Annotated in this window: 43 protein-coding genes and 2 riboswitches (1 of these 45 running past the window's edge); of the genes, 30 read left to right on the top strand and 13 right to left on the bottom strand. The window is 63.7% G+C overall.

The genetic code is table 11. From position 1 onward, the window contains the following. Positions 1 to 139: 139 nt before the first annotated feature. Positions 140 to 1,243 carry an IS4 family transposase gene (locus tag UP09_RS17505; protein WP_044535962.1) on the bottom strand — a complete coding sequence of 368 codons (1,104 nt, stop codon included), beginning with the start codon at positions 1,241 to 1,243 and terminating at the stop codon, positions 140 to 142. A 413-nt stretch (positions 1,244 to 1,656) separates the two neighbouring features. Between UP09_RS17505 and tolQ the strand changes: the two genes are divergently transcribed. The 12 genes from tolQ (at position 1,657) to UP09_RS17445 (ending at position 15,759) form a co-directional block, all read left to right on the top strand. After that, positions 1,657 to 2,370 carry a protein TolQ gene (gene tolQ / locus UP09_RS17500; RefSeq protein ID WP_044539484.1) on the top strand — a complete coding sequence of 238 codons (714 nt, stop codon included), beginning with the start codon at positions 1,657 to 1,659 and terminating at the stop codon, positions 2,368 to 2,370. Between the two features lie 34 nt (positions 2,371 to 2,404). Further along, on the top strand, positions 2,405 to 2,872 hold the full coding sequence (locus UP09_RS17495; RefSeq protein WP_044539483.1) for a biopolymer transporter ExbD: 468 nt from the start codon (positions 2,405 to 2,407) through the stop codon (positions 2,870 to 2,872). A 35-nt stretch (positions 2,873 to 2,907) separates the two neighbouring features. Further along, positions 2,908 to 3,843 carry a cell envelope integrity protein TolA gene (tolA, locus tag UP09_RS17490; protein WP_044539482.1) on the top strand — a complete coding sequence of 312 codons (936 nt, stop codon included), beginning with the start codon at positions 2,908 to 2,910 and terminating at the stop codon, positions 3,841 to 3,843. 72 nt (positions 3,844 to 3,915) lie between these two features. Further along, positions 3,916 to 5,247, top strand: a complete 1,332-nt coding sequence (gene tolB, locus UP09_RS17485) for a Tol-Pal system beta propeller repeat protein TolB (RefSeq protein WP_044539503.1) — start codon at positions 3,916 to 3,918, stop codon at positions 5,245 to 5,247. 184 nt (positions 5,248 to 5,431) lie between these two features. Beyond that, complete coding sequence (locus tag UP09_RS17480; protein ID WP_044539481.1) at positions 5,432 to 7,756, top strand: putative bifunctional diguanylate cyclase/phosphodiesterase; 2,325 nt, start codon at positions 5,432 to 5,434, stop codon at positions 7,754 to 7,756. 170 nt (positions 7,757 to 7,926) lie between these two features. Next, complete coding sequence (locus UP09_RS17475) at positions 7,927 to 8,664, top strand: N-acyl amino acid synthase FeeM domain-containing protein (protein WP_044539480.1); 738 nt, start codon at positions 7,927 to 7,929, stop codon at positions 8,662 to 8,664. 310 nt (positions 8,665 to 8,974) lie between these two features. Then, a complete protein-coding gene (gene pal / locus UP09_RS17470; protein WP_044539479.1) occupies positions 8,975 to 9,469 on the top strand; it encodes a peptidoglycan-associated lipoprotein Pal in 495 nt (164 codons plus the stop codon). A gap of 254 nt (positions 9,470 to 9,723) precedes the next feature. Beyond that, complete coding sequence (gene ybgF / locus UP09_RS17465; protein WP_044539478.1) at positions 9,724 to 10,737, top strand: tol-pal system protein YbgF; 1,014 nt, start codon at positions 9,724 to 9,726, stop codon at positions 10,735 to 10,737. Positions 10,738 to 10,788: 51 nt separating this feature from the next. Continuing rightward, positions 10,789 to 11,811 (top strand): tRNA lysidine(34) synthetase TilS, encoded by a 1,023-nt coding sequence (gene tilS / locus UP09_RS17460; RefSeq protein ID WP_044539477.1) that lies wholly within the window; start codon positions 10,789 to 10,791, stop codon positions 11,809 to 11,811. A 256-nt stretch (positions 11,812 to 12,067) separates the two neighbouring features. Then, positions 12,068 to 13,990 (top strand): ATP-dependent zinc metalloprotease FtsH, encoded by a 1,923-nt coding sequence (gene ftsH / locus UP09_RS17455; protein ID WP_044539476.1) that lies wholly within the window; start codon positions 12,068 to 12,070, stop codon positions 13,988 to 13,990. Between the two features lie 12 nt (positions 13,991 to 14,002). Next, positions 14,003 to 14,422, top strand: a complete 420-nt coding sequence (locus UP09_RS17450; RefSeq protein WP_044539475.1) for a DUF3052 family protein — start codon at positions 14,003 to 14,005, stop codon at positions 14,420 to 14,422. A gap of 137 nt (positions 14,423 to 14,559) precedes the next feature. After that, entirely contained in the window at positions 14,560 to 15,759 is a 1,200-nt protein-coding gene (locus tag UP09_RS17445) for an ABC transporter substrate-binding protein (protein ID WP_044539474.1), read from the top strand. 53 nt (positions 15,760 to 15,812) lie between these two features. On the opposite strand, the gene UP09_RS17440 is transcribed toward UP09_RS17445, so the two are convergent. Continuing rightward, on the bottom strand, positions 15,813 to 16,010 hold the full coding sequence (locus UP09_RS17440) for a hypothetical protein (RefSeq protein ID WP_044539473.1): 198 nt from the start codon (positions 16,008 to 16,010) through the stop codon (positions 15,813 to 15,815). A 48-nt stretch (positions 16,011 to 16,058) separates the two neighbouring features. Further along, positions 16,059 to 18,413 carry a 5-methyltetrahydropteroyltriglutamate--homocysteine S-methyltransferase gene (gene metE, locus UP09_RS17435; protein ID WP_044539472.1) on the bottom strand — a complete coding sequence of 785 codons (2,355 nt, stop codon included), beginning with the start codon at positions 18,411 to 18,413 and terminating at the stop codon, positions 16,059 to 16,061. A 111-nt stretch (positions 18,414 to 18,524) separates the two neighbouring features. After that, positions 18,525 to 18,725, bottom strand: a riboswitch (cobalamin riboswitch). A gap of 133 nt (positions 18,726 to 18,858) precedes the next feature. Further along, positions 18,859 to 19,080: riboswitch (cobalamin riboswitch) on the top strand. 116 nt (positions 19,081 to 19,196) lie between these two features. Here metE and UP09_RS17430 point away from each other — a divergent pair. Together UP09_RS17430 and UP09_RS17425 are read left to right on the top strand one after the other, a co-directional pair. After that, positions 19,197 to 22,073 (top strand): ribonucleoside-diphosphate reductase subunit alpha, encoded by a 2,877-nt coding sequence (locus UP09_RS17430; protein ID WP_044539471.1) that lies wholly within the window; start codon positions 19,197 to 19,199, stop codon positions 22,071 to 22,073. A gap of 21 nt (positions 22,074 to 22,094) precedes the next feature. After that, a complete protein-coding gene (locus tag UP09_RS17425; RefSeq protein WP_156164644.1) occupies positions 22,095 to 23,297 on the top strand; it encodes a ribonucleotide-diphosphate reductase subunit beta in 1,203 nt (400 codons plus the stop codon). A gap of 40 nt (positions 23,298 to 23,337) precedes the next feature. On the opposite strand, the gene UP09_RS17420 is transcribed toward UP09_RS17425, so the two are convergent. Next, on the bottom strand, positions 23,338 to 24,843 hold the full coding sequence (locus UP09_RS17420) for a hypothetical protein (RefSeq protein WP_044539470.1): 1,506 nt from the start codon (positions 24,841 to 24,843) through the stop codon (positions 23,338 to 23,340). Positions 24,844 to 25,408: 565 nt separating this feature from the next. On the opposite strand from UP09_RS17420, the gene UP09_RS17410 reads away from it, so the two are divergent. Both UP09_RS17410 and UP09_RS17405 read left to right on the top strand, forming a co-directional pair. Beyond that, positions 25,409 to 26,083, top strand: a complete 675-nt coding sequence (locus tag UP09_RS17410; RefSeq protein ID WP_044539501.1) for a TetR/AcrR family transcriptional regulator — start codon at positions 25,409 to 25,411, stop codon at positions 26,081 to 26,083. A 76-nt stretch (positions 26,084 to 26,159) separates the two neighbouring features. After that, complete coding sequence (locus UP09_RS17405; protein WP_044539468.1) at positions 26,160 to 26,588, top strand: OsmC family protein; 429 nt, start codon at positions 26,160 to 26,162, stop codon at positions 26,586 to 26,588. A gap of 63 nt (positions 26,589 to 26,651) precedes the next feature. Here the strand turns inward: UP09_RS17405 and pyk are convergent, their stop codons facing one another. Then, positions 26,652 to 28,088, bottom strand: a complete 1,437-nt coding sequence (pyk, locus tag UP09_RS17400; protein WP_044539467.1) for a pyruvate kinase — start codon at positions 28,086 to 28,088, stop codon at positions 26,652 to 26,654. Then, the gene (locus tag UP09_RS17395) at positions 28,085 to 28,630 is read right to left on the bottom strand and encodes a DUF1036 domain-containing protein (protein WP_245302029.1); all 546 of its coding nucleotides are present in this window, start codon (positions 28,628 to 28,630) and stop codon (positions 28,085 to 28,087) included. The genes pyk and UP09_RS17395 overlap by 4 nt, the downstream gene beginning before the upstream one ends. 259 nt (positions 28,631 to 28,889) lie before the next feature. On the opposite strand from UP09_RS17395, the gene UP09_RS17390 reads away from it, so the two are divergent. Together UP09_RS17390 and UP09_RS17385 are read left to right on the top strand one after the other, a co-directional pair. Then, positions 28,890 to 29,192, top strand: a complete 303-nt coding sequence (locus UP09_RS17390) for a DUF1244 domain-containing protein (RefSeq protein WP_044539465.1) — start codon at positions 28,890 to 28,892, stop codon at positions 29,190 to 29,192. A 273-nt stretch (positions 29,193 to 29,465) separates the two neighbouring features. Next, on the top strand, positions 29,466 to 29,735 hold the full coding sequence (locus tag UP09_RS17385) for a DUF2312 domain-containing protein (protein WP_044539464.1): 270 nt from the start codon (positions 29,466 to 29,468) through the stop codon (positions 29,733 to 29,735). A 189-nt stretch (positions 29,736 to 29,924) separates the two neighbouring features. Here the strand turns inward: UP09_RS17385 and UP09_RS17380 are convergent, their stop codons facing one another. The 3 genes from UP09_RS17380 to UP09_RS17370 form a co-directional block, all read right to left on the bottom strand. Then, the gene (locus tag UP09_RS17380; RefSeq protein ID WP_044539463.1) at positions 29,925 to 31,508 is read right to left on the bottom strand and encodes a peptidoglycan L,D-endopeptidase MepK; all 1,584 of its coding nucleotides are present in this window, start codon (positions 31,506 to 31,508) and stop codon (positions 29,925 to 29,927) included. Positions 31,509 to 31,772: 264 nt separating this feature from the next. Further along, complete coding sequence (locus UP09_RS17375; RefSeq protein ID WP_044539500.1) at positions 31,773 to 34,043, bottom strand: L,D-transpeptidase scaffold domain-containing protein; 2,271 nt, start codon at positions 34,041 to 34,043, stop codon at positions 31,773 to 31,775. A gap of 338 nt (positions 34,044 to 34,381) precedes the next feature. Next, positions 34,382 to 35,875: a sigma-54-dependent transcriptional regulator gene (locus UP09_RS17370; RefSeq protein ID WP_044539462.1), complete on the bottom strand. Its 1,494-nt coding sequence runs from the start codon at positions 35,873 to 35,875 to the stop codon at positions 34,382 to 34,384. A gap of 143 nt (positions 35,876 to 36,018) precedes the next feature. Here UP09_RS17370 and UP09_RS17365 point away from each other — a divergent pair, with 143 nt between their 5' ends. The 11 genes from UP09_RS17365 (at position 36,019) to UP09_RS17315 (ending at position 45,613) form a co-directional block, all read left to right on the top strand. Then, on the top strand, positions 36,019 to 37,905 hold the full coding sequence (locus UP09_RS17365; RefSeq protein ID WP_044539461.1) for a M3 family oligoendopeptidase: 1,887 nt from the start codon (positions 36,019 to 36,021) through the stop codon (positions 37,903 to 37,905). 104 nt (positions 37,906 to 38,009) lie between these two features. Continuing rightward, complete coding sequence (locus tag UP09_RS17360; protein ID WP_044539499.1) at positions 38,010 to 38,234, top strand: AbrB/MazE/SpoVT family DNA-binding domain-containing protein; 225 nt, start codon at positions 38,010 to 38,012, stop codon at positions 38,232 to 38,234. A gap of 12 nt (positions 38,235 to 38,246) precedes the next feature. Beyond that, on the top strand, positions 38,247 to 38,639 hold the full coding sequence (locus tag UP09_RS17355; RefSeq protein ID WP_082070175.1) for a type II toxin-antitoxin system death-on-curing family toxin: 393 nt from the start codon (positions 38,247 to 38,249) through the stop codon (positions 38,637 to 38,639). A gap of 81 nt (positions 38,640 to 38,720) precedes the next feature. Beyond that, on the top strand, positions 38,721 to 38,873 hold the full coding sequence (locus UP09_RS17350; RefSeq protein WP_044539460.1) for an aa3-type cytochrome c oxidase subunit IV: 153 nt from the start codon (positions 38,721 to 38,723) through the stop codon (positions 38,871 to 38,873). Positions 38,874 to 39,014: 141 nt separating this feature from the next. Beyond that, positions 39,015 to 40,139 (top strand): Re/Si-specific NAD(P)(+) transhydrogenase subunit alpha, encoded by a 1,125-nt coding sequence (locus tag UP09_RS17345; RefSeq protein WP_044539459.1) that lies wholly within the window; start codon positions 39,015 to 39,017, stop codon positions 40,137 to 40,139. Positions 40,140 to 40,150: 11 nt separating this feature from the next. After that, positions 40,151 to 40,468, top strand: a complete 318-nt coding sequence (locus tag UP09_RS17340) for a proton-translocating transhydrogenase family protein (protein ID WP_044539458.1) — start codon at positions 40,151 to 40,153, stop codon at positions 40,466 to 40,468. Positions 40,469 to 40,511: 43 nt separating this feature from the next. Further along, a complete protein-coding gene (locus UP09_RS17335; RefSeq protein ID WP_044539457.1) occupies positions 40,512 to 41,912 on the top strand; it encodes an NAD(P)(+) transhydrogenase (Re/Si-specific) subunit beta in 1,401 nt (466 codons plus the stop codon). 212 nt (positions 41,913 to 42,124) lie between these two features. Continuing rightward, on the top strand, positions 42,125 to 42,937 hold the full coding sequence (locus UP09_RS17330) for an alpha/beta hydrolase (protein WP_245302027.1): 813 nt from the start codon (positions 42,125 to 42,127) through the stop codon (positions 42,935 to 42,937). A 123-nt stretch (positions 42,938 to 43,060) separates the two neighbouring features. After that, positions 43,061 to 44,158, top strand: coding sequence for a calcium:cation antiporter (locus UP09_RS17325; RefSeq protein ID WP_044539456.1), 1,098 nt, complete (start codon positions 43,061 to 43,063; stop codon positions 44,156 to 44,158). Between the two features lie 12 nt (positions 44,159 to 44,170). Beyond that, positions 44,171 to 44,455 carry a cupin domain-containing protein gene (locus tag UP09_RS17320; protein ID WP_044539455.1) on the top strand — a complete coding sequence of 95 codons (285 nt, stop codon included), beginning with the start codon at positions 44,171 to 44,173 and terminating at the stop codon, positions 44,453 to 44,455. A gap of 291 nt (positions 44,456 to 44,746) precedes the next feature. Then, a complete protein-coding gene (locus tag UP09_RS17315; RefSeq protein ID WP_044539454.1) occupies positions 44,747 to 45,613 on the top strand; it encodes a hypothetical protein in 867 nt (288 codons plus the stop codon). 2 nt (positions 45,614 to 45,615) lie between these two features. Here the strand turns inward: UP09_RS17315 and UP09_RS17310 are convergent, their stop codons facing one another. Continuing rightward, positions 45,616 to 46,110 carry a tetratricopeptide repeat protein gene (locus tag UP09_RS17310; RefSeq protein WP_245302025.1) on the bottom strand — a complete coding sequence of 165 codons (495 nt, stop codon included), beginning with the start codon at positions 46,108 to 46,110 and terminating at the stop codon, positions 45,616 to 45,618. A 275-nt stretch (positions 46,111 to 46,385) separates the two neighbouring features. Next, positions 46,386 to 46,691, bottom strand: coding sequence for a 30S ribosomal protein S21 (rpsU, locus tag UP09_RS17305; RefSeq protein ID WP_044539452.1), 306 nt, complete (start codon positions 46,689 to 46,691; stop codon positions 46,386 to 46,388). 264 nt (positions 46,692 to 46,955) lie between these two features. Here rpsU and aqpZ point away from each other — a divergent pair, with 264 nt between their 5' ends. Then, the gene (gene aqpZ, locus UP09_RS17300; protein WP_044539451.1) at positions 46,956 to 47,675 is read left to right on the top strand and encodes an aquaporin Z; all 720 of its coding nucleotides are present in this window, start codon (positions 46,956 to 46,958) and stop codon (positions 47,673 to 47,675) included. A 90-nt stretch (positions 47,676 to 47,765) separates the two neighbouring features. On the opposite strand, the gene UP09_RS17295 is transcribed toward aqpZ, so the two are convergent. Beyond that, a complete protein-coding gene (locus tag UP09_RS17295; protein WP_044539450.1) occupies positions 47,766 to 48,869 on the bottom strand; it encodes a 5-(carboxyamino)imidazole ribonucleotide synthase in 1,104 nt (367 codons plus the stop codon). After that, positions 48,866 to 49,089, bottom strand: the 3' end of a protein-coding gene (gene purE / locus UP09_RS17290; RefSeq protein WP_044539449.1) for a 5-(carboxyamino)imidazole ribonucleotide mutase. The gene runs 265 nt beyond the window's last position; the window shows 224 of its 489 coding nt (coding positions 266-489); the start codon falls outside the window, past its right edge; its stop codon occupies positions 48,866 to 48,868. The genes UP09_RS17295 and purE overlap by 4 nt, the downstream gene beginning before the upstream one ends.

Genomic DNA, 49,089 nt, shown 5'->3' with positions numbered 1-49,089 from the left:
TTACGTCTGGGAGGCTCGCGCAGATGTCGTTGGAGAGCGAGGCTGGCTCTGCGCAGACGCGCGATTGTGGGCTGGGGAATGATGGCTTGGAGCAGGGAGGCGATGAGCTGACGGAGCAGGCGCCATGCTGCAGGTCTGGTTAGGCGGCTTCGGCCAAGCGGGGAGAGTCCTCGAGTTCGTCGACAAGCGGCTCGAGCAGAAGAATGATCAGCAGGTGAGCGAGGATATGGGGTCTGGCAGACCGCTCGTCAGTTCCTGGAGGTCCTTTCAAGCCAATCAGGCTCTTCAGCCGCTTGAAGCCGAGTTCGATCCGCCATCGCAGCCGGTAAAGGGCAAGCAGATCAGCGGTTGTGAAGTCCTCGGGCTTGAGCGAGGTCACCAGGATCACCCAATCCGCAGCATCAAGCGTTTGCCTGGAGAGACGATGGCCTCCCTTCTGAGCCGTCCTGCGTGCCTTGCGCCGTGCAGCCTGAGCCGCATCTGCAGGTTTCTTGACGGCAACCAAACGCACAGCAAGCGGTGCTCCACCAGACTTGCGTTTTACCCAGATCGGCCGGTCGATGATGCCGCGTGCCGCGGCCTTGCGCAGTTCGGCGACGAGATCGATCAGATTGCCTTTGCGATCCAGCCAACAAGCGCTCTTCCAGCCCGAGCGGATCACGAAGTCCGCACCGGCCTCGACCAGATACGCCATGCGCTCCGGCTGCAGATAGGCGCGGTCGGCAAGACGGATCTCGCCGGCAATCAGCGGGATCCGGTCCAGCGTCTCGCCCGCGCGTTCGTCGGTCAGCTCGAAGTGACCAAAACGTTCTTGCGGAAGATCGAACGCACTGTGGATGCGCCACACCGCATTCTTCTGCCTGCCGCCGGTTCCAGCTTTTGGGACCGTCGTGGCGTCAACGATGCGGATCAGTCGACCGCGGCTTGCCTTCGGCGCACCGCTCGCAAGTGCCCGGCCTATCAGCTGTGCAAGCCAATCCCCGGACTGACGCAGCCGGTATAACAGAGCCACGTTGGAGATATCGACAAGGCCCACCGAAGTCGCCCATGCCGCCGTCAACCGCAGACCTCTCGTGCCCAGGCAATACGCAAGGATCAGCCGCAGCAGATCGACTGCATTGCTGATCTCGCGCGGGCGAACAAACGCCTTCGTCTCCCGCGCGCCAGCCTCCAGAGCCTCAGCTCCGCCCAGCCGCGAAACAACACGCGCCCAGTCTTCGTTCACAAGCGATTCGTTTCTCATCTCTTCTTGGAATCACACGTAAATCCAACGCGCAAATCCTATTTTAGCGCCTATGGGCCTGCGCCGGGACGACGGCTGTGGGTGTGGCGTCGCTCGGTCCTCGAAAGGGACAGCATCCGCCCCCATGGAACCCCGCAACCAGCTCACCTCGCGGCGTTTCCCGCCCCGGAATCTTCCTTTGGTAACTTCACCTTAACCATGATTAGCGTTTGGTTAGGGTCGGAATGCCGCGCGAAAAGCCCTCGTTTTGACATGTTGGCAGGGGAAGCAGGGCCCGGCTTTGGACGGGCCCCCCAATGCGACAGATGTAAAAGGCTCTCGCGCAGTTTTTGCCGCGCCCGGCGCGATGCCGTGGAACCGCTACCGATTTGCGGACCGCCGATGGGGACACTTGCGTTGAGAGGAAATTGCCGATGAATCCCGCCGACGTGGCTCAATCTGCTCTGCCCCTGGCATCGAGCGATGTGTCGCTGATCGCCTTGTTTTTGCAAGCCCATTGGGTCGTGAAGGCGGTCATGCTGGGATTGTTGTCCTGCTCGGTCTGGGTCTGGGCGATCGCGATCGACAAGATCCTGCTTTATGCCCGCACCAAGCGCGCCATGGACCGCTTCGAGCAGGCGTTTTGGTCCGGCCAGTCGATCGAGGAGCTCTACCGGACGCTGTCGGCCAAGCCGACCCAGTCGATGGCGGCCTGTTTCGTGGCGGCGATGCGGGAATGGAAACGCTCCTTCGACGGCCAGTCGCGCTCCTTTGCCGGCCTTCAGGCCCGGATCGAGAAGGTCATGAACGTCTCGATCTCCCGTGAGGTGGAGCGGCTGGAGCGGCGGCTGCTGGTGCTGGCGACCGTCGGTTCGGCCGGCCCCTTTGTCGGCCTGTTCGGCACCGTCTGGGGCATCATGTCGAGCTTCCAGTCGATCGCGGCTTCGAAAAACACCTCGCTGGCGGTGGTGGCGCCCGGCATCGCGGAAGCGCTATTTGCTACCGCGATCGGCCTGATCGCCGCAATTCCGGCGACTATTTTCTACAATAAGTTCATTTCCGAGGTGAACCGGCAGGCCCAGCGCCTGGAGGGATTCGCCGATGAATTCTCCGCCATCCTGTCGCGTCAGATCGACGAACGGGGTTGAGGGACAGAATGATTAGCCTTGTGAGCGCACAATCATGGCGATGAGCGTAGCAGGTCCGTCCGGCCGTGGCGGACGCCGCGGGCGCAAGCCTGTGATGGCCGAGATCAACGTCACGCCGATGGTCGACGTGATGCTGGTGCTGCTGATCATCTTCATGGTGGCGGCGCCGCTGATGACCTCGAGCATCGACATCGACCTGCCGGTCGCCAGCGGTGGCAAGTCGATCTCGTCGAACGCGCCGCCCTTGACGCTGTCGGTCAAGCGCACCGGCGGCAGCTGCAATTCAAGCGTTGATCTTTATCTCGGCGATGCGCCGATCGCCGCAGCCGACCTGCTGCCCAAGATCAAGGCAATCCGGGAGACCCGATCGGACGCCGAAAGCGTGGTTTACCTGCGCGGCGACAAGGACGTCTGTTACACTGACATGATGAAATTGCTCGGGGAGATCCGGGCCGCCAACTACAAGGCGAATATCGTCATCATCCCGGAAGGCGGGTCTTAAGGCCATGTGCGGCGAGCGGCACGGGGAAGCCTGATTTGAAGGTCAAGGTCGACAAGACACTGGCGGCGTCGATTGTCCTGCACCTCGTCGTGATCGGGTGGGGCCTCGTGACGTTTTCGACCAGGGCTTTTGTCATGCCGGAAGAAGATTCCGTCGCCGTCGACGTGATCTCCCCCGATCAGCTGTCCCATGTCATGGCCGGACTGAAAGACGGCAAGAAGGAAAATCCCAAGCCGCTGGTCGAGAAGGTCGCCGACGCCAAGCCGATCGACGACACGGTCGGCAAGATCGACGACAAGAAGCCGCCGGTCGTGACCGAGACCGCGCCGCCGCCGACGCCGAAGGTGGAGGAGAAGCCGGAAGAGAAGAAACCGGATCCGCCGAAGAAGGTCGAGAACAAGCCGAAGGAAGAGCCGAAGCCGGTCGAGAAGAAGCCCGATCCGGTGAAGCCCGATCCGATCGCCGAAGCGATCAAGAAGGAAGAGAAGAAGCCGCCGCCGAAGCCGGTGCAGCAGGCCGCCAAGCCGCCGCCGGAGCAGAAGCCGAAGGAGCGTACCTTCGACCAGAGCAAGATCGCCGAGCTGATCAGCAAGACCGATCCGACGCGTACGGCGGCGACCGGCGACACGCTGAATTCCAACGCCTCGCTCGGCACGTCGAAGGGCAAGGCCGCCGACAATTCCGCGACCTGGGGCGCGATGTTCAAGCAGCAGGTCGAACGCTGCTGGAAGAAGCCCTATGGCGGCATCGAGGCGCAGCAGACCGAGGCCGTATTCGATATCAAATTGAAGCGCGACGGAACGCTCGAAGGCATGCCGGTGCCGGAAGGCACGCCGGCGACACCTTATCTGCGCGTCTACCAGGAGAGTGCGCTGCGGGCGATCATCCAATGCCAGCCGTACAATCTGCCGGCGGCCTTCTTCGAGGAATGGAAATATTTTGCGCCGGTGTTCACAGAGCGAAAGACCTGAGGGCGACCGCGTCGCTTGGCCAATAGCAAACAAAGTCTCCTGACAATGACCGACAAAGATAATTTGCGTGCGATGGCGTTTCGGCTGGACCGCCGGCAGATGATTTCCGGGATGGCCGCGCTCGGCGCGCTCGCGGGAAGCCGCAGCGCGTGGGCTCAGGGGCCGAAGAAGGTTATCATCCCCGAAGGCGACTTCGCGCCGCTGCCGATCGCGATCCCAAATTTCGCCGCCGGCACGCCGGGCGATGCCGAAGTCGGCGTCGGGGTCACGCAGGTGATCACCAACAATCTCAAGCGCAGCGGATTGTTCGCGCCGATCGACCAGGCGGCCTATATCGAGAAGCAGGTCAACATCGACGCGGCGCCCAATTTGAACAACTGGAAGAGCATCAACGCGCAGGCGCTGGTGATGGGACGCATGACGCGGCAGGCCAACGGGCGCGTCAAGGCGGAATTCCGCCTCTATGACGTCAACACCGGCCAGCAGCTCGCCGGCAACGCTTACGACACCTCCGCTGATTACTGGCGGCGCATCGCGCACATCATCTCCGACCAGATCTATGAACGGATGACCGGCGAGAAGGGCTATTTCGACACCCGCGTCGTGTTCGTCGACGAGAGCGGCTCCGCGGAGCGCCGCGTCAAGCGGCTGGCGCTGATGGACCAGGACGGCGCCAATGTACGCTATCTGACCCGCGGCGCCGAGCTCGTGCTCACCCCGCGCTTCTCGCCGTCGACCCAGGAGATCACCTATATGGAGTTCGGGCAGGGCGACCCGCGCGTCTATCTGCTCAACATCGAGACCGGCCAGCGCGAGGTCGTCGGCAACTTCCCGGGCATGTCGTTCTCGCCGCGCTTCTCGCCGGACGGCCAGCGCGTCATCATGAGCCTGCAGCAGGGCGGCAACTCCAATCTGTTCGTGATGGATCTGCGCTCGAAGCAGTTGACGCGGCTGACCGACACGCCCGCGATCGATACCTCGCCGTCCTACGCGCCCGACGGCTCGCGGCTCTGCTTCGAGTCCGATCGCGGCGGCAAGCCGCAGATCTATGTGATGGCGGCGACCGGCGGCGCGGCGCAGCGCATCTCGTTCGGCGACGGCACTTATTCGACGCCGGTGTGGTCGCCGCGCGGCGACTACATCGCCTTCACCAAGCAGGGCGGCGGGCAGTTTGCGATCGGCATCATGAAACCCGACGGCTCGGGCGAGCGCATCCTGACCTCAGGCTTCCACAATGAGGGCCCGACCTTTGCACCGAATGGGCGCGTCGTGATGTTCTTCCGCGATCCCGGCGGTAGCGGCGGACCGTCGCTGTTCACGGTCGACGTCTCCGGCCGCAACGAGCTGAAGGTGCCGACGCCGGGTTTTGCGTCCGACCCGGCCTGGTCGCCGCTGTTGTCGTGACGCGAAGCTGATAAGGTACGAGGGACCCCGTAGTTATCAGGCAGTTCTTGCCTACCTGATTGATATTTCAGGTAAATTTTTGCACTGCGCGGTCCGCGACAATGACTCGCTAACGATGTTCCCTCAGAAAGACTTCATCTGCGGCGCGTAGAAGTGCGACGTGACAAGGACGCGCGCCCCCACAATGCAGTTTGCAAGTCAGACGGGAGAACCGGACCAGTCGATGTCGCCGACGATCTCCGCGGCGCTGGTCGATTCCCTGTTCATGAATCCTGCGCCGATGATTTTTGGCGCCTTCGGCCCCGCGATTGCCGGCGCGGTGATCGCGGCTGTCACCGGCGATCTGCTGTGCTGGCTGTGCGTGCCGCTCTTCATCGTGGTGGGGTTGGCGCGCGCGCTGCAGATGTACCGCTACAAGCAGCGCAATTCCCGCCTCACCGTCGAGGAGTCGGTGGCCTGGGAAAGGCGCTATCGGATCGGCTCGATTGCCTATGGCGTTGCGCTCGGCATCTGGGGCGCCACCGTGCTGCTCACGACCAGGGATTCCGCCGCCCACATGCTCTGTGTGACGACGGTGGTCGCCTATACGTCGGCCGGAGTGGGGCGTACCTTCGGCCGGCCGCAGATCTTTCATCTTCATCTGTTGCTGTCGATCGGTCCCCTGATCGCGGCGCTGACGTATGTCGGCGGTGCCTATTACATCGCGCTCGCGCTGCTCAGCTTTGTTTTCTTCAGCGCCATCCGGCACCTCACCTCGAGCCTCCAGCGCATCTACGTCAACGCCTGGATCGCCAAGGAGCGCGAAGCGGCGCTGGCCGGGCAGTTCGATACTGCCCTGAACAACATGCCGCACGGATTGTGCATGTTCCGCGCCGACGGGCGTCTTGCGGTGATGAACCACCGCTTCATCGAGATGATGCAGCTGTCGGAGGATTTCGTGCAGCGCAGCGCGGGCGCCTCTGACGTCTGCAATGCCTGCGTGCTGTCCGGCTCGATCTCGGCCGCGACCGCCAGGCAGATCCTCTCCGAGATCGAGAGTTCGCAAGCCGGTGACATCGTCACCAGCGATCCCGACGCGAGCAAGAACCGCGCGTTGTCCTGGACCTTCCAGCCGATGAGCGGCGGCGGCACCGTCGTGCTGGTCGAAGACATCACCGAGCGCAAGGACGCCGAGGCCAGGATCAGCCACCTCGCGCGCTATGACGAACTGACCGAACTGCCCAACCGCGTCAATTTCCGCGACGAGATCGGCCGCCTGCTTGCCCGGCATGGCGGCGACCAGCGCTCGGCCCTGCTGTTCGTGGACCTCGACCAGTTCAAGCAGGTCAACGATACGCTCGGCCATCCCTGCGGCGACCAGCTCTTATGCGCGGTCGCCGAGCGGCTGCGCGAGATGCTGCGGCCGGAGGATTTCGTCGCGCGGTTCGGTGGCGACGAGTTCGTCGTGTTCCAGCAGAACATCCATTCGCACGAAGATGCCGCAGGGCTCGCGCGACGCATCGTCGACCGCCTGAGCGAGCGCTACAAGATCGACAACCATCTGGTCGAGATCGGCGCCAGCGTCGGCATCGCCATGGCGGCGCCCGGCGTCAGCGCCGATACCCTTCTCAAGAACGCCGATATGGCGCTGTACCGCGCCAAGGCCGACGGCCGCGGCACCTTCTGCTTCTTCCGCGAAGAGATGGCGCAAACCGTCGAGGCCCGCCGTATCCTCGAACTCGACCTGCGCAAGGCGCTGGCCAACGAAGAGTTCGAGCTGTTCTATCAGCCGCTGATCAACCTGAACTCCGGCAAGGTGACCACTTGCGAAGCGCTGCTGCGCTGGAACCATCCGGTGCGCGGCACGGTCTCGCCCGTCGACATCATTCCGGTTGCCGAGGATATGGGCCTGATCGTCGACCTCGGCCGCTGGATCCTGCGCAAGGCCTGCATGGAATGCATGAAGTGGCCGGACGCGGTCAGCGTCGCCGTCAACTTCTCGCCGCAGCAGTTCCATCAGCGCGACGTGCTGAGCGAAGTGCGTTATGCGCTGGAGGTCTCCGGCCTGCCGGCGCACCGGCTCGAGATCGAGATCACCGAATCCTCGCTGTTGCACAACACCCAGCTGACCCACGACGTGCTGTCGCAGTTGCGGACGCTCGGCGTGCGGATCTCGCTCGATGATTTTGGCACCGGCTACTCGTCGCTCAGCTACCTGCACAATTTCCCGCTGCAGAAGGTCAAGATCGATCGCTCCTTCCTCGAAGGCATCGACAGCGACCGTCCGCTGACGCTGCTGCGCGGCGTGGCGCGGCTGTCCGCGGACCTCGGCATGGCGGTTGTGGTCGAGGGCATCGAGACCAACGAACAGCTCGAGCTGATCAGCGCCGACGGCGCAGTGACCGAGGCGCAGGGCTACCTGTTCAGCCGGCCGGTTCCCGCGGTGCGCATCCGCCAGCTGCTCAACGCGTCGCACGGCCGCCGGACCGACGAGCAGCTGCACGTGGTTCCCTCGCGATCGATCGCCTGACCCGGAACCACATCTTCAATTATTGGTTGTAGTAAGTTGTAGCCGCACGGAGCAGAATGCACTCTTGCGGTCACAGGTTAACTGTATTGCGGCGATTGCTTTGACGAAAATTAAGAAGCTGTTAATCTTTTTTGACGCGCGCGTAAGTTGTTGAATGTCAGGAGTACCACATGAGGTCCGCGGCAGAAGTTATCAAGCCCGCGACAGGAAGGCTTGCGGACCCACTGGACCAAGTCGACTATCGCCTTGCCCAAACTCCGGAGCAGAAGGACGAGATTTACCGGCTCCGCTACCGTGCTTATTTGCGTGAGGGCGCGATCCGGCCGTCGGCGGACGAGCGGGTTGTCGATCAATTTGACGACGCGCCGAATGCCTGGGTCTTTGGCGTTTACCTGCAGGGCGAGCTCTGCAGCTCGATTCGAATCACCGTCGCGACCCCGGAGTTGCGCACCTCGCCTACGGTCGAAGTGTTCGGCGACGTGCTCCATCCCAAACTCGATCAGGGCCTGGTCTTCATCGATTCAACGCGCTTTGTCGCGGATCCCGAGAAGGCGCGAAGCTTTCCGGAACTACCCTATGTCACGGTACGCCTTGGCTCGACTGCCGGGGTGCATTTCAATGCCGATTACGGCCTGGCGCCGGTTCGTCCCGAGCACATGGCCTTCTACCGTCGGGTATTTCTGCACGAGACCTGGTCCGAGGCGCGTCTCTATCCTGGGCTGGTGAAGCCGGTTGGGCTGATGGCGGCGCATCTGCCGTCGGTGCGGGAGAGGGTGCTTGCCCGCTATCCGTTCCTGCGCTCGAGCGCGTTCGAGCGGCGCATGTTGTTCGAACGCAGCGAGAGCCGATCCCTGCCCGACGCTCTTGTCAGGCCGTTCGAGCGCGCCTCGATCGTGCCCAATTCCTGAGGGGAAGCCGCCGGCGCTCGCCGATCTCGTTGCGGCCGCCCGCCCTCGCGTCAAACGCAACTATCTGTCGCGCAGTGGCCGTTCGCGGGCTCGAAATTGCCTGCAAAAGCGATCGGTTCCGGCGAAGCTTGCCTTCTCTTCACCGTCGCGCCACATTTGCCACCCATTAACCATCGGGGGCGCTTTTCGTCATTGCCCGGCATTTGACGGGGTCTGGCAAGGTTCCATCAAGGTTGACGGAACGTTCGCTTAACCATCGCCCTGTAGACCGGATGGACAGTACGAAGAGCGTGAGCGTGGAGGCTCCCGAATGAAATATCAAATGCGTATCCTCCAGGGTATGAAGCTGGCGGCGGTTCTTGCCGTGGCGCTGTCGATGGGTGCGTGCGCCAACAAGAACGGCATGGGTGCCGATGGCGCCATGGCGAGCGCCGCGACCCCGGGCAGCCAGCAGGATTTCGTGGTCAATGTCGGCGACCGCGTGTTCTTCGAGAGCGACCAGACCGATCTCAGCCCGCAGGCGATTGCGACCCTCGACAAGCAGGCGCAGTGGCTGCAGACCTACAACCGCTATGCCTTCACCATCGAAGGTCACGCCGACGAGCGCGGCACCCGCGAATACAACATCGCGCTCGGCGCACGCCGTGCCCAGTCGGTCCGAGCATACCTCACCTCACGCGGCATCGATGCGAGCCGCATGCGGACCATCTCCTACGGCAAGGAACGCCCGGTCGCGGTCTGTAACGACATTTCCTGCTGGTCGCAGAACCGCCGCGCCGTCACGGTGCTGAACGCGAGTTCCTGAGCGATCATCTCGGCCAATCTTTCAACCGGCGCCTTCGGGCGCCGGTTTTGTTTTGGGGCGTGCGATAGCGGAGCCAGCGTTCCGTCAGCTTGATGAACGGAGCTGCGCGCAACTGCCTGCTTGCTTGTTCCGTTTCTGGCACTAAACCATACCCCTGCAATGCAACGCCGGGTCCGGAACGCAAGTCACAATTCCGGCGTACTCCGTCCCCCAATGTGACCAGCTTTTCACGTCGATCTCGTCGTCAGGGCAAAATGTCATCCAGGCTTCTTTTCCTTTCTTCCGCCGCGGCGATCGCGGCGATGTTTGCCGTTTCCTCGCCGGCCTTTGCGCAATCAGACGACTCCGATGCCGAGATGCGGATCGAGCGGCTCGAGAACCAGCTACGGCAGTTGACCGGACAGAACGAGGAGTTGCAGTACCGCAACCGCCAGCTCGAGGACCGGCTGCGCCAGCTCGGCGCCCAGCCTGCGGGTCCGGGCGGACAGCCGCCCGCGGCCCAGCCGAATGTCGCGGCGGTGCCGCCGGCGCAGCAGCCCCAAGCCTATCCGCAGGCCCAGTCCCGGCAGCAGGGCGGCTATGACCAGCAACAGCAGATCGCTGCTCCCGCGCCGATCGTACAGGAGCCAGCGACGGCCGCAGTTCCCGGCCGCCGCAGCCGTGGCGACGCGTTCGATCCGAACCAAAACCCGAACGCCCCGGGCGCACCGCGCGCGCTGGGTGGCGGGCAGCTGCCGGTCTCCAATGATGCCGTGGTCGGTGCTCCCGGCGGCCGCGCCGCGGGCGAGCCGCTCGATCTCGGCAACACCAGTCCGCGCGACGCGGGTGGTCCGCCGCAACGCGCCCCCGGTGCCAGCGCCGCCCTGACCACGCTGCCGCCATCGGCTACGCCAAAGGACGAGTTCGACCTCGGCATCGGCTACATCCAGCGCAAGGACTACGCGCTCGCCGAAGAGACGATGAAGAATTTTTCGCAGAAATATCCCGCTGACCCGCTGGTCGCGGATTCGCAATACTGGCTCGGCGAGACCTATTTCCAGCGCCAGCAATATCGTGACGCCGCCGAGACCTTCCTTGGTGTCACGACCAAGTTCGACAAGTCGGCCAAGGCGCCCGACGCGCTGCTGCGGCTCGGCCAGTCGCTCGCGGCGCTGAAGGAAAAAGAAGCCGCCTGCGCCGCGTTCGGCGAGGTATCGCGCAAATATCCGCGCGCATCCGGTGGCGTGAAATCCGCCGTCGACCGTGAGCAAAAGCGGGTGAAGTGCTAAACCAGCGACGGGGAGGTCGTTTCCGGCCTCTCACGACATGCTGGTCCTGCGATGCCTGACGACCAATCCGCCATCCCGGCAAGGGACGCCAAACGGCTGTTCGCGGGCCTGGCGTCCGCGCCCGCGATCGTGCTCGCGGTGTCGGGCGGTCCCGATTCCGTGGCGCTGATGTGGCTTGCCGCACGCTGGCGCCGCGGCCTCGCACGCGGGCCGCGATTGATCACCGTCACCGTCGATCACGGCCTGCGCAAGGAGGCCGCCCGCGAGGCCCGCGACGTCAAACGGCTGGCGCAAAGTCTGGAGCTGCCGCATCAAACATTGCGCTGGACCGGCGCCAAGCCGAGCACCGGATTGCCGGCGGCCGCCCGCGAGGCGCGCTATCGCTTGCTGGCACAGGCCGCGCGCAAGCACGGTGCCACCCACGTCCTCACCGCGCATACCCGCGACGACCAGGCCGAGACGCTGTTGATGCGGATGCTGCGCGGCAGCGGCATTGCGGGTCTGGCGGCGATGGCGCGCGAGACGGAGCGGGAGGGGCTTCGGCTGGCGCGACCGTTGCTCGATATCTCCAAGGCACAGCTGATCGCGACGCTGAAGAAGGCTGGCGTCGGCTTTGCCAACGATCCGACCAATCGCGATCCAGCCTTCACGCGTCCGCGGCTGCGCGCGCTGATGCCGGCGCTGGCGGAAGAGGGCGGTGACGCACGGAACCTGGCGCGGCTCGCGGCGCGACTTGCGCGCGCCAATGCGGCCGTGGAGGTGCTCGCCGACGGCGCCGAGCGCTATCTTGCGTTGAGGGACCAAAGTACCGCTCGCGTTGGCTTCGATGCGGCGCTGTTTGCGGCGATGCCCGAGGAGATCCGCCTCCGCCTCCTCAAGCGCGCCATTGACCGGACCGGACACGAGGGGCCCGCCGAACTTGGCAAGGTCGAAACCTTGCTTGCGGCTTTGGATCGCGCCGTGGCGGAGCGCGGGCCAAGGCTGAAACAGACCCTGGCGGGGGCGATTATCAGCGTTGCCGGCGGTCGTATCCGGGTCGAGCCGGCGCCGCGCCGCCGCACGCGTTCCGGGTGAGTTTGGCCGATTGTTTCAATCGCTGTCATAATCCGGTGGGGAGGCTTAACTAACCCCGGAAAACACCAGATTTGGCGCCATTATTTGACCGGGAATCGCGCTAGGATGCGTTAAATAGTCCTGCGTGGTTCCCTTGGCATCGACCCCTGCGGCACCTAAATTGATATCATCGACGGGATAGATTCCTCGGGGATTCCCACAGAGCCTGCCCAAGGATAAGTAGAGGCCGCGATCCGCGCGACCACGAAGGAAGACAATGAACGCCAATCTGCGGAATTTCGCCCTCTGGGTCATTATCGTTTTGCTGTTGCTGGCGTTGTTCACGCTGTTCCAGAATCCTGGTCAGCGCACCTCCTCGCAGGACATCTCGTTCTCGCAGCTTCTGACGGAAGTCGATCAGGGCCATGTGCGCGACGTCGTAATCCAGGGGCCGGATATCCACGGCACCTTCACCAACGGCTCGAGCTTCCAGACCTATGCGCCGAGCGATCCGACGCTGGTGAAGCGCCTGTATGACGGCAAGGTGCAGATCACCGCGAAGCCGCCGGGCGACAACGTGCCGTGGTTCGTGTCGCTGCTGGTTTCCTGGTTGCCGTTCATCGCGCTGATCGGCGTCTGGATCTTCCTGTCGCGGCAGATGCAGGGCGGCGCCGGCAAGGCGATGGGCTTCGGCAAGTCACGCGCCAAGATGCTGACCGAGGCGCATGGCCGCGTTACCTTCGAGGACGTTGCCGGCGTCGACGAGGCCAAGCAGGATCTGCAGGAGATCGTCGAGTTCCTGCGCGACCCCGGCAAATATCAGCGGCTCGGCGGGCGGATTCCGCGCGGCGTGCTGCTGGTCGGCCCTCCCGGTACAGGCAAAACCCTGATCGCGCGTGCAGTCGCGGGCGAAGCCAACGTGCCGTTCTTCACCATTTCGGGTTCGGACTTCGTCGAAATGTTCGTCGGCGTCGGCGCCAGCCGTGTCCGTGACATGTTCGAGCAGGCCAAGAAGAACGCGCCCTGCATCATCTTCATCGACGAAATCGACGCGGTCGGCCGCCATCGCGGCGCCGGCCTCGGCGGCGGCAATGATGAGCGCGAACAGACGCTCAACCAGTTGCTGGTCGAGATGGACGGCTTTGAGGCCAATGAAGGCGTGATCCTGATCGCGGCGACCAACCGTCCCGACGTGCTCGATCCCGCGCTGCTGCGTCCCGGCCGCTTCGACCGTCAGGTCGTGGTGCCGAACCCGGATGTCGTCGGCCGCGAGCAGATCCTCAAGGTTCACGTCCGCAAGGTGCCGCTGGCGCCGGATATCAACCTCAAGACCATCGCGCGCGGCACGCCCGGCTTCTCCGGCGCCGACCTGATGAACCTCGTCAACGAGGCCGCGCTGACCGCGGCGCGTCGCAACAAGCGCATGGTGACCCAGTCCGAGTTCGAAGAGGCTAAGGACAAGGTCATGATGGGCGCCGAGCGCAAGTCGCTGGTGATGACGGAAGAAGAGAAGATGCTGACCGCCTATCACGAAGGCGGCCACGCCATCGTCGGCCTCAACGTCGTCGCGACCGATCCGATCCACAAGGCGACCATCATTCCGCGCGGCCGTGCGCTGGGCATGGTGATGCAGCTGCCGGAGCGCGACAAGCTGTCGATGTCGCTGGAGCAGATGACCTCGCGTCTCGCCATCATGATGGGCGGCCGTGTCGCCGAAGAGCTGATCTTCGGCCGCGAAAAGGTCACCTCGGGTGCGTCCTCCGACATCGAGCAGGCAACACGTCTGGCCCGCATGATGGTGACGCGCTGGGGCCTCTCCGAGGCGCTTGGCACCGTCTCCTATGGCGAAAACCAGGACGAGGTGTTCTTGGGCATGTCGGTGTCGCGCACCCAGAACGCGTCGGAGGCGACGGTTCAGAAAATCGACAACGAGATCCGGCGCTTTGTGGAAGAAGGCTACAACGAAGCGACGCGGATCCTCACGGAGAAGCGCGCCGACCTTGAAGCTCTCGCAAAGGGCCTGCTCGAATTCGAGACGCTGTCCGGCGACGAGATTCAGGATCTGCTCAAGGGCAAGAAGCCGAACCGTGAGTCGGTTCTGGAGCCGTCGACGCCGCGCGCGTCCGCCGTGCCGCCGGCCGGCAAGCCGCGCCCGCGTCCCGATCCGGACCCCGGCCTGGAGCCGCAGCCGCAGGCTTAAACGCCCGCAGCCATGGCCGGCACCTCCGGCAAATCGATTGTGCAAAAGCTCGGCCTTAAGCCGGGCTTTTGCATTTTTGTGGACGGATTGTCCGTTGCCTATGGCGACATGGTCGGCGAATTGCCCGCTGGTGTACGGATTGCGAAGACCGCAAAGGGGCCGTTCGATGCCGTGCACCTATTCGCGGCCGAGGCTAAGGGGCTCGCCGCCAAGCTGCGCCGCTATCGGCAAGCGATCGCGCCTGACGGCATGATCTGGGTGTCGTGGCCGAAGAAGAGCTCGGGCGTCGCGACCGATCTCACCGATACGGTGGTGCGTGAGACCGGGCTTGCGGCCGGCCTCGTCGACATCAAGGTCTGCGCGATCGATGAAGTCTGGTCCGGACTGAAATTTGTGATTCCCGTCAAGGAGCGCGACAAGGCATCGAAATAGCCGCCGCCCATCATTGCTTATAAAGCATCATGATTATGATTGGCGTCCATTCGGGCGCCGTGGCATCCTCTGCTCGGCCGGTTAACGGCACGGCCGCGCCCCAAGAAGCGCGGTGAAAATCAGGGGAGGGGAAGCCGATGCGTAAGGCATTTGGCGCGCTTGCCGCCGTTTCATTCCTGCTGCTGCCAGCCGCTTCCGTCGCCGCCGAGATGCGCGGCGTCACCGCAACGGAAATCAGGATCGGCCAAACTATGCCCTATAGCGGGCCGGTGTCGGCGTTCGGTGCGCTGGGCAAGGGTGAGGCCGGCTATTTCAAGATGGTCAACGAACGCGGCGGCATCAATGGGCGCAAGGTCAATTTGATCTCGCTTGACGATTCCTACGCGCCGCCGAAGACGGTGGAGCAGACCCGCCGTCTGGTCGAGAGCGACGAGGTCGCGCTGATCTTCTCCTCGATCGGCACCGCGCATAACACCGCGATCGCAAAATACCTGCAGGGCAAGAACATCCCGCAGCTGTTTCTGGCCTCCGGCGCCTCGAAATTCGGCGACATCGCGCAATTTCCGCAGGCCGTGATGGGGGTGCAGGCGCCGTTCCGCTACGAGGCGCGGCTATACGCACGCTATGCACTGGCGAAGAATCCGAACGCAACATTCGCCGTGATCTCGCAGAACGACGATTATGGCCGCGATTATCTCGCCGGCTTGAAGGATGTGCTCGGCGAGAAATATGATTCGCTCGTCATGGTTGCGACCTACGAGATATCAGACCCGACCATCGACTCGCAGATCGTCAAGCTGAAGGCGTCGAACGCCGACGTCTTCGTGATCGCGGCGACGCCGAAATTCGCGGCGCAGTCGATCCGGAAAGCCTATGAGATCGGCTGGCGGCCGATGATTTTCCTCTCCAACACCGCGGTCTGGATTTCGACCGTGATGCAGCCTGCCGGCGTCGAGGCCGGCACCGGCATCATTTCCACGGCTTATGTGAAGGACCCCGACGATTCCGCCTGGAAGGACGATGCCGGCATGAAGGGCTGGCGCGAATTCATGACCAAATACGTACCGGACGCAGACCAACACGATACCAATTACGTCAACGCCTACAACAGTGCGATGGCGCTGGAGGACGTGCTGAAGGCCTGCGGCAATGATCTGTCGACCGAGAACATCCTGAAGCAGGCCTATTCGATCAAGAACCTGGAATTGCCGATGCTGCTGCCGGGCATCAGGATCAACACCTCGCCGACCGACCATGTGCCGGTCGAGCAAATGCAGTTTATGCGATTCAACGGCAAGACCTGGGATCGGTTTGGCGAATTGCAGACGGGGAATTGAATTTGTTGCGTCATTGCGAGCCGTTGGCTCGCAATGACGAAGAAGTTGCTGGCTTACGCCGTTCTCATCGCCCCGAAATGCCGTTCCAGAATCTGCTCCGGCGTTTCACTCACCTCGATCGTCTTTCCATCGCCTCCGACGAAGGCGAGCACGGTGCGCTCGCCGTCGCGCCACATCGAGCCGACCAGCGCGATGTTGATGTGAATGGCCTGCCCCGTTGCAAACCTCGTGCATTCGATCCAGAAGCGCATGATCTCTTCCTCGATGTGACGGTTCGAACGGGGCAGGCGGTCCTTGCTCTACGCCAGCTCGCGGAGTTCGCGGGCGGCGGCGACCATGTTGACGAGGGCGGGCCGGACCTCTTCCCATTTGCGGGTCTTCAGGCCGCAATCCGGATTGATCCAGAGCTGGGCATCGGACAGCCGTTGCCGCGCCAGCTTCAGTAGCTCGGTCATTTCCGTGACCTCGGGCACACGCGGCGAGTGGATGTCATAGACACCCGGCCCGATCTCGTTCGGATAGCGGTAGTTCCGGAAAGCGTCGAGCAGCTCCATCTTCGAGCGTGAGGTCTCGATCGAGATCACATCCGCGTCCATCGCACCGATTGCGTCGATGATGTCGTTGAACTCGGAGTAGCACATGTGGGTGTGGATCTGGGTCTCGTCGCGAACGCCGGACGAGCAGATGCGGAAGCACTCCACGGCCCAGTCGAGATAGGTTGTCCACTCGGAGCGGCGCAGCGGCAGGCCTTCGCGCAGGGCCGCCTCGTCGATCTGGATCATGCCGGCGCCGGCGGTCTCGAGATCGCCGACCTCATCGCGGATCGCGAATGCGATCTGCCGGCAGGCTTCGCTGCGCGGGATGTCGTCGCGAACGAACGACCAGTTCAGGATGGTGACCGGTCCGGTCAGCATCGCCTTCATCGGCCGCTTGGTCAGCGACTGCGCGTACTGCCACCATTCGACCGTCATCGGCTTCGGACGCGACACGTCACCGAACAGGATCGGCGGCCTGACATAGCGCGAGCCGTAGGACTGCACCCAGGCGTTCTCGGTGAAGACGAAGCCGGACAGCTGCTCGCCGAAATACTGCACCATGTCGTTGCGCTCGAACTCGCCATGCACCAGCACGTCAAGCCCGATGGTTTCCTGCCAGCGCACGGCCAGCGCGGTCTGCTCCTGCAGGAAGGTCTTGTAGTTGGCATCGCTCAGCCCGCCCTTGGCATGGGCCGCGCGCGCCTTTCGGATCTCCGGTGTCTGCGGGAACGAGCCGATCGTCGTGGTCGGGAACGAGGGCAGGTTGAACCGCGCATGTTGCGTGCCGGCACGTTCTCCGAACGCGCTGGCGCGGCGGCGCATCGCTGCATCGACGCTAGCGAGACGTTGCGCGACCTTGGCGTCGTGAATCCGCGGCGAGATCTTGCGCGCGGCTGCGGCCGCATCCGAGGCCTTCAGGGTGGTCTCGACCGGACCGCGGCCGCCGGCAAGCGCGCTACCGAGCGCTGCCAGTTCCTCCATCTTCTGCACGGAGAAGGCGAGCCAGCTCTTCACTTCGGCGTCGAGCTTGGCCTCTAACCCGAGATCGATTGGAACGTGCAGCAGCGAGCAGGAGGGCGCGATCTGCACGCGATCCTTGCCGAGCTTGGCGATCACAGGTTCGAGCCGGTCGAGGATCTTGCCCAAATCGGCGCGCCAGATGTTGCGGCCGTCGATCACGCCGAGCGACACGACACGATCGGCGGGCAGCCGGGCGAGGTCGTCGAGCTGTTCGGGCGCGCGCACCAGGTCGAGATGCAGGCCGGCGACCGGAAGCGCGAAGGCGGTGTCGCGATTCTCACCGATGCTGCCGAAATAGCTGGCCAGCATGATCTTGACCTGCGGCACGGCTACCGCGATCTCCGCATAGGCACGGCGCAATGCGTCACGCGCGGCATCGTCGAGATCGAGCACCAGGCAGGGCTCATCGATCTGCACCCACTCGGCGCCGCTTTTGGCGAGCTCGCGCAGAACCTCGATATAGACAGGGAGCAGCCGGTCGAGCAGCGACAGGGTGTCGAGGCCGGCATCTTTGCTCTTGGCGAGCTTCAGGAACGTAACCGGACCGACCAGCACCGGCCGGGTCTGATAACCCAGCGCCTTGGCCTCCTGGTATTCCTCGATCGGCTTGCGTGAGGCGAGGCTGAATTGCTGATCGTCAGACAGTTCCGGCACCATGTAGTGGTAGTTGGTGTCGAACCACTTGGTCATTTCCTGCGCCGGGACGCCGTGACCTTGGCCGTGATGGGCATGGCCACAGGACGCATCATGGGTGTGACCTTGGACATCCCCTTGGGCGCCGCGCGCCATCGCGAAATAGGTCGCGAGCGGGACCGCGCCGCCGGTCCAGCCATAGACTTCAGGAATCGCGCCGACCATGACCGAGGTGTCGAGCACCTGATCGTAGAACGAGAAATCGTTCGACGGAATCACCGACACGCCGAGCTTCTTCTGCCGCGCCCAGTTGGCGGCGCGCAGCCCGATACCGGTCTCGATCAGAGCCTGTTGGTTTGATGTGCCGGACCAGAAGCTTTCCAGCGCGACTTTGAGTTCACGGCGCGGGCCGATTCGCGGCGTTCCGAGCGTGGCAACGGCAAGTGAGGAGATTGTAGAAGACATTGGCTTAACCCCAAAAGTTGGGGGCAAAGGCCGTAGTGACACGTCTGGACTCCGCAAACACGGAGTGCGCGTGCGGGGTCGCAACCGCACCACCGGGACACCCCGCCCGTGGACGTGTATGTTGTCGAGGCAGGTCTCCTGGCTCACGGGTCTCAGCTACCGTCCGGCCTTCCCAAAGCTTTCGCTTCAGTGGCTGAAGTTGAACGGTGGCTCACCGCTTACAGTTGCGGGGGCAGCGCCGGCGTTACACCGGCTTCCCTCTTAGCTTCGAAAGAAAGTGCCTCTCGAAGAACCACGACGTCTGCACTTATCGACAACATCATGGGCGCGTCAACACGGATTGGCTTGACCGAAGTTTCCCACCGATTCCCACAGGGCTGCCGGCCGGAATTCAAAAATTTTTCATCCAAGCTGTTCGGGCCGTTGACACCCGTCCTCAAATCACACCAGATGTAGGCGTCACGGTCCGCCATATCCCTAGATTTGGTGGCTAAGAGGGAAGTCGGTGAACTACGGGTAGACCCGTAAAAATCCGGCGCTGCCCCCGCAACTGTAAGCAGTGAGTTGTTCCCGCCCTGTTAAGTCACTGATGCGACACCGCATTGGGAAGACGAGGGAGCAACAGCGACCTGCAAGCCAGGAGACCTGCCGGGACACCGAATCTACGTCCACGGGCGGGGTGTCCCGGCGGTCGCTTGCATTGCCATGCCGGCGCTTTGCCGCCGGTTGATGCGGCGTCCCCTCGACATCCAGCCCCAACAAAACATGCATGGGGTCTGCACGATGTCACTCTCTCTCGATCGCGAAGCTAAACCAGCGCCGCTCATCCTCCTGCGTCCGGAATCGCTTGCCGCGCCGGACGCCGAGCTTCCGATGCAGGTGATTCGCCGCAACGGCACGGTGTCGAGATTCGACGCCAGCAAGATTTCGGTGGCGATGACCAAGGCGTTCCTGGCGGTCGAGGGCCACACCGCAGCAGCCTCCCGCCGCGTCCACGAGATCGTCGAGCAGCTTACCGCCGAGGTCGTCGGCGCGCTGGCGCGCCGAATGAGCGAGGGCCGCACCTTCCATATCGAGGATGTGCAGGACCAGGTTGAGCTGGCGCTGATGCGCAGCGAGCACCACAAGGTCGCGCGCGCCTATGTGCTTTACCGCGACGAGCGCACCCGGCAGCGCGCCGAGCAGGACGCGGCGAAGGTTGCGAAGCCCGTAGCCGGGCCGACCATCCATGTCACGCTGCCTGATGGCACCAAAGTACGACTCGACCAGGCGCGGTTGGCGCTGATCATCAACGAGGCCTGCGCCGGGCTCGACGGCGTCGACGCCGCGCCCGTTATCGCCGAGACCCAGCGCAACGTCTATGACGGCATCAGCCAGGACGAACTGGCGCAGGCCTCCGTGATGGCCGCGCGCACGCTGGTCGAGCAGGAGCCGAACTATGCCTATGTCAGCGCCCGCCTGTTGCTCGACAAGCTCCGCACCGAGGTGCTGTCCTACGTCCACGACGTACCGACCAACGCGTCGCAGGCCGACATGGCCGTGCGCTATGCCGAGTATTTCCCGGCCTATATCAAGACCGGCATCAAGGCGGAGCTGCTTGACGCCGACCTCGGTCGCTTCGACCTGGCGCGGCTCGCCGCGGCGCTGAAGCCCGAGCGCGATCTCTCGTTCCAGTTCCTCGGGCTGCAGACGCTGTACGATCGTTATTTCCTGCACGTCCGTAACAACCGTATCGAGTTGCCGCAGGCCTTCTTCATGCGCGTCGCCATGGGGCTTGCCTCGCGTGAGATCGACCGCGAGGCCCGCGCGATCGAGTTCTACGATCTGCTGTCGTCGTTCGACTTCATGGCCTCGACGCCGACATTGTTCAATTCCGGCACGCTGCGGCCGCAGCTGTCGTCATGCTTCCTCACCACCGTGGCCGATGACCTCGACGGCATCTTCAAGTCGGTCAAGGACAACGCGCTGCTGGCGAAATATTCCGGCGGGCTCGGCAACGACTGGACCCGCGTCCGCGGGCTCGGCGCGCACATCAAGGGCACCAATGGCGAAAGCCAGGGCGTAGTGCCGTTCCTGAAAGTCGCCAACGATACCGCGATCGCCGTCAACCAGGGCGGCAAGCGCAAGGGCGCAGTCTGCGCCTATCTCGAGACCTGGCACGTCGACATCGAGGAATTCCTCGATTTGCGCAAGAACACCGGCGATGACCGCCGCCGCACCCACGACATGAACACCGCGAACTGGGTGCCCGATTTGTTCATGCAGCGGATCGAGACCGACGGCGAATGGACGCTGTTCTCGCCGGACGAGACGCCGGACCTCCACGACCTCTACGGCAAGCCGTTCGCCGAGCGCTATGCGCACTATGAAGCCAAGGCTGCGCGCGGCGAGATGCGGGTGTTCAAGCAGGTCCGCGCCGTCGACCTCTGGCGCAAGATGCTGACCATGCTGTTCGAGACCGGCCATCCCTGGATCACCTTCAAGGATCCCTGCAATCTGCGCTCGCCGCAGCGCCATGCCGGCGTGATCCACTCCTCGAACCTTTGCACCGAGATCACGCTCAACACGTCCGACGACGAGACCGCGGTCTGCAATCTCGGCTCGATCAATCTCCTCAATCACATCCAGGACGGCCGACTCGACGAGATCAGGCTGAAGAAGACCGTCACGACGGCGATGCGGATGCTCGATAACGTCATCGACATCAACTTCTACACCATCCCGGAAGCGCGCCGTTCCAACCTGCGGCACCGCCCGGTCGGTCTCGGCCTGATGGGCTTCCAGGATGCGCTGCAGGCGCTGCGGATCGCGGTGGCGTCGGATGCCGCTGTGACCTTCGCCGACACCAGCATGGAGGCGATCTCCTACTACGCGATTTCGGCCTCGGTCGATCTCGCGGCCGAACGCGGGCGCTATCCCTCGTTCGACGGCTCGCTGTGGAGCCAGGGTATCCTGCCGATCGACTCGATCGAGTTCGTCGCCGACGCCCGTGGCGGCCTCGAGATGGATCGCTCCAGCACCCGCGACTGGGCGACCTTGCGCGGGCGTGTCACCTCGGTCGGCATGCGCAATTCGAACGTGATGGCGATCGCGCCGACGGCGACGATCTCCAACATCTGCGGCGTCGCGCAGTCGATCGAGCCCGCCTACCAGAACCTCTACGTCAAATCCAACATGTCCGGCGACTTCACGGTCGTGAACGAGTTCCTGGTGCGCGATCTCAAGGCGCGCGGATTGTGGGATGAGGTGATGGTCAACGACCTCAAATATTTCGACGGCAGCGTCGGCACCATCGACCGCATCCCCGACGACCTCAAGGCACTCTACGCGACCGCCTTCGAGATCGACTCCAGCTGGCTGGTCGAGGCGGCCTCACGCCGGCAGAAGTGGATCGACCAAGCGCAGTCGCTCAACCTCTACATCGCCAATCCGTCCGGCAAGAAGCTCGATTCGCTCTATCGCCTGGCGTGGTCGCGCGGCCTGAAGACGACCTATTACCTGCGCTCGCGCAGCGCGACGCATGTCGAGAAGTCGACGCTGAAGGGCACCGACGGCAAGCTCAATGCGGTCTCGTCGGTGACGCTGATGTCGCCGGCGCCGGACTTGTCGGGTGCGATCGCCTGCTCGATCGACAATCCCGAATGCGAAGCCTGCCAGTAAGCGAAAAATAAGGACAACATGATGCTCGACTGGTCAGAAACCCAGACCACCCTGCGGCAAGCACCGCAGGCATTGCAAGCGCCGCAGGCATTGCAAGCCCCGCAGGCATTGAAAGCGCCGCAGGCTTTCGTCACGCCTCCGACTTTCGCGGCCGCACCTGCCGCTGCGGCTGACGCGACTGGCCTCGGCGCGATCGATCGCCGCGGCGGCCGCGTCTCGGTCGACGAGAAGCGGATGATCAACTGCCGCGCCGACGTCAATCAGCTGCTCCCGCTGAAGTACAAATGGGCGTGGGAGAAATATCTCGCCGGCTGCAACAATCACTGGATGCCGACCGAAGTCTCGATGCAGGCCGACATCGCGCTGTGGAAATCACGCGACGGCCTCACCGAAGACGAGCGCCGCGCCATCAAGCGCAATCTCGGCTTTTTCGCGGCCTCCGAGAGCCTGGTCGCCAACAACATCGTACTGGCGATCTATCGCCACCTGACCAATCCGGAGTGCCGGCAATATCTGTTGCGCCAGTCCTTCGAGGAGGCGGTGCACACCCACACCTTCCAGTACATTGTCGAAAGCCTCGGCCTCGACGAGGGCGAGCTGTTCAACATGTACCGCGAGGTACCTGCGATCACCGACAAGGCGGCGTGGGCGATCAAGCATACCCAGCATCTCGACGATCCCGATTTCAAGACCGGCACACCCGCTTCCGACCAGGCGTTCCTGCGCGACCTCGTCGCCTTCTACGTGATCTTCGAAGGCATGTGGTTCTACACCGGCTTCGCGCAGATCCTCTCGCTCGGCCGTCGCAACAAGATGGTCGGGATCGCCGAGCAGTATCAATACATCCTGCGCGACGAGAGCATTCACCTGAATTTCGGCATCGACGTGATCAACCAGATCAAGATCGAGAATCCGCATCTGTGGACGTCGGCATTCCAGGAGGAGGTCGGCAGCATGATCCGCGAGGCCGCGGAGCTCGAGGCATCTTATGGCCGCGATACCATGCCGCGCGGCTTCCTCGGATTGAACGCCGCATTGTGCGAGCAATACATGCACTTCATCGCTAACAGGCGCTGTGCACAAATCGGTCTGACGCCGGTATTCGCGGAGGCGGAGAATCCGTTTCCCTGGATGTCGGAAGCGATGGATCTGAAGAAGGAGAAGAACTTCTTCGAGACGCGCGTGATCGAATACCAGAACGGCGGCGCGCTGAACTGGGAGTAAAATGCTCGCGCGCCGTTGGAAGACGGCGCGCCCTCAGCGATCAGTTCGAGCTCTCCGCGGCGGGAAGGGCGCTCGTCTTCGTCTCATCCGATCGGACGTGGATGACGGCGAATTCATCCTTGTACAGCCGCTTCCAGCCCTTGACGTGATCCAGCGCGTATCCCGCTGGAGACGTCGGGTTCAGCAGCGTCGCATCGATCTGGTATTTGTCGAGCAGGCCCAATAGCTGACCGACATTGCGGGCTTCAGTCGCGTCGAAATAATCGAGCACGAACTGCTCGCCATACAGTTCGGCGCGTCCGTCGATGAACACCTTCATGTCGCGGCTGACCATATAGCCGCCGAACGGCGCGGTGCTGAAGATGCGTTGCGCGTGCCGCTTCTGGAGCAGATCGACCGCCGCAACGGGAGTTACGCTAGGAAGGAACATAAAGGGATGCTGCGCGACGAAGATTTTCGTCGACGCCCATCCGCCCGCAATGATCGCGACTGTTGCAAGGATGGTGATAAGCGGGGCCGACCGAGCCTCCTCGATCGCAGATCCGCCCGCCTCAGCGGTTCCCCATTGTTCGGCGATCGGCTTGGCCAGAACGAGCGGGGCCAGGAACGCGAACACCTCGATGTTCCGGACATGCGAGATGGCCATCCAGATCAGTCCGACCAGCAGCAGGATCCGCGGCACCGAGAGCGTCAGCTTGCGATAGAAGGCGACGCCGATCAGCGTGAGCAGTGTGGCTTCAAAAAAGGTGAACTTGCTGAAGTCGACGGGCATCCATTCCCAGATCAACGACAGCAGCTTGCCGAGGCCGAGAATCTTCAACGCGCCCATCGGCGTGTTCCAGCCATACGGCGTCAGGCAGCTCGCAACCAGCGCGGCCAGGCCGAACAGCCCCCAGCGCACGGCAAGCTGAAGCCTGCGGCTTGGCTCGGCGCTCCAGAGCGCCTCCAGTCCGATCGGGCCGATCAACGCCAGGCCGAGCACGAAGCCGCCGTGCAGATTGGCCCACATCGCCATCAACGGTAGCAGCCACCACGATGGATGGGTGCGACGATCCGCGGCCGCCATCAGCCCGCCGATGAAGGCCAGCAGGAACGGCAGCGCCAGCACGTGGGGCCGCGCGAAGAAGTGAGACGCCGATTCCAGCAGCGCTAGCGCCGCGATCAGGATCGCGCGGGCCGGGTCAAAATGTGGGCTCAAGAGATAGAGGAAGATCGTGATGGTTGCTCCGACCGCGATCGAAGACAGGATCACCGGGCCGGCCCAATCGCCCGGCCCGTAGCTGATCGCATAGAGCACCTGCGACAGCCATGAACTCGAAATCCAAGGCTCGCCAAAGCGGGTGAACGAGAACACGTCCGTGTAGGGCATGGTGCCGTTGTCGAGGATCCACTGCCCGATCCGGATCTGCCACATCGAGTCGGAGTCGCGCAGCAGGATCTCGCCTGCGGACAGGAAGAACAGATAGACGCCTGCGCCGGCGCAGAGCGGCACCAGGCCTCGGGCCATGCTTCGGTTCGTCACGCTGCTGGTGATGGAGATCGACATGGGCTTTTTCTTGGTTTGACCGCGGACAAATTCGGGTGCGACGCCGCCCTACAGGACCATGATTTCCTATAAATTCGGGTAAACTTCGCATGCCACGTGCCGTGGCTGCGACCGTGTCCGCTGATGTGCCAATCCGATGTGCCGGGCCGATGTGGGCCGCAAGTGATCGAAGGATCAGCCGAACGGCCGGGAATTGCAGGGCTGTGCCGGAACAAATATCTCGATATCGAGCAATCGTCTTAGATCGCGATTTACCATGGCGCGATCGATTGCCTGGAAGGTGTGATGAGCGGCATGCTCCCTTCTCGCGGTCCTGTTCGCAGGTTTCTCGCTTGAGCCCGTCGCCTTCGGCGTGATGAGCGGAATGGCCGGCGAATTCGCGCTGATGGTCCGCGGCAATGACAATCCACGCTGTCGCAAAATCCTTACAATTCTGCCTTGTGTTTCGGTCTGAATAGTTGTTCACTTCTTGCAGCGATTGCGGGATCAGTCGCTCAAAACATTGAAGATTCGTGCGTTCTGCCGGTGGGCGCCGGCCGGGCGCGCGGTGGGGGACGGCAACGCCATGGTCTACCGGCGAACTCATCAAGTCGTGAAACGACTGGCTGCCCGGCGCAGCGCAATCCTGTCAGCGGCGCGGGACGCGGCGGCCGATGGCGGCATGGCGGCGGTTCAGATCGCGCCGGTCGCGGTTCGGGCCAATGTCGCGGCCGGGACCGTCTATCGCTATTTCCCGTCCAAGGCCGAACTGATCTCGGAGCTGATCGCGGACGTCTCGCGCGATGAACTCGCCGCGATCCGCCGTGCCGCGGATGGGGCGCCCGGGCCGTCGTCGGCATTGGCTGCCTCCGTGACGACCATCGCAGTCCACGTATTGTCGCAACGCAAGCTCGCCTGGGGCATCCTGGCTGAGCCGGTCGATGTTGACATCAACGCCTCACGTCTCGCCAGCCGCCGCGATATTTCCGGCGAGCTCGCCGCGCGGATTGACGCTGCGGTGCGTGCCGGCCACCTGCCGGCCCAGGATACGGCTCTGGCGGCGACGGCGGTGCTCGGCGCGCTGCACGAGGCGCTGGTCGGCCCGCTGGCGCCGGCCAATCTCGACGACCCCGTGAAGCAGCGCGATGCGGTGCAGACCGTTACGCTGCTCGCGCTGCGTGCCGTCGGCGTGATGGACGCGCGCGCCCGTGGCCTCGTGGTGCAGGCGACGACCCCGGCGAAGGCGCTGGTCGGGGCTTAAGAACGCGGCGAACATATTCTGTCGCATTGGCGTTGTAGCTTTTGGGCTGGGTTCATCCAACCTCACGGAGCAACGCATGACGACGACCCATGGCTCGGCCAAATGGCAGGGCGGCATCAAGGACGGCAAAGGCGCGATCTCGACCAAAAGCGGTGCGCTGGCGGATTACCCCTATGGCTTCGCCAGCCGCTTCGAAGGCAAGCCGGGCTCGAACCCCGAAGAACTGATCGGCGCGGCCCATGCCGCCTGCTTCACGATGGCCCTGTCGTTGATCCTGGGTGAAGCCAAGCTCACGGCCGAACACATGGAAACCAAGGCCGATGTGACACTTGAGAAGGTCGGCGATGGCTTTGCCATCACCTCGGTGCACCTGGCGCTGACGGCCAAAATTCCGGGCGCTGACGCCGCGGCATTTCAGGAATTGGCGGCTAAGGCCAAGGCCGGGTGTCCGGTGTCGAAACTGCTCAACACCAAGATCACGCTCGACGCAACGTTGCAGAGTTAATCGCTCGAGAAGCACCACCGTTCCGGGTCACGCGCACGCGCGGTCCGGAACGCCGGGGCGTCGTCACACCTCCGCGTCGCCATTCGGTCCGACCGAGGCGATGCGCAGCATGTTGGTCGTGCCGGGCGCGCGCAGCGGCACGCCGGCGACGATAATGACGCGCTGGCCGGCCTTCGAGAAACCGTCCCTGAACGCGATCGAGCCGGCGCGGTTGACCATGTCATCGAGATCGTGAGCGTCCTCGGCGACCACGCAATGCACGCCCCACACGACAGAAAGCTTTCGGCCGGTCTCGATATTTGGCGTGATCGCAACCACGGGTACCTTGGGCCGCTCACGCGCCACACGGATCGCGGTCGAACCCGAGGATGTCCAGCAGATGATCGCGGAGAGATCGAGCGTCTCGGCAATCTGCCGCGCCGCGTCGGCAATGGCGTCGCCGGCCGTCGGTTCAGGATCGACGCGCTGCGCGTTGATCACGCCGCGATAGTTCGGGTCGCGCTCCACTTCCTCGCCGATGCGATTCATGGTCGAAACCGCTTCCACCGGGAATTTGCCGGCGGCCGATTCTGCCGAGAGCATGATGGCGTCGGCACCTTCGTAAACGGCGGTGGCGACGTCGGAGACCTCGGCGCGCGTCGGCACCGGTGCCTGGATCATCGATTCCAGCATTTGCGTTGCGATCACGACCGGCTTGCCGGCGCGGCGTGCCATGCGGGTCATCTGTTTCTGCAGGCTCGGCACGCGCTCCAGCGGCAGCTCGACGCCGAGATCGCCGCGTGCCACCATCAGCGCGTCCGAGGCCTCGATGATTTCCGGGAGGCGGTCGATCGCCTGGGGCTTCTCGATCTTGGCCATCACGGCGGCGCGGCCGCGGATGATCTTCTTGGCTTCGAGCACATCTTCGGCCCGCTGCACGAAGGACAGCGCGACCCAGTCGATGCCGGTCGGTAGCGCGGCCTCCAGATCGGCACGGTCCTTCGGCGTCATCGCCGAGACCGGCAGATCGGTGTCGGGCAGGCTGACACCCTTGCGATCCGACATTCTGCCGCCGATCACCACGCGCGTCACCGCACGTTCGGGCGAAGTTTCTTCGGCGATCAGCCGCACCTTGCCGTCGTCGAGCAGCAGCGCGTGGCCGGGCCGGAGCGCGGCGAGGATCTCCGGATGCGGAAGCTGGACGCGGCTGTTGTCGCCCGGCGTCTTGTCGGAATCGAGGATGAAGGTCTGGCCGTTGTTGAGCTGGGTAGAACCTCCGGCGAATGCGCCGACGCGCAGCTTTGGTCCCTGCAGGTCGACCAGGATGCCGATCGGTCGGCCATAGCTCGATTCGACATTGCGGATGGTGTTGACCAATTCCCGCATCTTGTCGTGCGAGGTGTGACTCATGTTGATGCGGAACAGGTCGGCACCGGCCTCGAACAGCTTGCGGATCATCGTGCTGTCCGACGAGGCAGGGCCAAGCGTTGCAAGGATCTTGATACGGCGGAGGCGTCTCATTGTTTGTTTCCGGGCGTTGCGGCTGGTGGTAGACCCGACGCGCCCGGAGGCGTTGCGCCCGGTGGATTGGGCAGGCCCGGCATCGTTCCGGGGCCGCCTGGGCCCACTCCGCCCGGCATTCCCGGCAGTTTCTGCGGCTGTTGTTCGTTGGCTTCGGTCAGTTGGACGGTCCATGCTCGCTGCTCGCCGGTGTCGACCTCGAAGTAGCCAGTGCGGTCAAAGCCCCGCGCGAGGCAATTCTCGGTGCCCTTGATGGTGAATTCCTTGTCGCGCGAGCACATGAACGCCTGGCCGGACCATTCGCCGCCACGGTCATAGTCGAGTGCGTAGATATAGTAAAACCGCGCGACCAGATTGCCGCGCAGCAGTGTTTCGCAGGCGCGCGACGACACGTTCCACCAGCCTTCGGTGGTCCAGCCCTCGGCATCTTTGTAGCCGAGCGCGATCCCGACCCGGCTCGACGTGTTGTTGCACAGCCGGAAATCGGCCGCCGCTGGGCTCGCCCACAGGCATGCTGCGACGAGCGCCAGCATCGGCACCATGCCGGCGATGGTCAGGCGGGGCGCGCGGCGAGCTGAGGGGGGAGAATCTGATGCAGTCATGCGGCGAAGCTATATCAAACCATTGAGGATTTCGCGTGCCCGGCGGGAACTGTCGACGGGAGGAGAGCGCATTTCCCACATGATGGGATGCTGGCGCAAGCGCCCGATTGGGTCCCGTTTTGCGCGCCGATGTGGCAAAATCTGTGACAATTCCCACCTGATATCAATATGGTGCTGATCACACACCGGGATGACGGCAATGAGCATTGACGACAAAACCAGAACAGAACTCGAAGCAGCAGTTTTCCAGCGTCTGGTCAACCATCTGCGCAACCGGACCGACGTCCAGAACATCGATCTGATGAACCTGGCCGGCTTTTGCCGCAACTGCCTGTCGAACTGGATGAAGGAAGAGGCCGACGCCAAGGGCATCGCCGTCAGCAAGGACGAGAGTCGCGAGGCGGTTTACGGCATGCCCTATGAGGAGTGGAAGGCGAAATATCAGGGCAACGCGACCGCGGAGCAACTCGCTGCGATGAAGAAGACCCACAGCGGGCATTAGACTTGGCAATGTCATTCCGGGATGGTGCGTTAGCACCAGACCTCAGGTGCGCCATTGCGCACCGGGGAATCTCGAGATTCCGGGTTCGATGCTGCGCATCGCCCCGGAATGACGATGATCTAATGAAGACCACCTGCATCTCCTGTGGGCGCGCTGTGGATGAGCGCGATGTTTCCTTGACGGGAGGCGCCCCAAAATCGAGGGTCAGCCGCGACAAGCGCTACGCGTGATGCGTATTCGCGCGACATTTCAATGCCAGTTCAGGAGTACGCGATGGCCACGTCTGCCGCCGTCCAGGAAGAGCCCGCAACGCGATTTGCCAAGGACCAGCTCAAATCCATCGTCGAGCGCATCGAGCGGCTGGAAGAAGAGAAGAAGACGATCTCGGACGACATCCGCGACGTCTATGCGGAGGCCAAGGGCAACGGCTACGACGTCAAGGCGCTGCGCACCATCGTGCGCCTGCGCAAGCAGGATGCCAACGAGCGCCAGGAACAGGAAACCATCCTGGAAACCTACATGCAGGCGCTCGGGATGCTGTAAGCGGGCGGCAGACTTCGTCGTCCGGATGACGTCAACGGTCGCGCCGATGCGCGCCCGTTGGCGCCTCAGCCAAACCCAGCTCATCAAATCATATTGATCGTTGGCCTGATCGCGCGCGGCCGTGGTCGATGGCGCGCGCGCTCGCGTGCGCGATCGACTCGCCGAAGATAGAGAGGGCTTGCAGCGGGCTCAGCGCAGCGAGGCGGTGCGCATCACGAACGGCTGGGTGGCCAGGACGGCAGTGGCAGAGCCCGAGAAGCGGTCGCAGGTCATGCCCATCATCGGATCGTCCGAGAAGTTCATTGCGACGGCGGCCTGCGGCTTGATGAAGTGCGCACGCATCATGTTCATGTCGGTGTCGCCCAGCACCGTGGTCAGCATGCCGTTGCTGGCGCTCGGCGCCAGCATCATCACGCGCATCCAGATGTCGTCGACCTTGGCGGCCGAAATCCGCGCGGACGTGGTGATGACGCCCTGACCCTGCGCGCCCTTCGGAACGACCGTGTTGATCTCCGTGGGGGCTGCGGTGCTGCGGGTTGGGCGCACGCTGCGCGGCAGGGGCGCGGATGCCGCGACGATATTGGCGTGATCAACCGGCGAGGAGGCGGCCGGCGCGTAGGCGAGGGCCTTGTTGAACTTGTCCGTCGCGCTCCCCGTCGTCTGCGGATCGGCGGCGCCGACGGCTTCACGCGCTTTCAGCGCCGCGATCTGTGCCGGCGATGCCTGCTTCGGAGCGGTTGGCTCGTCACCCCAGAAGCCGCGGGCGTTGATGATGTCGGCGGGCGATTGCGGCTTCGAATCAGTGTTGTCGGCAGCCTGGACCGGCGGCTTGGCCTTCGGCGCCGGGACGAGTTGCGCGTCGGCAGAGGCGAGCTGGATGGCTGCAACGATCTGCGGCTTGGCGCGCGGCACCGGGACTGGATCGGCGGATTTGGCGGGCGCTGCGGCCGCGATCACCGTGTTGGCCGGAGCCTTGTCGTTCACAGGAGCTGCGGCTTCGTCGTCATCGTCACTCGACTTGCCGCCCCCGAACAACTTGGCGAGCATGCTCGGCTTGGCGACGGTTGTGGCGTCGTCGCCGCGCCGTTCGATATCGGCCCTGGCGAGTTCATACCCCTTCAGCGGCGTGCCATCGGTCGGGACATGAACGGTGCGGCCATCGGGGAACACCCGGACCAGCTGGTCACGCGTCATGCGCGGCCAATGGCGGATGCTGCCGGTGTCGAGATGGACGAAGGGCGAGCCCGAGGTTGGATAGAAGCCGACGCCGCCGCGCTGCAGGCGCAGGCCGGCGTAGCGAACCTGCTCCAACTGCACGCCGGGAATATAGAAGTCCATCGCATGCCCCAGCATGTGCTGGCTGTGGCGCGCAACGCCTGACGAGCGGCGGCGAAGCATGGCGTTGGTGGAGGGGGAACGGTAGGAGGAGATGATCTGGATCGGCTGCTTGCCGTCGACGTCGCGATAGACTTCCCAGAGGATGTCGAAGAGGTGACGGTCCATCACCGTCTCATCCTGGTTGCGCCAGTCGCGCAAATAGTGATTGAGCTGCTTCAGCGCGGCTTCGTCATAGCGGCCGTCGCGCTTGAAGGTGACGGTGAGGTCTTCGTTGGAATGGGTGTGGTGGAAGGAGAGGGTGCGCGTCTCGTTCAGCGCGGCCGCATCGTGAACCGATCCGGCTCCGGCAAGCAGCAACAGCGAGGCGAGACCGACTTGGTACCCGGCCTTCGGCAGCGACAGCGGATTGAAGCGGCGTGCGAAAACAGCCAGCACTATGAGCCCACCCAGTCGACGAGCATTCGATCGGCACCTTCGCAGACCCCCTGCGGAAGATGGTGAACGCTTTCTTAAAGCGGGATGGTTAACCGAGATTTACCGACCCGCCCCCCAAGTAAGCCGTAACTAACCGGTGGAGTGTGGCAAAAACGTGCTCAGTGCCGAGATCGCGATGGATAATGGTTAACGTAAACGATCTCGCCAGAGGGCGAAATCGTTGATTTCACTTCAAAATTTAACCGAATCGGCGGTCGGGCAATCTTAACGGGTAATCACCCGCCGCGGCTGCTGGGCCTGACCGCGGCGCCCGGGTTGCGGAGCCGGCTGCGCCGACCCGCCGCCAAACAGGCGCTCGAAGAACGATGGCCCGGAGCTGCTGCCGCTGTTGTCGCTGGCGAAGTTCACGCCGGCCGGCAGGCTGCTGCTCGGCGGGCGCGAATAACTCGGCTGCGCGTGCGCCACCACCATCTCGAGATCCTTGCCGCGGCTGTTCTTGAGCAGCGACAGCATCGTGGCGTCGCGGCCATAGACGTCCTTGCGGAGCTGCAGCTTGCCGGCGTCGTCCACGAACGCGGTCTGGTAGGTGATGTTCACCGGGACCGGCGTCGGGAATTTCAGGTCGATCTCGCTCGAGCCGTACATGCTGCGGATCTTCTCCGGCGTGTAGTGATCGTTCGGCAACGTGATGTTGAGCAGCACGGAGGCGTACTGGTCCGGGTTCTGCACGCGCATGCAGCCATGGCTGAAAGCACGCTCGTCCTTGGCGAACAGGTACTTGTCCGGTGTGTCGTGCTGATAGACCAGGAACTTGTTCGGGAAGTTGAAGCGGATGCGGCCGAGCGCGTTGGCCTCACCTGGCGGCTGCGAGATGTGGATCGAGCCGTCGTGGTTTCGCTCCAGCTTGAGGCCCATTCGCTGCAGCACCGTCGGGTCCTGCTGCAGGGCCGGCAGGTACTCGTTGTAGATGATCGAGGGCGGCACGTTCCAGGTCGGGTTGACCGTGATGTACTTCATCGTCTCGGTCAGAAGCGGCGTGGCATGCTGGCCGGGCTTGCCGGTCACCACGCGCGTGGTCCAGACCTGCGCACCGTTCTGCATCACCTTCAGCGTATAGTCAGGGATGTTGAGGATCACATAGGCGTTGCCCATATTGCCCGCGCCAAGCTGGCGCGGCAGCCAGCGCCAGCGCTCCATGTTGACGAGGACGGTGTCGATCTGCTTGTCGCGCTTCGGGCTGTTGATCGCCTTGACTGTGCGGTCGTCGAGGACACCGGTCGGCTTGAGTTCGACGCTGTTCTGGAATTTCTCGACGGCTGCGGCGACTGCCGCGTCGTACTTCGTGCTCTCAGGGTTTTCCGTGACGCCGAGCTTGCCGCGCAGGTCGGGCACGCGCGGATCGTCCATCTCGACCGCCGCCTGCTTCTTGCCGCGGGCGGGCACGTATTTCAGCGCCGGGCCGTCGGCGATCTGGACGGTGGGTCCTTCGCCCTGGCCACGCAGCTCGGCGAGCTTCTTCTTCAGCTCCTTGTAGAGCTTGTGCGGCGGGTTGTAGCTATCGAGCGCGACGGACGCGTCCTTTGCGGTGGTTACATTCGCCAGCACTTCGGTCGCATCGATCGGGTGCTCGGGATAGAGGATGTCTGCCGACACCTGCGACCAGTGCATGCGGCCGCTCTGCGCCTGGCGCGCATAGTCCAGCATGCTGGCGACGAGCTTCAGATCGGCATCGGCGAGCGCGTCGGGTGAGGTGGCTGCGGTGAAGTCCGGCACCGGATAGTCGGCCGGATTGAGGCCGTCCGAGGCGGCGTCGTTCAGGCGCGCGACAACGCCCTTGCCGGTTTGCGTCAGCTTGCCGGCCTGTGTGAACACCGGCGCATAGTCGCGGGTCGAGTAGAACTTCTCGACCGCGATGCGCTCGACCTTGCGGTCGAAGGTGCGCAGCGACTTGCTCGCAAGCAGCTCGCGGAGCTTGTCGGCGACGGGCTGGTCTTCGGCGGGAACGGTGCTCGCGGCCTTCACCGGCTCGGCTGCTGGCGCAGCGGCCGTGGCGGGAGCAGGTGTCACCGCCGGTGCAGCGGCGGTCGCGGGGGCAGGAGCCGCTGCAGGCGGCGTGACCGCGATATCGGTCTTCGGCGCGTCCGCAGGCTTGCTGTCGGTTGCCGGCGTGGTCGCGACATCCGCGGGCTTGGGCTCACCAGGCTTGGGCTCGGCCGCCTTTGCCGTGCTCGGCTCGGTCGTTTTGACGTCGGAGGGCTTCGTGTCGGCGGCCTTCACATCGGCGGGCTTTGCATCAGTTGCCTTCACTGCGTCGGGCAGCGCGGCGGTCGTTTCCACCTTGAAGTCGCCGGCGGTCGGCGGTGGGACGTTGGCGGGTTCGGGGCGGGGGATTGCTGCGTCGATCGCGAGTTCCGCGGCACTGGCGCGGGGTGCGTCCTGCGCCAGGGCGGATGTCGCGGACACCGTGAGGAAGGTTGCCGCGACGGCTATCAATACGCGGTCAAATCCCCGACGGCTGTTCGAACAGTCACGCATCATCACACCCCCTGGGCGGAACTGCCCCGGCCTTGGAACAGTTCAAGTCATGTTGGTTTCGTAAGCTTGCGTTTGGTTTCGTAAGCTTGCGCGAAAAGCGCCGGCCTTTTCGATCGATCGGTACGCCTGCACGCAACCGACGCAGACGATACATGTGCCCCTCTCATGCAGCCAGCGCCATGCGGGGCAACTCACGACAAACTGACCTCGAAATACCAACTCTCATTCGAGTTGTGTATTTTTGCCACGCTGCACGGCGTTTGTCTGTCACCGCCAAGCCACGGTTCAAAGGTTCCCGCGGCGTAGCCGCGAGGCACATCACACCGTGATCACAAAGCTTAATTCGCGTCGTTGGTCCGGGCGCCGGCCGCGGCCGCGGCCTCGTCGAGCTTGCGATAGAGCGTCGATCGACCGATCTTGAGGCGGCGCGCGACCTCGGACATCTGCCCGCGGTAATGCGAGATCGCGAAGCGGATGATCTCGTTCTCGAGGTCCTCCAGCGGCCGGACGTCCCCGGAGCCGTTGAGCATCGAAAGACCGCCCGCGGCGGGCGAGGGTGCTGTAGGTATTTCGTTACCGGATGTCATGGCGGGCGCCGTGGAGGGGGACACCACCAGTGGCTCGCCATGCGCAGCCTTGCCCTCCGGGGCGGCATGCGCCGCGGAGTGCGGGAAATCGGCGAGCCCGAGCTGGTCGCTCTCGCTCATCACCACGGCGCGATACACCGTGTTCTCGAGCTGGCGGATATTGCCGGGCCAGTCGAGCTGCGCCAGATGCGCCATCGCCTCGCCGCTGATGGCGGTGATATTGCGGTTCTCCTCGGCGCAGAACCGCGCCAGAAAATGCCGCAGCAGATGCGGGATGTCTTCGCGCCGCTGGCGCAGGGCGGGAATGGTCAACGGCAGGACGTGCAGCCGATAGAACAGGTCTTCGCGGAACTGGCCGCCCTTCACGAGATCGAGCAATTTGCGGTTGGTCGCCGAGATGATGCGGACGTCGACCTTTACCGGCTTGCGTCCGCCGACCGCTTCCACGGAGCCTTCCTGCAGCGCGCGCAACAGCTTCACCTGCGCGGCCAGCGGCAATTCGCCGACCTCGTCGAGAAATAGCGTGCCGCCATGGGCCTCGACGAACTTGCCCTGATGGCGCTCGGTGGCGCCGGTGAAGGCGCCCTTCTCGTGGCCGAACAGGATCGATTCGACGAGATTGTCGGGGATCGCACCGCAGTTCACCGCGACGAACGGCTTTGCCTTGCGCTCGCTGCTGCCGTGGATGGCGCGTGCGAACAATTCCTTGCCGACGCCGGATTCGCCCTCGATCAGCACGGGAATGGTCGAGGACGCGGCCTTCTGCGCGATGCGCAGCACGCCGGTCATGGCCTCACTGCGGGTGATGATATCGGAGAAGGTCAGCCGGCCCTCGCGGCTGTGCCGGATACGTTGCAATTCGCCCTTCAGCGCCGAGGCATTGAGCGCGTTGCGCAGCGAGACCTGCAAGCGTTCGAAGCTGGCCGGCTTGACCACGAAATCCTGGGCCCCGGCACGCATCGCCGACACCACATTGTCGATCCCGCCATGCGCGGTCTGCACGATGACCGGAACGTTCAAACCAGCTTCACGAATCTTTGCGAGAACACCGAGGCCATCGAGGCCGGGCATCACGAGATCGAGCACGACAGCATCGATCGTCCGGGCGTCGGACGCGGTCAGTACCGAGACCGCCGCATCGCCGCTGTCCACGACGAGAGACTCATAGCCGCATTTCTGCACCATGTTTTCAACCAAACGGCGCTGTACTGCGTCGTCATCGGCGATCAAAATGGTAGCAGCCATGGTCTTCCCCGCACATTACGATTATCTGTCTCGAATCGGGGCACTGTCGCCGATGCCGATTAACGCCCTCTTAAATGTTGCCATCCTGCGCTCATTCCACCTTCCGCCGCCGTCTTTCCGACTGAAGTAGGGTTTCGAACAAGATGACCTCGCGCTCCAAATCTGCTCTCCGCAAAGAGACCGCTCTCCGCAAGACGGCCGCTCAACGCAAACCGGCCGCGGCCAAGCCCGTGGCGAAGAAGGCGGCCAGCAAGCCCGGCAAGCTGCCCGAATGGAATCTGGCAGATCTTTACTCCGGTATCGACGCGCCAGAAGTCGCACGTGACTTGCAAAAGATGGATGCAGATTGCGTCGCGTTTGAGACCGACTACAAGGGCAAGCTCGCGGAAAATACCGCTAGCGAAGGCGGCGGCAAATGGCTTGCCGCGGCGATCAGGCGCTATGAAGCGATCGACGATCTGGCAGGCCGTCTCGGCTCTTATGCCGGCCTCGCGCATGCCGGCGACAGCGTCGATCCCGCGATCTCGAAATTCTACGGCGACGTGTCCGAGCGGCTGACGGCTGCATCGGTGCATCTGCTGTTCTTCGCGCTCGAGCTCAACCGTGTTGACGATGATGTGATCGAACGCGCGATGGCCGAGCCCGCGCTTGGCCATTACCGGCCGTGGATCGAGGACCTGCGCAAGGACAAGCCGTATCAGCTCGAGGATCGCGTCGAGCAGCTGTTTCATGAGAAAGCCCAGAGCGGCTATGCCGCCTGGAACCGGCTGTTCGACCAGACCATCTCCAGCCTGCGCTTCAAGGTCGCGGGCAAGGAGCTCGCGATCGAGCCGACGCTGAACCTGCTGCAGGATAAGGCCGGCGACCGGCGCAAGGCCGCGGCGCAGGCGCTGGCGAAGACCTTCAAGGACAATGAGCGCACCTTTGCGCTTGTGACCAATACCCTCGCCAAGGACAAGGAAATCTCCGATCGCTGGCGCGGCTTCGAGGACGTCGCTGATTCCCGCCATCTCAACAACCGGGTCGAACGCGAGGTGGTCGATGCGCTGGTCGCCTCGGTGCGCGCGGCCTATCCCAAGCTCTCGCACCGCTATTATGGGTTGAAGGCGGGCTGGTTCAAAAAGAAGAAGCTGCCGCACTGGGACCGCAACGCGCCGCTGCCGTTCGCGGCAACGGGCAGCATCGCCTGGCCCGAGGCGCGCAACATGGTGCTTTCGGCCTATCGCGGCTTCTCGCCCAGGATGGCCGAGATCGCCGAGCGCTTCTTCGCCGATCGCTGGATCGATGCGCCGGTCCGCCCCGGCAAGGCGCCTGGCGCGTTCTCACATCCGACCACGCCGTCGGCGCATCCCTATGTGCTGATGAACTATCAGGGCAAGCCGCGCGATGTGATGACGCTCGCGCATGAGCTCGGCCACGGCGTGCATCAGGTGCTGGCGGCGAAGAACGGCGCGCTGATGGCGCCGACGCCGCTGACGCTTGCGGAAACTGCAAGCGTGTTCGGCGAGATGCTGACCTTCAAGCGGCTGTTGTCGCAGACGAAGAGCGCCAAGCAGCGCCAGGCGCTGCTCGCCGGCAAGGTCGAGGACATGATCAACACCGTGGTGCGGCAGGTCGCGTTCTATTCCTTCGAGCGCGCGGTTCATACCGAGCGCAAGAACGGCGAGCTCACCGCCGAGCGCATCGGCCAGCTCTGGCTCAGCGTGCAGGGCGAGAGCCTTGGTCCGGCGATCGAGATCAAGCCGGGCTACGAGACATTCTGGATGTACATCCCGCACTTCATCCATTCGCCGTTCTACGTCTATGCCTATGCGTTCGGCGATTGCCTGGTGAACTCGCTCTACGCGGTCTACGAGCACGCTTCCGAGGGCTTCGCCGAGCGTTATCTCGACATGCTCGCTGCCGGCGGCACCAAGCATTATTCAGAATTGCTCAGGCCGTTCGGGCTCGACGCCAAGGACCCGAAATTCTGGGACGGCGGGCTCTCCGTGATTGCCGGAATGATCGACGAGCTGGAGGCGATGGGCTGAGATCGGGCGCAGACAGGGTGTAAAACATCTGTTGAACGGGTGTGGGTGGTGCGTTATACAGATGTATAACGCCGCCTTTGACCGCAGGCTGCAAGAGCTCCGCCATGAAGATCGAAATCAAGAAGATCGGTAATTCCGATGGACTGCTGCTTCCGCGCGAGCTGATGCAGCGGCTCGATCTCAAGCGCGGCCAGCAGCTGCACGTCACCGAGCTGCCGGGAGGAGGCTTTCAAGCGCTTCCCTACGATCCCGACTTCGAGCGAGCGATGGAAATCGCCGACGAGGTCATGGATAAGTATCGCGACACCCTGGCGACGCTCGCAAGGTGACAGACTTGCAAAATGAGCGAGCCGAAAGAGCCGCTTTGGATCACGCCTGACCAAGCCATCGCGATGCACGCCCGTCAGCTCCGCCGCTTTGGCGGTGCGCCCGGCCTGCGCGACGAGGGAATGCTGCATTCGGCCCTCGAGCGTCCGGTCAAATGGTGGGATCAGCAAGCTGGCTTGGCCGAACTCGCCGCGGCCTATGCTTTTGGGCTGGCGAAAAATCACGCCTTCGTCGATGGAAACAAGCGGATCGCCTTCATGGCGATGATGGTTTTCCTTCATAGGAACGGTGTTCCGTTCAGCCCGGAGCCGGCGCAGGCGACATCGATCATCCTCTCACTTGCTGCCAGCGAGGTCAGCGAAGACAGCCTGACCCGCTGGATCAGGGACAATTGGCCTTCCCTATGAGCCGATAGGGCGGGCGCCGTTGCCCTGTCATCCTGTTTGCGGTAATGCCTCGCGGACGTGAATTTCTGACTGGGGACATCGATGGCAGACCATAGCGAAGTGGCCTACACGACCGCTGACGGCAATGACTACGTGGCGCACGAGCAGACCTATGAGGGCTTCCTCGTGCTGGTCAAATACGGTTCGATCACCGTCGCCGTCATTCTCGCCCTGATGGCCTATTTCCTCGTCTGATCCCCGATCTCTGCTCCGGCCCTGCCGTCCGCGGCGGGCCCGGAATAAGTACCGAGCCCGGTTGCAACAACCGGGTATCCAATCTAGCGAAAATAACGCTAGTTTGATGACGCGCGCGCTGCTCGCGCCGCCGGAGGGACCATGAAGATCGCCGTTGCCAAGGAAATCGATCCGTCCGAGCCGCGGGTAGCGGTCTCACCCGATACCATCAAGAAGTTCAAGGCGATCGGCGCCGAGATCGCGGTCGAGCCGGGCGCGGGCATCAAGTCCGGGCTGCCCGATTCGGAATTCACCGCGGCCGGCGCCACCGTCAGCGCCGATGCGTTGAAGGACGCCGACATCATCATCAAGGTGAAGCGGCCCGAAGCCTCCGAGCTGTCCCAATACAAGCGCGGCGCGCTGGTCATTGCGATCATGGACCCTTACGGCAATGACGTCGCGCTGAAGGCGATGGCCGATGCCGGCATCTCCGCCTTCGCGATGGAGCTGATGCCGCGCATCACCCGCGCGCAGGTGATGGACGTGCTGTCCTCGCAGGCCAACCTTGCCGGATACCGCGCGGTGATCGAGGGCGCCGAAGCCTTCGGCCGCGCCTTCCCGATGATGATGACCGCGGCCGGCACGATTCCAGCCGCCAAGGTGTTCGTGATGGGCGTCGGCGTCGCCGGCCTGCAGGCGATTGCGACCGCGCGGCGGTTAGGGGCCATCGTTACCGCAACCGACGTGCGGCCCGCCACCAAGGAGCAGGTGGAGAGCCTGGGCGCGAAATTCCTCGCCGTCGAGGACGAGGAATTCAAGAACGCACAGACCGCCGGCGGCTACGCCAAGGAAATGTCCAAGGAGTACCAGGCCAAGCAGGCCGCGTTGACCGCCGAGCATATCAAGAAGCAGGACATCGTGATCACGACCGCGCTGATCCCGGGCCGTCCTGCGCCCAAGCTAGTCACCGGCGAGATGGTCAAGTCGATGAAGCCCGGCTCGGTGCTGGTCGACCTCGCCGTCGAGCGCGGCGGCAATGTCGAGGGCGCCAGGCCCGGTGAGGTCGTCGAGACCGATGGCATCAAGATCGTCGGCTACACCAATGTCGCCGGCCGTGTCGCTGCCTCGGCCTCCAGCCTGTATGCGCGCAATTTGTTCTCGTTCATCGAGACGATGGTCGACAAGGCCAACAAGACGCTCGCGGTCAATTGGGACGACGAGCTGGTAAAGGCCACCGCGCTGACCAAAGACGGCGCCGTCATCCATCCCAACTTCCAGCCGAAATAAGGAGACCAGCCATGGAGCATATCGCGCAGGCCGTTGATCCCTTTGTGTTTCGGCTATCGATTTTCGTACTCGCCGTGTTCGTCGGCTACTTCGTGGTGTGGTCGGTGACCCCGGCCTTGCATACGCCGCTGATGAGCGTGACCAACGCGATCTCCTCGGTGATCGTGGTCGGCGCGCTGCTTGCGGTCGGGGTCGGCATGATCTCGAACGGCTCGGGCTGGGCTCGCGGCTTCGGCTTCATTGCCTTGATCTTTGCCTGCGTGAATATCTTCGGCGGCTTCCTTGTCACCCAGCGCATGCTGGCGATGTACAAGAAGAAGGCCAAGTGAGCGGCGTGCACCTCGGGGTGACGAAGATAAAGGGGGACCTGAGATGAACGCCAATCTGGCTGCTGTTCTGTACCTCGTGGCGGGTGTGCTGTTCATCCTGTCGCTGCGCGGGTTGTCGAGCCCCGCGACGTCGCGCCAGGGCAACTTCTTCGGCATGATCGGCATGGCGATCGCGGTCGCGACCACGCTGGCCAGCCATCCGCCGGCGGACGGCGTGGCCTGGTTGCTGGTCATTCTCGGCATCGCCATCGGTGGCAGCGTCGGCGCGGTGATCGCGCGCCGGGTGCCGATGACCTCGATGCCCGAACTGGTCGCCGCCTTCCATTCGCTGGTCGGCATGGCGGCGGTGCTGGTCGCCGCCGGCGCGTTCTATGCGCCCGAGGCCTTCGACATCGGCACGCCCGGCAACATCCACCCGCAGAGCCTGGTCGAAATGTCGCTCGGCGTCGCGATCGGCGCCTTGACCTTCACCGGATCGGTGATCGCGTTCCTGAAGCTCTCGGCGCGGATGAGCGGCGCGCCGATCATCCTGCCGTTCCGTCACGTCATCAACATCGTACTGGCGCTGGCACTGGTGTTTTTCATCGTCGGCCTCGTGCTGTCGGGTAGCGCACTCGACTTCTGGCTGATCACCATCATCGCGCTGGCGCTCGGCGTGCTCATGATCGTCCCGATCGGCGGCGCCGACATGCCGGTCGTGATCTCGATGCTGAACTCCTATTCCGGCTGGGCCGCGGCCGGCATCGGCTTCACGCTCGGCAACTCGGCGCTGATCATCACCGGCGCGCTGGTCGGCTCATCCGGTGCGATCCTGTCCTACATCATGTGCCATGCGATGAACCGTTCGTTCATCTCGGTGATCCTCGGCGGATTTGGTGGCGAGACGGCCGCTGCGGGCGCCGGTGCGGGCGGTGAAGTGCGCCCGGTGAAACTCGGCTCCGCCGACGATGCCGCCTTCATCATGAAGAACGCGCAGAAGGTCATCATCGTACCCGGCTACGGCATGGCGGTGGCGCAGGCCCAGCACGCGCTGCGCGAAATGGGCGACATCCTGAAGAAGGAAGGCGTCGAGGTGAAATACGCCATTCACCCGGTGGCCGGCCGCATGCCCGGCCATATGAACGTGCTGCTGGCCGAAGCGAACGTGCCCTATGACGAGGTGTTCGAGCTCGAGGACATCAACTCGGAATTCGCTCAGGCCGACATCGCCTTCGTGATCGGCGCCAACGACGTCACCAACCCGGCCGCGGAAGACGACAAGACCTCGCCGATCTACGGCATGCCGGTGCTGCAGGTCTGGAAGGCCGGTAGCGTGATGTTCATCAAGCGCTCGCTCGCGTCGGGCTACGCCGGCATCGACAATCCGCTGTTCTATCGCGACAACACCATGATGCTGCTCGGCGACGCCAAGAAGGTCACCGAGAGCATCGTCAAGGCGATGTAAGGCAAAGCGAGACAAGGCAAGGCGCCGATGGCCCTGAACAAGGAGTGGCATCGACAAAATCGCATGCCGCCCCGGGCCACGCGTGAACAGCGGATCAAATGGCACGCGGCGCATGCGATGGCTTGCGCGTGTCGAGCCGTTTCCGACAGCGTAAAGCTCGATGTCGAGAAGCTGCTCAAGGCTGGACGCAGGACATCGGTGCGGCAAGCGGGATGCGTGTGGCCCTGACGATCCTGAAATGGCTCCTGATCGTCGCGGCTGTCGTCTATCTCGGCGGCCTCGCGGTGCTGTTCTTCAAGCAGCGCGAGATGCTGTTTCCGATTCCACCAGTCGGACGGACGCTGCCTGCCGCTGCAGGGTTTCCCGAAGCGGAAGAGCAGCTCCTGACCACCGCTGATGGCGAAAAGGTTATCGTCTGGCACGTGCCGGCGAAGCCGGGTCGCCCCGTCGTCCTGTTCTTCCCCGGCAATGGTGATTTCCTTGCCGGCCGCGTGACACGCTTCAAGGGCATCACGGCTGACGGCATCGGGTTGGTCGCGCTGTCCTATCGCGGCTATGCCGGTTCCAGCGGGCATCCGAGCGAGCAGGGCCTGTTGCAGGACGCAGCGGCAGCTTACGCCTTCACCGCCGAGCGCTACGCTCCGGAACGGATTGTGACCTGGGGATTCTCGCTCGGGACCGGCGTGGCGGTCGCGATCGCGGCCGAGCATCCGGTGCGTCAGCTGATCCTGGAAGCACCCTACACCTCGACGTCGGACGTCGCCGGTGCGGTGTTCAAGATCGTGCCGGTCAGCCTGCTGATGCGGGATCAATTCCATTCCGACCGGCGCATCGCACGCGTCACCGCACCGCTCCTGATCATGCACGGCACCAGCGATCCGGCAATCCCGATTGGCTTTGGCGAGCGCCTGTTCAGCCTTGCCCGTGAGCCCAAGCAATTCGTTCGTTTCCCGGGCGGCGGCCACGATAATCTCGACGACTTCGGTGCGATCGAGACCGCGAGGCTGTTTATCAACGCGCCTTAGCTGTTTGTTTGAGCATGGTCTTCTCGGAAGACCGCTTCACACTTTTCCGGATCATGCTCAAGAGGCTGACGGCGGCGATTGTCTGGCGCATAGTCGGGTTCACTGAACCGAGGGACTGATTCAATGAGCGCACATGGACCGATGCCGCGGTCGGCCTGGCTGTTTCCCGCCCTGGCGGTGCTGATGTTCGCCGCGATCACGGTATCGGGCTATTCGTTCGCGCCGTCGCCCGGCGGCTGGCTGTTCGCGCTTATCCTGCTGGTGATCCTGTTCGGCACCGTGTTCGCGGCCGTCCACCACGCCGAGGTGATCGCGGAGCGGATCGGCGAGCCGTTCGGCACGCTGCTGCTCACGCTGGCGGTCACCGTCATCGAGGTGGCGCTGATCTCGACCATCATGCTTGGCGACAAGCCGGTGCCAGCGCTGGCGCGCGACACGGTGTTTGCAGTGGTCATGATCGTCTGCAACGGATTGGTCGGCCTCTGCATCTTCATCGGCGGCTTGCGCTACCGCGAGCAGGATTTCCAGCTCACCGGCGCCAATCTCTATCTCAGCGTCCTGTTCGTGCTGGCGACCATCACGCTGGTGATGCCGAACTACACGCTGACCGCGCCGGGACCGGTCTATTCGGCGGCGCAACTCGGCTTCGTCAGCGTCGTCACCATCCTCCTGTACGCCGTGTTCCTCTACACCCAGACCATCCGTCACCGCGACTATTTCGTTAGCGGCGCCTCGGACGAGGGGCCCGCGGGCGCGCAGATGTCCGGCCAGGCGCTGGGGCTCAGCGTCGGTCTGTTGGTGGTTTCGCTGCTCGCAGTGGTGCTGCTGGCCAAGAAGTTCTCGCTCGTGATCGATGTCGTGACGGCGAAGATCGGCGCGCCGCCGGCCTTTGCCGGCGTGGTGGTCGCGCTCCTGATCCTGCTGCCTGAGGGCGTCGCCGCGATTTCCGCGGCGCGCAAGAACGACCTGCAGAAGAGCATCAACCTCGCGCTCGGCTCGTCGCTCGCGACCATCGGGTTGACGATCCCGGCCGTCGCCATCGCCGCCTACACTCTCGACAAGCAGCTGGTGCTTGGCCTCAACCCTCAGGAGTCCGTCCTGCTGCTGTTGACCTTCGCGGTCAGCATGCTCACCTTCGGCACCGGCCGCACCAACATCCTGTTCGGCCTCGTGCACATGGTGGTGTTCGCCGTGTTTGTGTTCATGGTATTCGTGCCGTAGTGGAGAAAGACAATGCTGAGTGCTGCATCAGACGTTCAGGTGGATACGGCGGAGGTGCGGGTCACCGAATGGCGGCTGGTGCCGGGCAGCGCCACCGGTCCCCACACCCACGGGATGGACTATGTCATCGTGCCGATCACCGCGGGCGAGATGACCATCGTGGCGCCGAACGGCGAGCGCTCCAAGGCGCAGCTCGGCGTCGGCAAGTCCTATTTCCGCAAGGCCGGCGTCCAGCACGATGTGCTCAACGAGACGGCCAGCGAGATCGTGTTCCTCGAGGTGGAACTGAAGCCTTGAAGGGTGCATCGCCGCTTTCACAGCCAAACTGGGCCGGAATGGCAGGTCCCAGCCGGCGGATGTGGAAATTCATCGGTCGTTAAGCGGAAATTCATCGGCCGTTAACGGCTTCACGATGATCTGGAAGCCGGGAGCGGCCCGCGATTTTGTGCGTGCGGTCGCCTCCGGCTGAAACCGAAATGACACCAAAGGTTACGGCGGAACAGGCGTTTGCCACCGATCTGTCGCAGTTGATCCCTCAATGTGCCTCAAAGTTCCAGCATGAAAATCCGGGGCGGGGAGTGGCAGGCCATGCTGAGTTACCTGAAAAAATTCGCGATGGACATCTTACCCTCGGTGGCGGCGACCATCATCGGGGCGTACATCGTTAACCACTATATCGTCGCCAGGCCGGAAGCGCCGGCAGCCGCGGCGATATCGGCCGCTGCCGACCCCAAGGCTGACCCCAAGGCCACGGTCAAGCCCGCCGAAAAGCCCACCGTCATCAGCAGCCTTCCCGAAGCCGGCGTGAAGGCCAAAGGCATGTCCGAGCGGACGCTGATCGAGCGCTCGGCGTCCGAGAAGGCCACCGTCACCGAGAAGCCCGCTGAGAAATCCGCCGACCTGAAGGCGGCCGATGCACCGGCCGACACCGCAAGCATTCCGGCCGATACGCGCCATCATCCTGTTGCGCCGAAGGCTGTGGCGAAGCTGACGCCGGCTACAGTGCCGGCCGAGGCCGCGGTCGCCCCCGAGGAGACCCGTGACGCCAATGACCTCGCGCGGGCCGCGATCGAGCGGCTGCGCAAGGAACGTCCGCAGGAGGCTTCGCGTCCCCAGGAAGCGCCGCGTGCGACCGATGTTGCCCGCCTGCCCGAGACGCCGCGTGCTGTGGCTGTACCGGCGATCCGGCCGTTGCCGCCGCCGATCATGGTGTCGAATCCTTCCAGCGAGACTGTCGATCAATCCTCACAGCCGCGCCCGCCCTATGCCACCGAGGTCCGGGATCCGAACCGGATGACGCCCCCGGCCGACATTCCAGTTCCGGTGGTCGTGGTTCCCCCGCTGGATTTGCGCGCCGAGGCGTCTGAACCGCCGCCCGCGAAGCAGCACACCTCCGTCGCCGACGACATGCTGTCCAGCGTCAAGTCGGTCTTCCACGCCGTCCTGCCGAAGTAGCGCTATCCGCCGGTGCGGGCGAGCCCGCTCCGCGCGGCCTCGTCTTTCGGCCGCAGTGCGAGCGCGCGGTTGTAGGACGCGGCCGCCTTGGCCTTCTCCCCAAGCCGTTCATAGGCCTGCCCGCGGGCGCTCCACGCTGCGCCGCTGTTCGGGTCGGCCTGCACGGCCTCGTCGAGGTCGGCTGCGGCCTCCTTGGCCTTGTCGAGCGCGAGGTAGCTGGTGGCGCGTCCGAGCAGGGGGTCGACCTTCTGCGGCGACAGCCCGTTGGCCGCCGTGAAATCCTCGATCGCCTGCGGATGCTGGCCCTGGCCCTGATAGATCAGGCCACGGCCGTAGAGGGCTTGAATGTTGTAGGGATCGGCCGCCAGCGCCTGGTCGAATTCAGCGAGCGCTTCGTCGGTTTTGCCTGAGCGCGCCAGCACCTGACCGCGTACCGCATGGTCCTTGGCGTCGCTGATATTCTGCGCCGTGATCGTGTCGGCCGGCCTCTCGGCCACAGCCGGCGCCTTCGGTTTGTCGTCCGAGCCCCAGGATCCCAAGTCGAACGAGCAGCCTCCCAAGGGCAGGGCGAGCACGACTGCAACGGCGACGAGCTGCTGTACCCGATGCCGGCGGTACCCAGGTCCGAATCGGGAGCGGAGCGCCGGAACGGCCATTATGCAAAATACTCTCGGAGGTAATTTTGCATTAGTAACCCGGAACACCGTCTGCTTCAAAACAACAACGCGGGCCCTGGGCCCGCGCTGTTAGACTTCCGGATCAGCAAAACGGTTCAGCGCGGGCCGCCGCGACCAGCCCCTGCGCCACCACGGCCACCAGCGGCGCCGCGGTCGGCACCCGGACCGGCGCCGAATACCGGCTTCGGCTTCATCGGCAACAGACCTTCGCGCTGCAGCTTCTTGCGCGCCAGCTTGCGCGCACGGCGCACAGCTTCAGCCTTTTCGCGGGCCTTCTTCTCGGAGGGCTTTTCGTAGTGACCGCGGAGCTTCATCTCGCGGAAAATGCCCTCGCGCTGCATCTTCTTCTTCAGCGCCTTGAGAGCCTGGTCGACATTGTTATCGCGGACGAGAACCTGCACGCGGCATCCTCTTTTGAATTGATCGGTTCGGAATTCTGGCGAGCAAAAGGGCGACAAAAAGCCTGCCCCTTAACCCTGAGCGCGCGCATGTATCAGACAAATGCGCAGATGTCCACCGGTGGTGTGACTTTGGGGCCTAGTAAAGCCATGAAATGAGGCGCAAATGCCCCGGTACGGCCCTGATTTGGGAGGTTTGGCGCCAGGATCGGGGCTGTTCCCGGAGTTTTGAGCAACTCCGGACATTGGAAATAGGGGAGATGCCACATGGATACGAAGAAATACGCGGCCGAGGCAATCGGTACATTCTGGCTGACATTCGCCGGCTGCGGCAGCGCGGTGATTGCGGCCGGCTTTCCACAGGTCGGGATCGGCTTGGTCGGCGTGTCGCTGGCGTTCGGACTGAGTGTGGTCACAATGGCCTACGCGATCGGTCATGTCTCGGGTTGTCACCTTAATCCGGCCGTCACGGTCGGGCTGGCCGCGGGCGGGCGTTTCCCGGCCGGCCAGATCCTGCCCTACATCATTGCGCAGGTCGCTGGAGCGATCGTCGCCGCGGCACTGCTCTACGTGATCGCGAGCGGGGCGCCCGGATTCGATGTCGCCAAGGGCTTTGCATCGAATGGCTATGACGCGCATTCACCGGGCGGGTACAGCATGGTGGTGTGCTTCATCACCGAAGTGGTGATGACGATGATGTTCCTGTTCGTCATCATGGGTGCGACTCACGGCAAGGCGCCGGCCGGCTTCGCGCCGCTTGCGATCGGGCTTGCGCTGGTGATGATCCATCTGGTTAGCATTCCCGTCACCAACACCTCGGTGAATCCGGCGCGCAGCACCGGACCGGCGCTGTTCGTCGGTGGTTGGGCGCTGTCGCAGCTCTGGCTGTTCTGGGTCGCGCCCCTGATCGGCGGCGTGCTGGGCGGCGTGATCTATCGCTGGCTCAGCGATGAACCGACCGGCGTGGTTGCCGGTAAGACGGCGTGAAGACCGCGTGATCGGAAAATGGGATCGTGATCGTCACGATCCCATTTTTATCGATGTATCGAGTGTGCCGCTGCGGCGGACGACGACGCTCTACGGCTTGGGGGCCGACGTCACTTCGGTGACGTGGCCCATCTTGCGGCCGGGGCGCGGCGCGCCCTTGCCGTAGAGATGCACGGTGGCGCCGGGAACGGTGAGCCATTGCTCGTAGCTCAGGATATCGTCGCCGATCAGGTTGGTCATGGTGACCTCGCCGTGGCGCACCGGCTTGCCCAGCGGCCAGCCGGCGATGGCGCGGATGTGCTGCTCGAACTGCGAGATCGAGGCGCCGTCGAGCGTCCAGTGCCCGGAATTATGCACGCGCGGTGCGATCTCGTTGACCAGCACGGTCGGCGCGCCCTTGCCAGACACCACGAACATCTCGACCGCGAGCACGCCCACATAATCGAGCGCCGAAGCGATCTTTTCGGCGATCCCCCGCGCTTGTGCGGCGACTTCGTCGGGAATCGCCGCCGGCGCGCGGGAAAATTTCAGGATGTGATCGCGATGCTCGTTCTCGGTGACGTCGAAACACTCAATGTCACCGGAAGCGGAGCGCGCGGCGATTACCGAGATCTCGCGCTCGAACGGCACGAACGCCTCGAGGATCGCCGACTTGGTGCCGAGGTCTTCCCAGACCTGATCGAAGTTGTCGCCCTCGCGGATGATCGCCTGACCCTTGCCGTCATAGCCGAAGCGCCGGGTCTTGATGACCGCCGGCAGTCCGATGCGTTCGATCGCCGCGCGTAAGCTGCCGACCGAGGAGACATCGGCATAATCGGCGGTGCCGATGCCGAGCCTGCGGACAAAGTCCTTTTCGATCAGCCGGTCCTGCGTGGTCTCCAGAATCTTTTGCGCCGGCAGCACCGGGCGCCGCGCGGCAAGTACCATGGCGGTTGCCGCCGGCACGTTCTCGAACTCATAGGTGACGACGTCGACGTCATTGGCGAACAGTTCGAGCGCCTCGACATCGGCGTATTCCGCGCAGGTCGCGTTCTGGACGACATCGAAGGCCGGCGAATCCGGATCGGGTGAGAAAACCTGGCATCTGAGCCCGAGGCGTGCCGCCGCCATGGCCAGCATCCGGCCTAATTGTCCGCCGCCGAGGATTCCGATGGTGTCGCCCGGCTTCAGCTTCACTGGATCAGAAGCTGTCACGCCGAGGCCTCCGGATGGTCCTTGACCGCGTCGGTCTGCTGCTGGCGCCAGGCCGCCAGCTGGGTCGCCAGCGCGGGATCGTTGAGCGCGAGCACGCTCGCTGCAAGCAGCGCGGCATTGATCGCGCCGGCCTTGCCGATCGCGAGCGTGCCGACCGGAATCCCGGCCGGCATCTGCACGATCGAATAGAGCGAATCGACGCCCGACAGCGCCTTCGATT

Origin of the sequence: Bradyrhizobium sp. LTSP885 (assembly GCF_000938305.1) — a bacterium.
In the GTDB taxonomy this organism is placed as follows: Bacteria; Pseudomonadota; Alphaproteobacteria; order Rhizobiales; family Xanthobacteraceae; genus Bradyrhizobium.
This window is presented reverse-complemented; position numbering and strand designations above follow the sequence as displayed.

Coding starts and splice junctions, on each gene's coding strand:
- UP09_RS17505 (WP_044535962.1), bottom strand. CDS start 1,243: ATGAGAAACGAATCGCTTGTGAACGAAGACTGGGCGCGTGTTGTTTCG.
- tolQ (WP_044539484.1), top strand. CDS start 1,657: ATGAATCCCGCCGACGTGGCTCAATCTGCTCTGCCCCTGGCATCGAGC.
- UP09_RS17495 (WP_044539483.1), top strand. CDS start 2,405: ATGGCGATGAGCGTAGCAGGTCCGTCCGGCCGTGGCGGACGCCGCGGG.
- tolB (WP_044539503.1), top strand. CDS start 3,916: ATGGCGTTTCGGCTGGACCGCCGGCAGATGATTTCCGGGATGGCCGCG.
- UP09_RS17480 (WP_044539481.1), top strand. CDS start 5,432: ATGCAGTTTGCAAGTCAGACGGGAGAACCGGACCAGTCGATGTCGCCG.
- UP09_RS17475 (WP_044539480.1), top strand. CDS start 7,927: ATGAGGTCCGCGGCAGAAGTTATCAAGCCCGCGACAGGAAGGCTTGCG.
- pal (WP_044539479.1), top strand. CDS start 8,975: ATGAAATATCAAATGCGTATCCTCCAGGGTATGAAGCTGGCGGCGGTT.
- ybgF (WP_044539478.1), top strand. CDS start 9,724: ATGTCATCCAGGCTTCTTTTCCTTTCTTCCGCCGCGGCGATCGCGGCG.
- tilS (WP_044539477.1), top strand. CDS start 10,789: ATGCCTGACGACCAATCCGCCATCCCGGCAAGGGACGCCAAACGGCTG.
- ftsH (WP_044539476.1), top strand. CDS start 12,068: ATGAACGCCAATCTGCGGAATTTCGCCCTCTGGGTCATTATCGTTTTG.
- UP09_RS17450 (WP_044539475.1), top strand. CDS start 14,003: ATGGCCGGCACCTCCGGCAAATCGATTGTGCAAAAGCTCGGCCTTAAG.
- UP09_RS17445 (WP_044539474.1), top strand. CDS start 14,560: ATGCGTAAGGCATTTGGCGCGCTTGCCGCCGTTTCATTCCTGCTGCTG.
- UP09_RS17440 (WP_044539473.1), bottom strand. CDS start 16,010: ATGCGCTTCTGGATCGAATGCACGAGGTTTGCAACGGGGCAGGCCATT.
- metE (WP_044539472.1), bottom strand. CDS start 18,413: ATGTCTTCTACAATCTCCTCACTTGCCGTTGCCACGCTCGGAACGCCG.
- UP09_RS17430 (WP_044539471.1), top strand. CDS start 19,197: ATGTCACTCTCTCTCGATCGCGAAGCTAAACCAGCGCCGCTCATCCTC.
- UP09_RS17425 (WP_156164644.1), top strand. CDS start 22,095: ATGCTCGACTGGTCAGAAACCCAGACCACCCTGCGGCAAGCACCGCAG.
- UP09_RS17420 (WP_044539470.1), bottom strand. CDS start 24,843: ATGTCGATCTCCATCACCAGCAGCGTGACGAACCGAAGCATGGCCCGA.
- UP09_RS17410 (WP_044539501.1), top strand. CDS start 25,409: ATGGTCTACCGGCGAACTCATCAAGTCGTGAAACGACTGGCTGCCCGG.
- UP09_RS17405 (WP_044539468.1), top strand. CDS start 26,160: ATGACGACGACCCATGGCTCGGCCAAATGGCAGGGCGGCATCAAGGAC.
- pyk (WP_044539467.1), bottom strand. CDS start 28,088: ATGAGACGCCTCCGCCGTATCAAGATCCTTGCAACGCTTGGCCCTGCC.
- UP09_RS17395 (WP_245302029.1), bottom strand. CDS start 28,630: ATGGTGCCGATGCTGGCGCTCGTCGCAGCATGCCTGTGGGCGAGCCCA.
- UP09_RS17390 (WP_044539465.1), top strand. CDS start 28,890: ATGAGCATTGACGACAAAACCAGAACAGAACTCGAAGCAGCAGTTTTC.
- UP09_RS17385 (WP_044539464.1), top strand. CDS start 29,466: ATGGCCACGTCTGCCGCCGTCCAGGAAGAGCCCGCAACGCGATTTGCC.
- UP09_RS17375 (WP_044539500.1), bottom strand. CDS start 34,043: ATGCGTGACTGTTCGAACAGCCGTCGGGGATTTGACCGCGTATTGATA.
- UP09_RS17370 (WP_044539462.1), bottom strand. CDS start 35,875: ATGGCTGCTACCATTTTGATCGCCGATGACGACGCAGTACAGCGCCGT.
- UP09_RS17365 (WP_044539461.1), top strand. CDS start 36,019: ATGACCTCGCGCTCCAAATCTGCTCTCCGCAAAGAGACCGCTCTCCGC.
- UP09_RS17360 (WP_044539499.1), top strand. CDS start 38,010: ATGAAGATCGAAATCAAGAAGATCGGTAATTCCGATGGACTGCTGCTT.
- UP09_RS17355 (WP_082070175.1), top strand. CDS start 38,247: ATGAGCGAGCCGAAAGAGCCGCTTTGGATCACGCCTGACCAAGCCATC.
- UP09_RS17350 (WP_044539460.1), top strand. CDS start 38,721: ATGGCAGACCATAGCGAAGTGGCCTACACGACCGCTGACGGCAATGAC.
- UP09_RS17345 (WP_044539459.1), top strand. CDS start 39,015: ATGAAGATCGCCGTTGCCAAGGAAATCGATCCGTCCGAGCCGCGGGTA.
- UP09_RS17340 (WP_044539458.1), top strand. CDS start 40,151: ATGGAGCATATCGCGCAGGCCGTTGATCCCTTTGTGTTTCGGCTATCG.
- UP09_RS17335 (WP_044539457.1), top strand. CDS start 40,512: ATGAACGCCAATCTGGCTGCTGTTCTGTACCTCGTGGCGGGTGTGCTG.
- UP09_RS17330 (WP_245302027.1), top strand. CDS start 42,125: ATGCGTGTGGCCCTGACGATCCTGAAATGGCTCCTGATCGTCGCGGCT.
- UP09_RS17325 (WP_044539456.1), top strand. CDS start 43,061: ATGAGCGCACATGGACCGATGCCGCGGTCGGCCTGGCTGTTTCCCGCC.
- UP09_RS17320 (WP_044539455.1), top strand. CDS start 44,171: ATGCTGAGTGCTGCATCAGACGTTCAGGTGGATACGGCGGAGGTGCGG.
- UP09_RS17315 (WP_044539454.1), top strand. CDS start 44,747: ATGCTGAGTTACCTGAAAAAATTCGCGATGGACATCTTACCCTCGGTG.
- aqpZ (WP_044539451.1), top strand. CDS start 46,956: ATGGATACGAAGAAATACGCGGCCGAGGCAATCGGTACATTCTGGCTG.